Below are 57671 nucleotides of genomic sequence, written 5' to 3' on the forward strand. Positions count from 1 at the left end.
GTAGATGCCGCCGAACCAGTTGGCGTAGCCCACGGCCTTGACGCCCGGCACCGCCTGCATGCGCGTCGAGAGACTCGCGGGAAGCGACTGGATGATGGAATAGCGGGACGCCGTCAGGAGGCGGTCGACGCCGATCACGCTACCTCCCGAAGAGAACGCGGCGCGGGTGGCGTCGAGCATGCCGAACAGCAGGAAGGCGGCGAGGATCGACACGAGGGTGAAGAACGTGCGTGCCTTGCGCCGGAACAGCGCGGCCCAGATGAGGTGCAGGTATTTCATGCCGGCATCCTCCGGGTCAGGCCGCGGTCTGCTCGACGAGGGTGCCCTTGTCGAGGTGCAGCGTGTGGTTGGCGTATTCCGCGGCCTTGGGATCGTGGGTCACCATCACGATCGTCTTGCCGTGTTCGCGATTGAGTTCGCGCAACAGGCCGAGGATTTCCTCTGCCGACTGGCGGTCGAGGTCGCCGGTCGGTTCGTCGCAGACCAGCAGCGTCGGATCGGAGACGATCGCGCGGGCGATCGCCACTCGCTGCTGCTGCCCGCCCGACAGTTCCGACGGTTTGTGCGAGGCGCGGTCGGCAAGACCCACCAGTTGCAACGCGATCGACGCGTTCTGCTTGCGCTGCGCTCCGGAGAGCTTCGTCAGCAGCAACGGCAGCTCGACGTTGCGCTGGGCGCTGAGCATCGGCATGAGGTTGTAGAACTGGAACACGAAGCCGACGTGCGCGGCGCGCCATTTCGCCAGCGCACCGGCGCCGAGTTGGTCAATGCGGTCGCCACCTACCGTAATGCTGCCGCCGGAGGGTGTGTCGAGGCCGCCGATGAGGTTCAGCAAGGTGGTCTTGCCGGAGCCCGACGGGCCCATCAGCGCGAGGAAGTCGCCTTCCTCGATCTTGAGGTCGACGCCGTGCAGCACTTCGACCTTCTGCCGTCCGCGCTCGTAGACCTTCGAAAGATCCTGGATGTCGATCAAGGTGGCCATTGCTATGTCTCCGTGCGTTGTCAGGGCGTCGTGGTGGCGGTGCGGACGGCGGTGCCGTCGGCAAGGTCGTCGGGTGGCGAAACGATCACGGTGTCGCCGGCGGCAACGCCGTCGGTGACGAGGCGCAGGTCGCCGTTGGCCTGTTTCGCCGCGGTGACAGGGCGTCGCGCGGCCTTGCCGTCGGCGACGGTGTAGACGATGTCGCGATCGTCACGACGCACAACGGCCGCCGCGGGGACCATGACGCCCTTTGGCGCGCTTGTCTGGGTGGGCGCGCGCCGATCGAGGAAGGACACGCGCACACCCATGTCGGGAACAATGCGGGCATCCTTTTGCTCCAGCGCCACACGGACCTTCACCGTGGCCTTGCCACGATCGGCGGCGGGCACGATGGCGATGACGTGCGCAGGGATACGCCACTCGGGATACGCATGGAGGACGGCTTCGGCGGGCATGTCCGGCTGCACGCGACCGATATAGGCCTCGTTGACGTCGACATCGATCTCCAGCGAGTCCATGTCCACGATGGTGCCCACGCCGGTACGGGTGAAGCCGCCACCGGCCGAGAGCGGCGAGACGATCTCACCCACCTGCGCCGCCTTATCGGTGATCACGCCGTCGAAGGGCGCACGGACCACCGTGTATTCGAGGTTGACCTGCCCGACACCCACCTGGGCGTCGGCGGCATCGGCCTGGCGGCGCGCCGTGTTGAGTTGCGCACGCAGCGTGTTCGCCTGCGTGCGCGTCTGCTCGGCGAGCTGGCGGGAGACCAGGCCGCGGCCGACCAGCGCTTCCTGCCGGTCCGCGTCGCGGCGCGCCTGTTGGAGCTGCGCTTCGCTCTGCATGACGTTCGCATGCGCCGCCGCCGCGTTGGCGCGCGCCGAATCCAGGCTGGCCCGGAGCGCGTTGTCTTCGAGCCGCGCCAGCACCTGGCCTTTCTTCACCCGGTCTCCTTCCTCGATGAGGACCTCGACCAGGCTGCCGGTGATCTGCGCCGACACCGTGGCCTGGCGCCGGGCCGTGACGTAACCGGTGGCTTGCAGGACCGCACCCGCCTCGCTGGCGGCACTGGGGGCGACGGCCGTGGCGGTGCGGACTTCGACGGGACGCCGGGCCAGGAAGGCCCACGCACCACCCGCCACGATCAGGACGACCACCAGCAGGGCCGCCGCGATCAGCGCGGTGCGTCCGCCGGAACCTCCCCCACCCCCGTGTCCTTCCTTGTGCGACTTGTCGATCTTCAGCTGCCGGAGCAGCTCGGTGTTCGAATTCATCTTCCCTATTCCCCATGCGACTGCCGCAGCAAGATCATGCGGCCCGCGCGGACCGTGCACCACTTTTAGCCATCAGTCATCTGCCGTGACAGGTGTCACCTGATACGCTTGGCGGATGAATACCGTCATCCCTTCGCCGGCCCAGCCGAGCATCCCCGTCATGGGGCGCAGCGAGCGCTTTCCGGTCCGCCGTGTCTTCTGCATCGGGCGCAATTACGCCGATCACGCTCGTGAAATGGGCGCCTCGGTGGACAAAGCGAACCCGATGTTCTTCACCAAGCCGGCCGATGCCATCGTGACCGATGGCGCCGATGTCCCCTACCCGACCGCCACCACCGACCTGCACCACGAGGTGGAGATGGTTGTCGCCCTGGGTGCCGGTGGCTCGAACCTCTCCGTCGAGGACGCCGCGAAGATCGTCTGGGGCTACGGCGTGGGCCTGGACCTCACCCGCCGGGACCTGCAGGCGCAGGCGAAGGCCAAGGGCGCACCCTGGGACGTGGCCAAGGCATTCGACCATTCCGCACCCGTTTCGGCCCTGGTGCCGGCCAGCGAAGCCGTGCCGACGGCAGCAACCCGTATCGCACTCGAGGTCAACGGCGAAGTGCGCCAGCAGGCCACGCTTGCCGACATGGTGCTGGACGTGCCGGAAATCCTCAGTGCGTTGTCGCGCCTGTTCGAACTGAAGGCGGGTGATATCGTGTACACCGGCACGCCGGCGGGCGTGGCTGCGCTACAGCGGGGTGACCGCTTCCGCGCCACGCTCGAAGGCATCGCCACGCTCGAGGGGCGCGTGGCCTGACTTCGCGACGTGCCGACATAAGGATCGTTAGCTTCCATCGTTCGCTGCCATGCCATGAGGAGAAGGGCCGATGAGCTTCATCGCGGAATTCAAGAAATTCGCGCTGCGCGGTAACGTGGTCGACCTCGCCGTCGGTGTCGTGATCGGCGCCGCGTTCGGCAAGATCGTCACGTCGCTGGTCGACAACATCATCATGCCGCCGCTCGGCTGGGCCATCGGCGGCATCGACTTCTCCGACTGGAAGTGGGTACTCAAGCCCGGCGACCCCGCCACCAAGACGGCGGAAGTCGCGGTGCAGTACGGCGTCTTCATCAACGTGCTGATCCAGTTCGCCATCGTTGCCTTCGCCATCTTCCTCGTCGTGAAGGCCATCAATCGGCTCACCCACCGCGAAGAGGAGAAACCGGCGGCACCGCCGGCGGACGTGGCCTTGCTGACCGAAATCCGCGACCTGTTGAAGCAGCAGAACCGCACACCGTAAACGTGGATGGCGGCCACTCGCCGCCACCCCCATGACTTCCGGCCTACTTGCCGCTTTTGCCCCGGCGCAATAATCGGTCTTTCCGTCCCCGGGGGTCATACATGCGCCACACGTTCCGTCTGCACGCGCTCGCCGCGTGCCTTGCGCTCGCCTTTTCCGCCCATGCCGCCGACAAGGCCACCACGATTCCGGACAAGGCGGTCGCCGCGGCCACGCAGCTGCGCGACCGCGCGATGAAGGACAACACCGGGTACGAATTCGTCGAAGGCCTGACCACGGAAGTGGGCCCGCGACTGGCCGGCAGCCCCGCCGATGCGCGCGGCGTCGCCTGGACCGTGGCCAAGTTCAAGGCCATGGGCTTCGACAAGGTCTACACCGAGAAGGTGAGCTACCCGCTCTGGGAGCGCCGCAGCGAGCACGCCGAGATCGTCGCGCCGTATCCCCAGCCGCTGGCGCTGACCGCGCTCGGTTATTCGGCAGGCACGCCCAAGGGTGGACTCAGCGCGGAAGTGATCGGCTTCGATGACCTCGACGCGCTGAAGAAGGCGGACCCGGCGAAGATCAAGGGCAAGATCGTCTACGTCAGCACGCACATGCACCAGCAGAAGGACGGCCACGACTACCGCGAGGGCTCCACCACGCGTACCGCCGGTGCCGTGATCGCCGCGAAGTTGGGTGCGGCCGCCTACCTGCTGCGCTCGGCCGGCACCGACCCGCACAGCCGCACGCCGCATACGGGCGTCACCGGCTTCCAGGATCCCAAGGAGGCCATCCCCGCCGCGGCGCTGTCGCTGCCGGACGCCGACCAGCTCGAGCGCATCCTGAAGGAAGGCAAGCCCGTCACGCTGAAGCTGGACCTCGACGTCGGCGTCACCGGCATGTACGAAGGCAGCAACGTCATCGCGGAAGTAACCGGCGCGAAGCATCCCGACCAGGTCGTCGCCATCGGCGGCCACCTCGATTCGTGGGACCTCGGCACCGGCGCGATCGACGATGGCGCCGGCGTGGCGATCGCCGCCGCCGCCGCGAAGCTGATCAAGGACATGCCGCAGCGGCCGGACCGCACCATCCGCGTCATCGCCTTCGCGAACGAGGAGATGGGCCTGTGGGGTGGCCGCGCCTACGCCGAAGCGCATGCGAAGGAGGTCTCCACGTTCCAGCTCGGCACGGAGTCCGATTTCGGCGCGGGTCGCATCTGGCGCATGACCGCTAGCGTGAAGCCGGAAGCGCGCGGCGCGATCGAACAGATCGCGAAAGTGATCGCGCCGATCGGCGTCGCCTACGACGCGACGAAGCCCGGCGGCGGTGGCTCCGACCTCTCGCAGATGCACGCGAAGGGCATGGCCGCGCTGTCGCTCACCCAGGACGGCACGGACTACTTCGACTACCACCACAACGCCAACGACACGCTCGACAAGATCGACCCGAAGGCGCTGGCGCAGAACGTGGCGGTATATGCCACGTTCGCGTACATGGCCGCGCAGGCTAACGGCGATTTCGGCTCGGCGCCCGGTGCCTTCGCGAACGACGGCGCGCACGACTGATCGCGCCTCCCGAGAAACGGGGGAGGCTTGGTGGGAGCCGACCCTGTCGGCGATGGCAAGGCTTGCGCAAGCTCCCATCGCCGACAGGGTCGGCTCCCACCAGGCGAGAAGCAATGTCATCGCAGCATGACGGCCGTCGACGGAACGCTGGCGCTCAATGTGCCGGGTTGGTCTCGAGCTTCTTCGCCGGGGCCAGCCTGTCCTGCAGGCGGTTCATGTAGAGATAGATCACCGGCGTGAGGTAGAGCGTCAGGATCTGCGACACCACCAGGCCACCCACCACGGCAAGGCCCAGGGGGCGCCGGGTTTCCGCGCCCGCGCCAATGCCGAGCGCGATCGGCAACGTGCCCGCGAAGGCCGCCATCGACGTCATCATGATCGGACGAAAACGCACGCGACAGGCTTCGAAGATCGCGTCGAACGGTGCCATGCCTTCCTCGCGCTGACGCTCCAGCGCGAAGTCGATCATCATGATCGCGTTCTTCTTCACGATGCCGACGAGCATGATGATGCCGACGAACGCGAAGAGGTCGAGCGACGCGTTGAAGACGACAAGCGTAAATAGCGCTCCCACCGCCGCGGCCGGCAAGCCGGAAAGGATCGTCAACGGATGGATGAAGCTCTCGTAGAGGATGCCGAGCACGAGGTAGATCACGAAGACGGCCAGCAGCAGGAGCAGGCCCATGCCCTTGACGGAATCCTGGAAGGCCTGCGCCGTGCCTTGCACGCTGCCGCTCAGCGTCGGCGGCAGCTTCATCTCGGTCGTAGCGCGGTCGATGCTTGCCACCGCATCACTGAGTGACACGCCGGGAGCAAGGTTGAACGACACCGTGACAGCGGGTAGCTGGCCCTGGTGGTTCACCGTGAGCACCTGCGGCTTGCGTTGAAAACTGGCGACCGTGTTCAACGGTATGAGCTTGCCGCTGTCGGACGTGACATAGAGCCGCGACAGCACCGCAGGATCGTCCTGCATGCGCCGCTCGACCTGCAGGATCACCCAATACTGCGTGGCCGCCCCATAGATCGTGGAAATCTGGTTCTCACCGAACGCCGTGCCGAGCGCCGTCTGCACCTGGTCCATGGTGAGGCCCAGGGGCGCGAGCTTGTCACGGTTGACGGTGACCACCACGGAGGGACTGTTGAGATCGAGGTCGGTGGTGACGTCCTGGAAACCGGGCAGCTTCTGGAACGCGGTGACGAGCCTGCCCGACCAGTCGTACAGCGCCTGCAGGTCGGTGGACTGCACCGTGTACTGGTATTGCGCCTTGGACTGACGACCGCCGACCTGGATCGCCGGCGGGTTCTGGATATAGGTGCGGATGCCCGGCACCTCGGCGAATTCCCGCCGCAGCGACTGGATGATCTCGTCCGGCGTCGTGTGCCCGCGCTCGTCGCGCGGCTTGAGGCGCAGCAGCAGCGATCCGTTGTTCACGGTCGAACGCGCGCCACCCGCACCCACGCTCGACATGACGGCCTCGATGTTCGGGTCCTTCCTCGCGATATCGGCCAGCGCCTGCTGCCGGGCCGACATCGCGGCGAAGGAAATATCGGTCGGGCCTTCCGTGGTCACACGCAACTGGCCGCTGTCCCCGGCGGGAATGAAGTCCTTCGGCGTGATGACGAACAAGACGCCCGTGGCGACGAGGCTGAGCGCGAAGACGCCGAGGACGGTGCGCGGGTGTCGCATGCCCCAGCCGAGCGATTGCGTATAGCCGCGCGTCACGGCGCCGAATCCGCGATCGAACCAGGCCACGACAAAACTACGCTTGTCGTGGGCATGCGCCTTGACGAAGCGGCTGCACAGCATCGGCGTCAGGGTGATCGAAACGAAACCGGAGATCAGGATCGACACGCTGATGACCACGGCGAACTCGTGGAACAGGCGGCCGACGATGCCGCCCATGAACATCACCGGGATGAACACCGCGACGAGTGACAGCGTCATCGAGAAGATCGTGAAACCGATCTCCCCCGCGCCCTTCACGGCCGCGTCGAACGGCGCCTCGCCCGCCTCGATATGGCGCATGATGTTTTCCAGCATCACGATGGCGTCGTCGACGACGAAGCCGACGGCGAGCGTCAGCGCCAGCAGCGATAGGTTATCGAGACTGTAGCCGAGGGCGAACATGGCACCGAAGGTGCCGAGCACCGAGATGGGCAACGCCACGGCGGGAATGAGCGTGGCCGACGCATTGCCCAGGAACAGGTAGATCACCAGCACAACGAGGACGCCGGCGAGCAACAAGGTGAACTGGACGTCGTGCACCGATTCCCGGATCGACTCGGAACGGTCGTACATGACGTTGAGCTTCACCGACGGGGGCAGCGTCTGCGTGAACCCCGGCAGCAAGGCGAGGATGTTGTCGACCGTCTCGACCGTATTGGCGCCCGGCTGGCGCTGGATGGCCAGGGTGATGGAACGCCCGCCGTTGAACCAGCTCGCCTTCTGGTCGTCCTGCACGCTATCGCGCGGCGTGGCGATGTCGGAGAGCCGAACGGGTGCCCCATTGCGATACGCGACGACCACCTGACCGTAATCCGCAGCGCGCATCAACTGGCCGTCCGAGCGGATCGAGAGCAGCTGCCGCTGGCCGTTGAGCGACCCGGTGGCCTTGTTCACGTTGGCGGCGGCGATGGCGTCGCGCATCTTGTCCACGCCGATGCCCGTGGCGGCCAGCCGGTCGGGATCGACGGCGATGCGCACGGCGTATTTCTGCGAGCCGTAGACGTTCACCTGGGCCACGCCGTCGACCATCGACAGGCGCTGGGCCAGTTCCGTCTCCGCGAAGTCGTCCACGGTGGAGAGCGGCAGCGTCGACGACTGCATGGTGAGGTAGAGGATCGGTGCGTCGGCCGGATTCACCTTGCGATACGTCGGCGGCGTGGGCATCTCGCGGGGCAACTGGCGCGTCGCGGCGGAGATGGCCGCCTGCACGTCCTGCGCGGCACCGTCGATGCTGCGGTCGAGGGCGAAGGTGACGGTGATGGCCGTCGAGCCCAGCGAGCTGGACGAGGTCATCGAGTCGATGCCGGCGATGGTCGACAGCTGCGCTTCCAGCGGCGTGGCGACCGACGAGGCCATCGTCTCCGGCGAGGCGCCTGGGAGACTGGCACTGATGTTGATGGTCGGGAAGTCGACGTTCGGCAGCTCGTTGACCGGCAGTTTCGGGTACGCCGCGATGCCGAAGATCACCAGCGCCGCCATCAGCAGCGTGGTCATCACGGGCCGACGGATGCAGAGTTCCGGCAGGTTCATGGGCGCGCCCTCAGCCCTTGTCGATGCGCACGCGGGCGCCGTCGACGAGCAGCATCTGGCCTTCGGTGACGACGCGCTCGCCGGCCTGCAGGCCCTTATCCACGACCACGCGGTTCGCGGTGGTCGCACCGGTGCTTACCGTGCGCTGCTCGACCGTGCCGTCCGCCTTCACCACGAAGACGAAGGTTCCGGCGGTCGAGCTTTGCAGGGCGACGACGGGAATGCTGATCGCATCGGAAAGTCGTGTCGTCGGCAGCGTCACCTCCGCGAACTGGCCCGGCGTCAGGCGGCCGTCGGCGTTGGCGAAGCGGCCCTTGAGGACGATCGTGCCCGTGGTGGCGTCCACCGCGTTGTCGATGAATTCCAGCTCGCCCTTCAGCGGACCGCCATCGTCGCCGGGAATCTTCGCCTGCACGGGGACGGGCCCACGGCGCAGGCTGTTGCGCACGGCCGAGAGGCTGTCTTCGGGAATGGAGAAGGCCACCCGGATCGGATCGATCTCGTTGAGCACCACAATGTCGGTCGTGTCCGCGCTGAGCGTGGCGCCCGGATAGGCGAGCGGCGCGCCGGTCACGCCGTCGAAGGGCGCGACGATGGTGGTGAAGTCCAGTTGGGTCTTCGCCGCGCGCGCGGCGGCTCGGTCGCTTTCCAGGGCCGCGCGAGCCACGCCGAGGTTGGCCTTGTAGAGGTCGAAGTCGGCCCGGCTCACGAAGCCTTTGCCGAGCATGTTCTGGTAGCGCGCCTGGTCGGCCTCGGCCTTCGCCAGCTGCGCCTGGTCGCGCGCGACGTTGCCCATGGCTTCGTCGTACGCGGCCTGGAGTGGACGCGGATCGACCTTGGCGAGCAGGTCGCCTTTCTTCACGTGGGTACCGGGCGTGAAGGCCAGTGTTTCCAGTTGGCCGTCGACGCGGGAACGGACATTCACCGTGGAATAGGCTTCGGCCCTCCCGATCACCTTGAGCGACAGGTCGATCTCACCGCGCGTCGCCACGGCCGTGGTCACGGGCACGCCCGCGTCCTGGGCTTTGCCGGGTGCACGCGTCGCCTTGCCGCCCGCCTCATGCCGCCACAGGCCGAAAACGACAGCCACGACAGCCAGGAGGCCGACGATAAGGAGGAGTTTCTTCCCGGGGGATCGCTGCATGTGGGGCTCCGGCCGAATCCTTGGGGTTCGGTCGCCACGCTGGGGAGGCGCGGGCTGGTTTCAGGGACGGTTATCCGTAGAAGCTAACGCGCATGCCGGCGATCGGTTGACTGGGGTTCAGCTTTCCTCGACGGGCCCGTCCAGCCCCTGGAGGTTTTCCTTCATGCGGTCCAGCACGGCAAGCATGGTCTGCAGGTCGCCCGTCGAGATGCCCTGGGTGGCGTCCCGACGCAAGCCACGGGCGATCTCCTCCATGTCGTCGATGATCCCGCGCGCCTGGTCGGTATCGTGCAGGCGCCAGGCCCGGCGGTCCTTCGGGTCGGCACGGCGCTCGACGAACCCTGCCGTCTGCAAGCGATCGATCACGCGGCCCACGGCGATGGGCTCCATGTCGAGCTGCTCCGCCAGTTCGTTCTGGCGCATGCCGGGCCGGCGGTGGAGCGCTTTGAGGGCGCGCCATTGGGCACGCGTCAGTCCGAACCGCACGGCCCGTCGATCGAAGTGCTTGCGGAAGAGCAAGGTCACGTCGTTGATGAGGTATGCGAACGAGATATCTTCGACTTTGAGTTCGGCCATGGCCTTCGGTGGATCGCTGGTATGTCGGGACCATCCTAGCCAAATGCCGCGTGGCCGTCACAAGGAGTTTTCCTATGAATTTCCAAGTGCTCGAAGCGGATATCACCACGCTCCGCGTCGATGCGATCGTGAACGCCGCGAACGAATCGCTCCTGGGTGGCGGCGGCGTCGACGGCGCCATCCATCGCGCGGCCGGACCGGCCCTGCTGGCCGCTTGCCGCGGCCTGCCGGAAGTGCGCAGGAATGTCCGCTGTCCGACGGGTGAGGCACGCGTCACCCCTGGTTTCGACCTGCCTGCGCGCTGGGTGATCCACACCGTCGGCCCGGTCTGGCAGGGCGGGCACCATGGCGAGCCGGACCTCCTCGCCGCGTGCTATACGAATTGCCTCAAACTCGCTCGTGAGAAGGGTGTCGAATCGATCGCCTTTCCCGCGATCAGCGCCGGGGTCTACGGCTACCCGCCGGATGCGGCGGCGGCGGTCGCCGTCGGTACGATGAGTGCCGCCCCATGGCGACCGGAACGGGTCGTTTTCTGCACTTTCGGCAGCGCGATGACGCGCATCTACGAGGGCCTCATGTAAAGGTCATCGCGGGTAGAGGGGTGGCACGCCCTCGGTGGCCTTGGCGGACGGTGCCGACTTCCACTCGAAACCCTTGGCGAAGGCTGCGCGAAGCAATGCGCCCGGCGCCTCGCCGTCCGCGAATCGTGCCCGTTGCAACGCAACGATCGCCTCGGGTTGCCGGCCTTCACGCAGCGAGGAAGCCAGTTCCCCCAGCGAGCGGACAGCGGGACGGACCGTCCGTGCCCACTGAAGCAGGCTGCGCTCCATGAACGCGGGATCGGTCCCCGCGGTGGCCTTGAGGAACTGGTCGTGCGCCGGACGCTCACGCGTTGGCGCGTTGGGCGCGACCGCGGGCGTCTGCGCCCGGTGCTTTCGCCGCCGGGTGACGACGAACCATGCGCCCAGGGTCAGCAACCACAACAAAAGCACGCCGAAGAACAGCCAGCGCCACCGCGCATCGGCGGGCGCCAAGGACGGTACCGCCGAAGCCGGCGCCGTCGAGGTCGGCGCGGAGGTGGCATCGGCTGGCGCCTGCCCGGCGGCGGAGGCCGCGGTCGACGCAGGTGCAGCCGTATTCGCCGCGGCGACCTCGATGTCGTGCGCCGGCACCGTCGCCACTTCGGCCTTATCCGAGACCACGTTCCACCAATGCAGCGTGGTCTCGGGAATATGCAGCGTACCCGTACGCGTCGGCACGACGGCGAAGCCCTGCTGGCGACGCCCCGTGACCCAGGACCCGCTGTTGCCGCCACCGGTGACGGCCTTGTCAGGATAGACATCCGCGCCGTCGAGCTTGGGCAGCGAAAGCGCAGGCAGCGCCTCGAACGGCATCCCCGTCGCGGACAGGCGCATGGTAAGGGTGATGGGCTGGCCGACGCGGGCCTTGCCATCCGCGGGAAGGCCGTCGAGCGAGAGCTTGAGGTCCCGGGCAGGGATCCACGCACCGTCCGTCGCGGACGCCGGACGCGGGCGCACCTCGATGCGCAGCTTCCCGGCGACCGCGTTGACCGGCTCGCCCGCGCCGAAGAACGAGTTCGCGTCGGTCGGGTCCACGGCCGTGCCCTGGAACGTCGGCGGCTGGATGTCGAGCGTGCCCGCATGCTGCGGGAAGATCGCGTAATGCCGCTCCACCACGTTGAAGCGGCGGCCGCCCCGCATGGTCTGGTAGTTGGCGTCCTGCCCGATGCGCCGCACTTCGGCGCCCTCCGCCGAAGGATCGCCCAGCTGTCCGTCGGCGAGGTTCACCGCGAAGTACAGCCGCAGCGTGTAATCGATCTGTTGCCCCACATACGCCTGCATCGGCTCGGCCTTGCCTTCGAGCACGATGGGACGATCCGCCGAGGCACCGCCCGTGTCGCTGGAAGCGACCACGTCGAGCGACACCGGCTGCGTCTGTTGCCCACCGATCGTCAGGGCGGGCACGGTGAGATGGCCTTCGCGGCGTGGGCGCAGCGCGATACCGAGGATCGTCCGCGACGCGCGCTTGCCGTCGACGATGCTCAGCGTGTGGTTCGTGGACGTACCGAGGACGACGAAGTCGGGCGTCAGCGGCGAGAGGTCGGGCGAGTCCGTGGTCTGGTCGCCGATCTCGATGTTCAACGTCACCGTTTCTCCCACGCCGACCTTGCTACGGTCGAGCGAGGCGACGGGCGCGGCGTCCTGCGCCCAAGCCAGCAAGGGCAGGCATCCCAGCACGATGCAGAGCACGATCCCGCGCATTCTCATTCTTCCGGCTCCGCGCCATGGCGGCGTTGGTATTCGAGCATGAACTTCCTCCGCAACAGGCCACCCGGGTCGTCGGGGACGCGCATCAGCGCGCGTTGCACGTCGGCCGGGAGTTTCGACGAGGGATCGTCCCCGGACACGGCACCGAGATCGTGCGCCTTGTCGCCATCGTTCTTTTCACCCTTTCCGGCGAGTGCCTCGTCCATCTTTTGCTTCAACGCCTCCTGCGCCTGTTGCGCCTGCGCGCGCTCGGCGGCCGACTTCGCCGCCGCGTCGCCCTGCGGGGCCTGCGCCTTGCCGTTGTCCTTGCCGCGATCGTCGCCCTCGCCTTCACCCGCCTTGTCGCGAGCGCCCTGCTGTTCGCCGTTTTCATTGCCATCGGCACCGGACTGCCGGCCGCTGTCGCCTTGCTTTCCGTCCTTGCCGTCCTGCTGCCCTTGCTGCTGGTCCTTGTCGCCGGACTGGCCCTTCGATGCGTTGTCCTGCTGGCCCTTGTCGCCCTTCTTGTCCTGCTGCTTCTGTTTGTCTTCCTGCTGTTTCTTCAGGAAATCGGCGACCGCCTTGCGATTGGCCACGGCGTCGGCATTCCGTGGATCTACCTTCAGTGCGCGATCGTAGGCCGCAATGGCCTCGTCGTAGCGCTGCTGTTTCGCCAACGCATTGCCTAGGTTGTACTGCGAGTCGCTGTCGCCACGCTGCGCCAGGGCCTTCTCCGCCGCGGCGTAATCGCCGGCACGATAGGCGGCGGCACCGCGCAATGCGGCTCCCTTCGCCAACGCTTGCGCACGTTGCGCATCGCCCTCCGCCAGGGCACGCGCCGCCTGCTGGTCACGCGTGCGGAACAGATCGGCGAGGCCGTCGGCGCGCGCCGGCGAGAGCGGCAACAGGGCCAGTGCGAGTATCAGCAACCAGCCGCGCCGGAACGCCAGCGCCACAATCGGCAGCAAGGGCAACAGCAACCATGGCCCTCGGTCTTGCCATTGGCCGGACGCGGCGCCTTCCACCGCTTTCCCGTCACCCTCGCCATGCACCAGCCCAGTCAAGGCATCGACATCCGACGCATCGTTCGCGGCCGCGACGAAACGGCCGCCGCCAGCCGAGGCCACGGCGGCCAACGACGCGTCATCGCGGGGCGCCATCACGACATCGCCGCGAGCGTCCTTCAGGAATCCGCCGTCCTCCGAAGCGATCGGGCCGCCGCGCTCGCTACCGATACCGAGCACCGATACACGGTCGCCTGCCGCGCGTGCACGTTGCGCCGCGGCGACCGCGGGGGCGTCCGCGCGATCCGTGACCAGCACGATGGACCCGCCGCGCAGGTCGGCGCGACGGATGAGGTCGGCGGCAAGGTCGATGGCCTTCCCGGGGTCGTCACCGTCGACCGGCATGGTGTCCGGCGCCAGCGCGGTGAGGAGGTCGTCGACGCTGTGCGCATCGGTGGTGAGCGGCGCGACGGTGAAGGCTTCGCCCGTATAGGCGACCAGCGCGTTCATGCCGTCGCGGTTTGCCGCATACAGCTCGCGCACCTTGTACCGTGCACGGCTCAGCCGGTCGGGAACGACGTCGTGCGAAAGCATGTGCGGCGACATGGACACGACCACGACTTGCGCCGCGCGCTCGGCGAACAACGGCTGCGACTGCCTGTCCCACGTGGGGCCGGCGAGCGCGACTATGGCCAGCAGGGCCGCGACGACGAACGCCACGACGGGTGCCCGTGAGCCTGATGGCGTGCCATCGAGCAGGTAGGGAAGCAAGGCGGGATCGGCGAGGCGCGCGAGCATGCGCTCGCCGGCCTTGCGCCGTGCCACGAGCCACGCGAGCACCGGTACGAGCAGCAATAGCCAGAGCCAGCGGGGCTCCAGGAAGTGGAACGCGGCGAACCACGCCTTCATGCGGCGGCCCTCCCGCCAACGTAGCGCGGCAGCACGGCGACACCGAAAAGGGCGAGCGCCAGCAGCAGCGGCCAGCGGAACAGATCGAAGTGGGGGCGCAGCGCCGCTCCCTGTTGCGGCACGGGCTCGAGCTCGTCGATGGCACGATAGGCCTTGGCGAGCTCGTCGGTGTCCGTGGCGCGGAAGAAACGGCCCCCGGTCTGGTTGGCGATGTCGGTAAGCATGCCGACGTCGAGATCGGCCGAGGGATTCACCACGCGGCTGCCGAAGAAATCCGGCACACGCATGGCATTCGCGCCAACACCGATGGTGTAGACGCGGACACCCGCCGCCTTTGCCGCGCGCGCCGCTTCACGCGGCGCGATCGAGCCGGCATTGTTCACGCCATCGGTCAGCAGCACGACGACGCGCGCCGCTTCCGGCATGTCGGCCAGACGCTTTACGGCGACCGCCAGCGCGTCGCCGATCGCGGTCTCTCGCCCGGGCAGTCCGACGACCGCGCCATGCAACTGGGCGCGCACGGCGTCGAGGTCGTACGTCAGCGGCGTGACGAGATAGGCCTGCGAACCGAACAGGATCAGGCCCAGTTCGTCGCCCGCGCGACGGTCGATGAAGTCGCCGGCGATCGCTTCGACGGCGGCGAAGCGCGTCACCGGCCGCCCAGCCAATTGCATGTCGTCCAGCGACATGCTGCCGGAGAGGTCGACGGCCATCATCAAGGCGCGACCGCTGCGCTGCTGCGGTTCGGGCGGGCCGAGACGCTGCGGACGCGCGGCCGCTGCGACGAGACAGAACCAGGCCAGTGCCAGCAGCAGCGTCGCGGCGAACGGTGCTTTCGTCAGCGACGACTGGACGAGTGCGATGCCGGGTTGCGGCAAGTTCAACGCCTGCGCCGGTTTCAGCGGACGCAACACGTGGCGCAGCACCCAGGGCAACGGCAACGCGAGGAACATCCACGGCCAGGCGAAGTCAGGCAGGGACATGCGAAGGCCTCCTGCGCATCGCCGCGCGCACCCAAGCCTCGACGGTACGCGCGGTGGTGACCACGTCGATATCGGTGTCGCGGCGATACTTCGCCTCGTCGAGCGCGGCAAGTGCCGCGACATCGAAGTCGGGCGTCATCGCCGCCAGCGCATCGCGCCATGCAGCACCTGCCAGGGTGACGCTGTGCGGATCGCGTGTGCGTGCGACGCGGCGAACCAGCTGGCTCGCCACGGCCGCGAAGGCAAGCGCATCGCCCTTCTCCGCATGCCGCACCGAGGCTTCGCGCAACTCCGCGAGCGATGCGTCGACGTAACGACGCCACGCCGCCCGCCGACGCAGGATGACGGTGAGCACGGCGATGCCGGCGACCAGCAACGCGAGGAGCAGCCACCAGCCAGGCGCCAGCGGCCACCACATGGAGATCTGTGGTACGTGGATGTCACGCAGTTCCGGGCCGTTCACGGGCATCAGCGTGCCCTCGTCGTGCCGAGCAAGGCCACGATGGCGTCGAGCGGATCGGCACTGGTATCCAGCGTGCGATGACGCAGACCGAGGCCGTCGCAGAGTTCGTCGAGGTGGCGGTGGCCCGCGCCGAGACCGCGCGCAAACTCCGCGCGCTGGCGCTCGCCGTGCAGTACCACGTCGTAATGCACGCCGCGATGGGCGAAGGGATAACGACCCGCCGGGGGCTCGGACAGCTCCAGCGGGTCGGCCACCGTCAGCACGGCGACTTCCGCCTTGGCGACGAGTCCGAGCATGCGCCCCCGCGTTGCGGGATCGACCGCGAAACCATCACTGACGACCAGGACACGCGAGGCGCCATGCATGAGCCGTCCCGCCCGTTGCAGCGCGGCCGACAGGGTTTCGTCCTCGCCCGGCGGCAGTGCGTCCCAGGCAGCGAGGGCGCCCGCGACGGCAAGCGCGCCCCGGGGCCCACCCTGCGGACGAAGGAGGTGGCGCTGCCCGCCGAAGGCCAGCACGCCGACGCGGTCGGCGCCGCGCACCGCGTACCACGCGGCCATCGCGGCCGCGCGCGCGGCCTGCACGGATTTGAACCGTGTACGCGTGCCGAAACGCATGCTCGCGTTGGTGTCGAGCAGGATGAGCAGTCGCCCTTCCCTTTCTTCCTGGAACAGCTTCGTGTGCGCCACGCCGCTACGAGCCGTGAGTCGCCAGTCCATGCGACGCACGTCGTCGCCGGCCTGATACACACGCGACTCGGCGTAGTCCATGCCGCGGCCGTGCAGGCGGCTGGGCCGTTGCCCGCTCCGCTGCACGCGCGAGGCCACCGGCGGCGCGGGCGCACGGGCCACGCGCGAGCGGAGCGCGATCAACTCGGGGAGCGACACGTGGACGCGCCCATCGGCCATGGGAGCAACGGCGGTCACGGCAGCGGGACGAGGTCCAGCAAGCGGGCAATCACCGCGTCGATGCGAACGCCTTCGGCTTCGGCTTCGTAACTCGGCAGCACCCGGTGGCGGAGTACTTCGTGCGCGATGGCATGGATGTCTTCCGGCACCACGTAGTCACGCCCGGCGAGCCACGCGTGGGCCCGCGCGCAGCGATCGAGCGCGATGGTGGCGCGCGGGCTGGCCCCCCAGGCGATCCAGCGTGCCAATTCCTGCCCGTAGCGACCGGCCTCGCGCGAAGCCACCACGAGTTGGGTGATGTAGAGCTCCAGCGGCTCGGCCATGTGCACGGCCAACACCGCGTCGCGTGCGGCGAAGACGTCCGCGGGCCGCAGGCGGTGCGCCGGCGGCGGCGCCGGATGCAGCGCCTCCCGGGCCTGTTCGCGGGCGAGCCGGAGGATCGCCAACTCCGCGTCCGCGTCCGGATAACCGATGGTCACGTGCATGAGGAAGCGATCCAGCTGCGCCTCCGGCAGGGCGAACGTGCCCTCCTGCTCGATGGGGTTCTGCGTGGCCATCACCATGAAGAGGTCCGGCAGCGGCCAGGTGCGGCGCCCGATCGTGATTTGCCGCTCGGCCATGGCCTCCAGCAGCGCGGACTGCACCTTGGCCGGGGCACGGTTGATTTCGTCGGCGAGCACGATGTTGTGGAACAGCGGACCGCGCTCGAATTCGAAGCTGCCGGTCTGCGGCCGGAAGATGTCCGTGCCAGTGAGATCGGCCGGGAGCAGGTCCGGCGTGAACTGGATGCGGTGGAAATCGGCCTCGACCCGCGTGGCGAGCGCCTTGATCGCCGTGGTCTTGGCCAGCCCCGGGGCGCCTTCCACCAATAAATGGCCGTCGGCGAGCAGCGCGATGAGCAGGCATTCGACCAGGTGCGGCTGGCCGATGATGCTCCGGGACAGGTCCTCGCGCAGGCGGACGAAAGCGTCCTGGAGAGGGCTGGCGGCGATCGGCGTGGCGGACATCGAGGAAATCCAGGGCAAGACGAAGGCCCGATAAGACCACAGCGCGGCCGATAAGTTTAGGGCCGAAGGTCAGTCCCTCTCCCGAAAACGAGAACGCCCGCGTTGCCGCGGGCGTTCCGTGGGCTCCGTGGGCGGCGTCCTTACTGCAAGGTATCGCTCAGGATGCGCGGCGTGACGAAGATCAGCAGCTCCGCCTTGTTGTTGCCCCGGTTGGTACGGCGGAACAACACGCCGATGCCCGGGATGTCGCCCAGGCCCGGCACCTTGTCGGTCGTGTTGCTCTTCGTGATCTCGTAGATGCCGCCGAGGACGACCGTCTGGCCATTGTCGACGAGCACGGACGTGTTGATCTCACGGGTGTCGATCGACGGGACGAAACCGCCGCCCGGCGAAGGCGTGTTGCCGGCGAGGGCGTCCTTCTTGACGTTGATCTTCAGGTAAACGCGGCTGTCGGCCGTGATCGTCGGGGTCACGCGCAGCTCCAGCACGGCGTCCTTGAACTGCACGGTGGCGTTCTGCGCACCGCCGCCGGAACCGGAGGCCTGGTAGGTCACGTAGCCGATCTGGGTACCCTGCTTGATGACGGCTTCCTGCTGGTTGGCCGTGATGACGCGGGGGCTGGAGATCACTTCGCTGCGGCCCTCGGTCTGTGCCGCGGACAGCTCCAGGTCGACGAGGTAGTTCGCGCCCAGGATCGCCAGGCCGATGCTGCCGGCCGGGTTCGACACCGGCAGGTTGACGTTGTAGCCACCGGGCAAGGTATACGGGGTCCGCGTGGGAATCGTGCCGGTCCCACCGTTGGCGAGGTACTGGTTGACCGCGTTGTTGTAGGTGACGTCGCTGTTGCGGACGCTGGTGACCAAGCCGCCCGTGCCGCCGCCGGTCGTGCCGCTGCCGCCGCTGCTGAGGTCGGGCGTCGTGCCCACGATCTGGTTGGCATTGTTGTGGTTGAACGCCTGCGCGCCCCAACGGACGCCGAGCTGGCGCGTGAACTGGTCGGTGGCCACCACGATGCGAGATTCGATCAGCACCTGCTGCACCGGGCGATCGAGGGTGCCGATCAGCTCGCGCAGGTCGCGGATCTTGTCCGGCGTGTCGTTGATGAGCAGCGTGTTGGTGCGGTCGTCGAACGACACGCTGCCGCGCGGGGAGAGGAAGCCGCGGGTGGTATTGCCACCCGAACCGCCGCCGCCCTGCAGGCTGCCCTGGGTGAGCAGCTTCGCGATGTCTTCCGCCTTGCCGTAGCTGATGGGAATGTAATCGGAGACGAGTTCAGCGGAGTCCTCGGCCTTCTGGCGCGCGTCGGCGAGGCTCTGTTCGTAGGTGGCGAGTTCGGCCTGCGGCGCGATCCAGACGACGTTGCCGCTACGGCGCTTGTCCAAGCCCTTGGCGCGCAGGATGACGTCCAGCGCCTGGTCCCACGGCGTGTTGACGAGACGCAGCGTCACGCTGCCGCCGACGCTGTCGGAGGCCACCAAGTTCAGCTTCGCCTCGTCTGCGATCAGTTGCAGCGCGGAGCGGACTGGGATGTCCTGGAAATTGAAGGTCAGGCGGGAACCCGAATACGTCGGTTCCTGACCCTTGGCGACCTTGCCCGTTGGCGTGGCGGACTTCTTCGGCGCGACCTCGACGACGTATTCGATACCGTTCTGGTAGGCCGACACCTCGACGTTGCCCTTGGTGCGGATGTCCAGCCGGGCGCCGCCGGGGCGCGAGCTGGGCTCGATCGACTGCACCGGCGTGGCGAAGTCGAGCACGTCCAGTCGCTGGTTCAATTTCGTCGGGAGCGTGGCGCCCGGCAGGCTGACCACCACGTGGTCGCCTTCGCGCTGCATCTCCGGCGTGGAGGCGGCGCTGCCGAGGGTCACCAGCACGCGGCCTTCGCCGTTCGGACCGCGACGGAAGTCGATGTTGTTCAGCGGTGCGCCCGCACTCGACGGCAGGGCCTTGGTCGGGTCGGACACGATGGCCGTCGTGGTCGTGGCGCCGGTCGGACCGTTGTTCACGGTCACCACCAGGTTCTTGCCATCGACGCGCGTCTTGTAGGCGGAGTCGCGGAACAATTCCACGGTAACCCGGGTGCGCGCGCCGGCGGAGACGATCGACACGCCCGAGGTGGCGCCCTTACCGATGTCCAGATGACGGGTGCTGAACGCGTTGGTGGTATCGGGAAGATCGATGGCGATGCGCGGCGGATTGCTGGTCGTGAAGACCTTCGGATCCGGTGCCCGCTCCGAGAACGCCAGGGTCAGTTCGATGCGGCCGCCCGGGTGGGCGTCGTAGCTGACGTTCTGCAGCGTGTTGGCCGCCATGGCGCTACCCGTGAAGGCACCCGCGAAGGCCATCGTGACGCCGAGGATCCAGCGGCGCGACCGATGGCGCGCGCTACCCGGCAGATGATTGAGTTTGGTCGTCATGTGCGTCATCCCCGAGTTCTTATTTTTCACCGACCGCAATGCTTGCCGGACGCTCCATCCATCCGCCGGCGCCGTTCGGCACCAGCTCGACCAGATCGATCCGATCCTCTCCCACGGCGGTAATCCGGCCGTAGGCCTGCCCCATGTATTCATTGCGATGGACGCGATGGATCACACCGCCGGGATCCTTCACGAGCGCCTCCAGGCTACCGCCAGCACCAACCGTGCCAACCATCTTCAGGCTGTCCAGCGAAAACATTTCCAACGGTTCCTTCGGACGGTTTTCGTCCGGACGTGGACCACTCGACACCGCGGTGTCCATCTCAGCCGTGCTCGGGCTGAACGGGTCGCGCGCACCCTGGTCCTGGTAAGCGAAGGTCTCGAACGTGCGGATCACCGGCAGCGGCGGAATCGGTTCGCCCTTCTTGTGCTTCTGGGCATCGACCCATTCGCGCAGGTCGGACGTGCCGCGCGTGCAGCCGGCAAGCGCCAGCGCAGCGAAAAGGGCGAGCGCGACGGGTCGAAGGATGGCGTGGTCGCGGGTCATCACTTCTTCTTCCCCTTGGCCGTCTTCGCGTTCTTCGCCGGCTTCGGCGTCTCGTCGTCGTCGAGGTAGCGATAGGTCTTGACCGTGCCCTGCAGCACGAGCTGGCCGGACGAGCCCTTACCGTCCTTGCCGGCGTCCTTCGGGCTCAGCGACACGTCGTGCAGCGTCAAGATGACGACGCGGGGCAGCGATGCCACGCCGCTGATGAAGGTGCCGAACTGGTGGTAGGTGCCGACCATGCGCAGCGTGATGGGCTTTTCGGCGTAGAAGTCCTTGGGCGTTTCCGGGCCCGGCTGGAACAGCTCGTTCTCGATGCCGGCCGCCAACGCGGTCTGGGAGATGTCGATGAGCAGCTCCGGCATCTCGGTCTTGCTGGGCAATTGGCGCAGCAACGTGCGCAGCATGTCCTGCATGTCCGAAAGCTGCTGCTCCAGCGCCTCCAGGTTCGCCGACTTGGCCTGCTTCTGGGAGAACTCGTTCTTCAGCTGTTCTTCCTTGCTCTCGGCGCTGGCGAGGTCGTCCTGCTGGCTGCTGATCTGGAAATACCAGCCGGCGAGCAGCACCACGACGAACACCAGTCCGGTGAAGAAGAGCTTGATCGCATTCGGCCAACCGCCGACGTTATGGCGATCGAGATTGCGCAGATCGTCCAGGAACTTCATGGCTTGGCTCCTGCCGGGGCGGGAGCAGCCGGCGGCGTGGCCGGGGCGACGGCGGACGGTGCCGGAACTGTCGCGCCCTGCGGCGCGGCAACGGCTGCGGGCGCGCCCGTGGCGGCCTGGGCTGCCTGGGCCAGCGGTGCCGGCACCGCTGCGTTAGTCGCCGGCGCGGCCGCAGGGGCAGCCCCCGGCGCCGTGGCGGGGGTGTCGTCGCCCGGGCTGCTCAGTCGAACGTCGAGGCCGAAGCGGTAGGGCATTCGCGAGCCGTCGTGGGTGTTTTCGGTCTTGCGCAGGTCGACATGGCCCATCCAGGGCGACGCCTCGATGTTCCGCATGTATTCGGCCACGCTCGAGTTGGACTGCGACACGCCGTCCAGCGACATGGACTCGGCCGATTGCTTCATGCCGGACAGGCGGGCGCTGGCGGGGATCGTCTTCACGAGTTCGTCGAACAGGTGGACCATCTGCGAGCGGTTCGCCTGCAGCTGCTCGATGATCTGCTTGCGCTGGAGCAGGTCGGCGCGGACCTTCTCGAGGTCCTTGATCTTGGCGATGCGGTCGTCCAGCTGCTTGATCTCGCCTTGCAGGTAGGTGTTCCGGTCGCCCTGGTTGTTGATGCGGGCATCCATCCAGAACGACCAGGCGATCAGCACGACGAGCGCCGCGCCGAAGGCGAGGCCAAGCTGGACGTAGAACTCCCTTTCGCGCTGCTTGCGGCGCTCGGCGCGCCATGGGAGCAGGTTTATGCGTGCCATCAGTCGAAGCTCCTCATGGCCAGGCCGACGGCAATCATCAGGGCGGGCGCATCCTGGGCGAGCGTCTGGGCCTGGACGCGACTGGAGAGCGACATCCTCGCCAGTGGGTTGGCGACCACGCAGGGCACGCCCAACTGCTGTTCGAGCAGTTCGGTGATGCCGTCGATGGCGGCGCAGCCGCCGGCGACGACCACCTGGTCGACGCGGCTGTACTCGCTGCCCGCGAAGAAGAACTGGAGCAGGCGGCTGACCTGCTGGACCAGTGACTCCTTGAACGGCTCCAGGGCCTCGACTTCGTAGGACTCCGGGAGGCCGCCCTTGCGCTTGGCCCGGCCCGCCTCCTCGTAGGAGAGGCCGTAGCGCCGCATGATTTCGTCGGTCAGCTGCTTTCCACCGAAAACCTGTTCGCGGGAGTAGATCGTGCGCTGGTTCTTCAGCACCGCCAGGGTGGTCATGGTCGCGCCGATGTCCACCACGGCCACCAGCGCGTCACGGGACACCGCCAACTGGTCGGCGACCATGCCGAAGGCGTTCTCCATGGCGAAGGCCTCCACGTCAACCACCCGGGCAGTCAGGCCGCCGAGGTCCAGCGCGGCGATGCGCATGTCGACGTTCTCCGTCCGCGACGCGGCGAGGAGGACGTTGTTCATCTCGGGGTTGTCGCGAACCGGGCCCAGCACCTCGAAATCGAGGCTTACTTCCTCGATGGGGTACGGGATGTACTGGTTTGCCTCGACCTGGATCTGACCTTCGAGGTCATCCTCGGACAGGTCCGCCGACATGGGAATGATGCGGGTGATCACGGCCGAGCCGGCCACGGCGGCCGCCGCGTGCCGTGTCTTGGCGCCGGAGCGGGCCAGGGCGCGCCGGATGGCCTCCCCTACCGCCTCGACCTCGACGATGTTCTTTTCGACGACCGCATTGGGTGGCAGCGGCTCCACCGCGTAGTGTTCCACGCGATAACGCCCGCCGGCCTGGCTGAGTTGAAGCAGCTTTACCGCGGTCGAGCTGATATCGACGCCGATCAACGGCGCCGCTTTGGGTGTAAAGAGCCCCACGATGTCCCCCTTCCCCGCGCCTTTGTCGGAATTGGTCTTCGGCGCGAGGGCATTAAAGCTTAAAACTTAACGGATTGGCAACGGCCATCATGGGGCCCTTACCGGCACTAATTCACAAATCCAGTCACTGGGTTAGCGGAAGCCCTTCATGCCGGGTCGAACCCTGGGCCCCCGCCTCGCGGACTGGGTAGGCTCTATACTCGGCCCCGACACACAAGGCGGTGACCCCTTCCCCTCCATGCGAATCCTCAAGCGTCTGCTGCGCTATGCGCTGTACCTGGCCCTGGCCGGCATCCTTTTCGTGGTGGGCGCCGTGGGCGTCGCCTACTGGCTGCTCTCGCCCCGCCTGCCCTCCGTGGCAGTGCTGCGCGACTACCATATGCAGGTTCCCCTACGGGTCCTGAGTGCGGACGGCCGCCTCATCGCGTCGTTCGGTGAGACGCGGCGCATCCCCGTGCACATCGCCGACGTGCCGGCCCGGCTCAAGAACGCCGTGCTGTCGGCCGAGGATGCCGACTTCTACAGCCATCCCGGCGTCGACTGGCACGGCATCGCCCGCGCCGGTATCCACGTGATCCTTTCCGGCGGCGACAAGGGGCCCGGCGGGTCCACGATCACCCAGCAGGTGGCGCGCAACTTCTTCCTCAGCCCCGAGAAGCTCTACTCGCGCAAGCTGACGGAGATGTTCATCGCCCTGCGCATGGAGAACGAGCTCACCAAGGACCAGATCCTCGAGCTCTACATCAACAAGATGTTCCTTGGGCACCGCTCCTACGGCCTGGCCGCGGCCGCGGCGTACTACTACGGCAAGACCCTCGACCAGCTGACGGTGGCCGAATGCGCTGCGCTGGCCTCGACGTTCCAGCTGCCGTCCCTGGTCAATCCGCTGAACAGCCCGAAGCGCCTGCTCGCCCGGCGTAACTGGGTGCTGGGCCAGATGCTCGGCAACCGGTTCATCACCCAGGCCGAGTACGACCAAGCCGTCCAGGAGCCGAACGACGCCTTCCCTCACGAGCAGCAGATCGAGGTGGACGCGCCCTACCTGGCGGAAATGGTTCGCCAGCAGGTCCTCGAAAAGCTCGGCAACGACGCGCTGACCGAAGGCTACGTCGTCCACACCACGGTACCCAGCGACAGCCAGGCCGCCGCCAACGACGCCCTGCGCAACCGGCTCTCCGCCTACGATCGCCGACACGGCTACCGCGGCCCCGAGGGGCACGAGGAGCTGCCGGCGCAGGCCGGTCCGGACGACTACGACCGCGTTCTCGCCGGCTACACGAGCGTGGCTGGCATGATGCCGGGCATCGTCACGGAGACCGGCGCGAAGGAGGCCCAGGTGTACCTCTCGCCCAAGGAGACGGTCACGCTCAGCCTGGAATCCATGGCCTGGGCACGTCCCTACGTCAACGAAGGCCGCGCGGGCGCCGCGCCGACCCGCGTCGATGCCGTGCTGAAGCGCGGTGACGTGGTCCGTCTCTTCCGCGCCGCGAAGGACGAGGTGAACGAGGACGTGGCGACCGACGGCAAGCCGGCCGAGCCGAAGCCCGAGCCGAAGCTCGAATGGCGCCTCACGCAGATCCCTGCCGTGCAGGCGGCCCTGGTCTCGCTCGATCCCGAGGACGGGGCGGTGCGCGCCCTGGTCGGCGGCTTCAGCTTCGTACGTTCGAAGTTCAACCGTGCCGTGATGGCCGCGCGGCAGCCAGGCTCGAGCTTCAAGCCCTACCTGTATTCGGCCGCGTTCGACCGTGGCTTCACGCCAGCATCCATCGTCAACGACGCGCCGGTGGCCTTCCCCGATCCATCCCGACCGGATGGCATGTGGACACCCTCCAACGACGACGGCAAGTTCGATGGGCCGATGCGCCTGCGCGAAGCGCTGGTGAAGTCGAAGAACCTCGTCTCCGTGCGCCTGCTCGACGCCCTTGGCTTGCGCTACGCCCGCGAGTACATGACCCGTTTCGGCTTCACGCCGGACGCGCTGCCGCAGAACCTCTCTCTGGCGCTGGGTACCGCATCGGTCTCGCCCATGAGCATGGCGCGTGGCTATGCCGTCTTCGCCAATGGCGGCTACCTCGTCACGCCGTATTTCATCTCGCGCATCGACGATCGCGACGGCAACCCCGTCTACGTCGCCAATCCCGAACGCGCCTGTGCCGACTGCCAGGAGCGCCTGCTCAACCCGACGCCACCGGGCCCGCCGACACAGGCTTCCACCGCGCTGATCCCCGCCCGCCCCGCCACGGCAGGCAGCACCGCGGGCAGTGGCACGGGTGACGCGGTTCTGCCGGCGGACGCGCACGCCGATGCGTCGGAGGCACCGAAGCTGGCGCCGCATGTCATCGATGTCCGCAACGACTACCTCGTGACCTCGCTCATGCAGGACGTGGTGAAGCGCGGCACGGGCTCCGCGGCCAAGGCGCTCGGTCGCGATGACATCGCCGGCAAGACAGGCTCCACCAACGACCATCGCGACGCGTGGTTCGTCGGCTTCAACGGCGACGTGTCCACGGCCGTCTGGGTCGGCTTCGACGACTTCAGTTCCCTGGGGCGCGGCGAGTTCGGCGCCAAGGCGGCGCTGCCGATCTGGATGGACTACATGGGCGCCGTCCTCAAGGACAAGCCCTCGCACACCCTGGCCATGCCGCCCGGCATCGCCACCGTGCAGATCGACCCCGGTTCCGGCCTGCCCTCACCCGGCGGCATCAACGAAATCATGAAGGTCGAGGACGTCGATCGTCTTCGCGAACAGGCGACCCAGAAACAACAGGAGGAACAACAGGAACACGCCTACGACATCTTCTGACGCGTACGCCGCCAACCGTGCGCGCCTGGCACTCGAATGACACCACACGGGGGTGAGTCATGGCACGAGGCGAACACCACAGGATCCATGCCCAGGACCGGACGCAACGCAACCGCGTCCGCGTCGCCCAGGAGGCGGCGCGCCTGATGAGCGAGCATGGTATCCGTGACTTCCACCACGCGAAGCTGAAGGCCGCCGAGCGGCTCGGCATCGTGGACACGCAGGCCCTGCCCCGCAACAACGAGATCGAGGACGCGCTGCGCGAACACCAGCGCCTCTTCCACGCCGACACGCAACCGCAGGCGCTACGCGCCCGACGCGAAGCCGCCGTGGAAGCGATGCGATTCCTGCGCGGATTCGACGCCCGGCTGGTCGGCGCGGTGCTCGAAGGCACCGCCGACGAGCACTCGGCCGTCTGCCTGCACGTCTTCAGCGACGACCCGGACGCCCCCGGCATGTTCTTGCGCGAGCAAGGCATTCCGCTGGAAGTCCAGACCCGTCGCCTGCGCTGGTCAGCCAGCGAGCAGAGCGAACACCCCGTGCTGCTGTTCGGCGCGGACGGTATCCCCTTCGACCTGACCGTGCTGCCGCTGGACGCCTTGCGGCAGGCACCGCTCGACCGCGTGGACGAACGCCCGATGCGCCGGGCCAGCGCGGCCATGGTCCAGCAACTCATGGCCGAGGAAGACATCGAGGCGTTCAACGCGTCGACGTGATGCGCTGCGACGTGTGGCGAAGGCTGGCTCGGCTTTCAGAAGAACCAAAAAAAAACCCCGCGGTTCTCGCGGGGTTCTTCCATTCTTAGCGCTTGTCGTTCGGAACGTAATCGCGGACGTCGGCGCCGGTGTAGATCTGGCGCGGGCGGCCGATGCGCGATCCCGGGGTTTCGTGCTGCTCGATCCAGTGCGAGATCCAGCCGGACGTGCGCGCGATGGCGAACATCACGGTGAACATCTCGGTCGGGATGCCCAGCGCCTTGTAGATGATGCCCGAGTAGAAGTCGACGTTCGGGTACAGCTTGCGCTCGACGAAGTAGTCGTCCTTCAGCGCCGCTTCTTCCAGCTTCATGGCGACGTCGAGCAACGGGTCGTTGACACCGAGTTCGTTCAGCACCTTGTGGCACATCTCGCGGATGATCTTCGCGCGCGGATCGAAGTTCTTGTAGACGCGGTGGCCGAAGCCCATCAGGCGGAAGGAGTCGTTCTTGTCCTTCGCGCGCTTGACCGCGGTCTCGACCTTGTCGGCCGAGCCGATTTCCTCGAGCTGCTTCAGCACGGCCTCGTTCGCGCCGCCGTGGGCGGGGCCCCAGAGCGCGGTGATGCCGGCGGCGATAGACGCATACGGGTTGGCGCCGGTCGAGCCGACCAGGCGGACCGTGGAGGTCGAGGCATTCTGCTCGTGGTCCGCATGCAGGATGAAGAGCAGGTCGAGCGCCTTCGCGACGACCGGGTTCAGCTCCAGCGGCTCGCTCGGCACCTCGAACATCATGTGCAGGAAGCGCGTGACGTACTCGAGGTTGTTGCGCGGATAGCGCGTCGGCCAACCGATCGAATGGCGGTAGATGGCGGCGGAGATCGTCGGCATCTTCGCGATGAGGCGAATGGCGGCGAGCTTGCGATCTTCCGGATTATCGACGTCGAGCTTGTCGTGGTAGAACGCCGACAGCGAGGCGATGGAACCGGCGAGCATCGCCATCGGGTGCGCGTCGTGGTTGAAGCCGCGCAGGAAGAACTTGAGGTTCTCGTGCATCATCGAGTGATGCGTGATCTCGTCCTCGAACGTCGCGAACTGGTCCTTGTTCGGCAGTTCGCCGTTGAGGAGCAGGTACGAGGTTTCGAGGAAGGTCGACTTCTCGGCGAGCTGCTCGATCGGGTAGCCGCGGTACAGGAGGACGCCCTTGTCGCCGTCGATGTAGGTGATGGCGCTCTTGGTGCTGGCGGTGCTGCCGTAGCCCGGATCGTAGGTGAAGTAGCCGGTGTCCTTGTAGAGCGTGCCGATGTCGACGCACTCGGCACCGAGCGTGCCGCCGATGACCGGCAGTTCGCTCACGGGCTTGTTGGATTCATCGACCAATTTGACGGTTTTGGCGTCGGACACGGCGAGCTCCTCTTCTCTCTGTTCCCGCCGTCCCGCCAGGCGGAGCGACGTAGCGATGTTGGGAAAAACGGCGCCCTGGGGAAGGCGGCGTATCGGTCACTGCGTGCGACCGAAGTTCCCCATTATCGCACAGAGCCCGTTCAAACGTCCGTTAGAGGAACGTATGCGCCGGACGCAAAAAGACACGGGGCAAGCCGTGGGCTCGCCCCGTGTCCTCGATCCTCGCGCAACGCCACCCCGCAGGCGGCGCGCGGATGAAAGCGGTCTTACTTCTTGCCGTAGCGCTGGCGGAACTTGTCGACGCGGCCGCCGACGTCCAGCGTCTTCTGCTTGCCCGTGTAGAACGGGTGCGAATGGCTGCTGATATCGAGCTTGACGACCGGGTACTCGTTACCGTCTTCCCACTTGACGGTTTCCTTGCTGGACATCGTCGAACGCGTCAGGAACGCGAAATCGGACGACAGGTCCTGGAAGACCACCGGCTGGTACTTCGGATGGATGTTCTCTTTCATGGCTTGAACCTGAGAAATAGCGGGGTGAAAAGAGCGGCATTGTAGCCCGGGGTCCCGGACGCTGCAACCGCCGTCAGCCGACGCCCAGTGCCCCGGCGATCAGTTCGCCGAAGCGATCCTGGTCCACCTCGAGGACGATCCGGGCGTTGGGCCGGGCGCCGAGGCGCCGCTGCCAGTCGACCACGGTCGCGCCGCGCGTCAGGCGGCCGTCGAGCTCGATGGCGACATGGCGGGTTTCCGCGCGGACGACGATGGCCGGATCCAGCGCCACAGCCATGGCCAGCGCGTCGGCGGCGATGAACCCCGTGCGCTCGTGGTCCGCGTTGAAGCGGCGGGCGGTGGCGAAGATCTTCTCGAAAAAGGCGGCGCGGCGATCGCCCGAGGCGACCCAGCGCTCGTAAACCTCGTCCGGGAACGCATGGCGCACGGTCGCCTCCCAGTCCACGAGGTCGAACATCGGGAAGGCCTCGAAGACCACGTGCGCGGCTTCGGGGTCGAAGCCGATGTTGAATTCGGCCGGGACCTTCCCGGTATTGCCGTGGCCGGTAACCGCCCCGCCCATGACCACCAGGCGCTTCACGCGTTCCGGCAGGCCCGGATCGAGGCGCACCGCGAGGGCGAGGTTGGTCAGCGGCCCGAGGGCCACGAGGGTGAGTTCGCCGGGCCGTTCCCGCGTGAGCCGCACCAGGGCCGCCGCGGCATGCTCGGCTTCGGCGGCATGCGCCGGCTCAGCAAAACCGACGTCGCCGAAACCATCGGCCCCGTGGACGAACGCCGCGTCCTCGTCGGGCGCGCGGACGAGCGGCGAGGGGCAGCCCGGGTAGACAGGCGTGCGTGCACCGATCAATTCGACCAGTGTGCGCGCGTTGCGCACGGTGTGGACGAGGCCGACGTTACCCGCCGCGACGGTCAACGCCGCGACGTCCGCATGCTGGTGCGCCATGAGGATGGCCAGCGCATCGTCCACGCCGGGGTCGGTGTCGATCAGCAACGGGGTTTGCATCATCGGGATCGCTTTCCGTAACGGCCGCACAGCATAACGCTCGCCGCGCGATCAGGCACCCTGCGCCACCACCTCGGCACGAGGGCCGAAGTCGAAGCCGAGCTCGCGCGCCACCTCCTCCACACCCACGCACAGCGCCTCCAGCGCGGCCGTCCGCGTCGCGATACGTGGGCGCAGGTCGAGCGTGCAGGCAAGCCCGGCCTGGAGGAGGTCGGCATGCGCAACGTGCAAGGTGTCGGCCTGGGCCTGGGTGAGCAGGTCGACGTCGCGCAGGGCGTCGATCAACGCGCTGCTGGCCGGCGTATCGAGGACCGACGGATGCGTCGACGCATGCGCGAGCACCATGCCCTGCAGGATGAATTCGATGTCGATCAACGCGCCCTTGCCTTGCTTGAGGTCGATGCGCGAGGCGTCCGAGCGATCGCGCTCACCACGCCAGCGCGCACGCATCGCGCCGACCTCGTTGCGCACGCGCGCGGCATCGCGCGGCGTCGCCAGGATGTCGCGGCGAATGGCGGCGAGGGCTTCGCCGAGGGCAGGGTCCCCGGCTACCGGCCGCGCGCGCAGCAGCGCCTGGTGCTCCCAGGTCCAGGCGCGGTCACGCTGATAGGCCTCGAAGGCGTCGACGCTTGCGACCAGCAAGCCCTTCGATCCGTCCGGGCGCAGGCGCGTGTCGACCTCGTACAGGCTGCCGGCATGCGTCTGCGCGCTCAGCCAGTGCATGACGCGCTGCGCCAGCCGCTGGTACCAGCGCGTGCCGTCGACAGGCCGCGGCCCGTCGCTCATCGCGTTGGCGCGCTTGCCGTCGTAGACGAAGACGAGGTCGAGGTCGGAGGCGAAGCCCAATTCTTCGCCACCGAGACTGCCATAGCCCAGTACCGCGAAGCCGCTGCCCTCACCGGGCAGGCGCCCATGCTGTGCCGTGAGTTCGCGCGTCGCCAGGGTGAGGATCGCGCCGACGACCGCCTCGGCCAGGCCGGCCAGTCGGCGTGCCGTCGCCGGCGCATCGGCCCGGCCGTCGTTGAAGGCGAGGCCGAGACGGAAGGCGATGCTCGAGCGGAATTCATTGATGCGTTCGAGCTCGCGCTCGGCGTCGCGCTCGTCCAGCGCGCCCAGCGTGCGCGCGATTTCCGCGGAGATGTCCGCGCGCTTCAGCGGCAACTGATCGATGCGCGGATCCAGCACGTCGTCGAGAAGCAGGGGCTGGGCGATGACCCTTTCGGCAAGGAACGCGCTGTCCGCGAAGACGCTCGCGACACGACGGCGCGCATTCGGCTGTTCGTCGAGCAGGGCGAGGTAGGACGATCGCCGCGCGACCGCCTGCACGAGGCGCAGGAGGCGCAGGAGGCTCGCCGCGGGCGCGACGCTGTCGCGCGCCGCATCGATCAATTGCGGCATCAGGCGCTGCAACCGCTCGGCCGACCGCGCCGACATCGATCGCACGGCCGCCGCCCGCGGCAGCTTCACGAGTTCGTCGGCGACGTCGTGGCCCGGCGTGAAACCCGCCGCTTCCATCATCCCGGCCGTGATCGTCTCCTGGCAGGCGGCCTGCCACAGGGCGACGTCGGCGACCGTCGCCACGGCCGTGCCGCCGGCCTCGGGCATGAGAACGGCGGCGAACTCCGCCGATACCGCATCGCGATGCCCCGCCAGTTCCAACGCGAGCTCGTCCCATGAGGCATGCCCCATGCCGAGCGCAAGTCGCTCGCGCGACAAAGCGTCGTCCGGGATGTCGTGGGTCTGGGCATCGCGGAGCATTTGCACGCGATTCTCGAGCCGGCGCAGGAAGACATAGGACGACCGCAACGCCTTCGCCCGCGCGGCGGGGATGTAGCCGCGCGCTTCGCAGGCCCGCAGCGCGGGCAGCAGCCCCCGCACGCGCAACGCGGGATCGCGGCCGCCGCGGATCATCTGGGTGAGCTGCACGACGAACTCGATCTCACGGATGCCGCCCGGGCCCAGCTTGAGGTTGCCCGCGAGGTCCTTCCGCGCGACCTCCGCGTCGATCAGCGCCTTCATCTCGCGCAGCCCGGCGAACGCGGTGTAATCCAGGTAACGCCGGTAGACGAACGGGCGCAGCATGTCCTGCAGTTCGCGGCCCGCGACACGGTCGCCGGCAACGGGGCGGGCCTTGATCCACGCGTAGCGCTCCCAGTCGCGCCCTTCCCGCTGGTAGTACTGCTCCATCGCCGAGAACGGCAGCGCGAGGCGGCCCGACTGGCCGAAGGGCCGCAGGCGAAGGTCGACGCGCGCGCAGATGCCATCCACCGTAGGCTCCGCCAGCAGACGGACGAGCTGACGCGCTTCGCGGACGAAATATTCGCCGTTGTCGAGCGGACGGGAGCCGTCGGTCTCTCCACCCGACGCATACGCCAATACGAGGTCGATGTCCGAGGAGAAGTTCAGTTCGTTCCCGCCGAGCTTGCCGAACCCCAGCACGACCATGCGCAGGGGCGCACCGGCACCGTCGCGCGGCTGGCCATAACGTAGGTGCAGCGAAGACTCCGACCAACGCAGGGCCAGGTCGAGCAGGGTCTCGTAAAGCGCGCTCGTCGCGGACAACGTGTCGTCCAGCTCATCCAGGCCGTTCACGTCACGGAACACGAGGCGTACCGCTTCCGCGTGCCGAAAACGGCGTAGCGCGGTCATGCAACGCTCCTCGTCCGGAGGCAGGTCCAACGAGGCGCCGCGCGTGGCCGCGTCGGTATTCGCGCGCAGCCGCTCGAGTCCGGCCGGCGCCAGCAGATCAGGCTGGCGACGAAAGATGTCGAAAGCGAAATCAGACGCCAGCAACGTGCGCCGGATGCGCTCGGCGACACCGGCGTCGTCGTACAACGGAATGCGCGCGGTACGACAGGCCGCCATCACGTCGGCATAACGGGCGTCGATCAGTGCGCGGAGTTCTGGGCTTTCGCGCGGAGCCTGCGAGGGAGCATTCATGAGGCGGTCATTGTGCCTCAGCCGCGCCGTGGCGCGCTCCTGCGCGGATGCGGTGTTGGTCTCCGGGCTCGCGTGCGGAACGGGCGATAAACCCACCCCCGTAGCCGGACAACGCTTTCATGTCCGTTGCGTTACAGTCCATGCCCCTGGGACGACCGGGGTGTGACAAGAGGATGTTATGACTGTCGATTCAAAGCGTTGGCGGGACGTGACGGCGCGAGTGGCCTTGCCGCTCTGCCTCGCCGTGGCCTTCATCCTCTACACCGGCTTCCTCGACGGCAATCCGGGCGTGGCAAGCCTGGAATGGGCGTCGCGGCCGTGGCACCTGGTGGCGAACGCCTTCCCCGGCCTGCTGCTCGCCGGTTTCCTGCTGGTCCTGACCCGTCGTGCCTGGCTGTCCTTCGGAGTGGCCTTCATGGCCCAGGGTGCGGTGCTGGTCGTCAGCGCCATCAAGATGCAGAACCTCGGCGCGCCGCTGTTGCCCGCCGATTTCCGGATGGTCGGCCAGCTCAAGAACGGCGGCCTGCACCTCCTCGGCGGCTACCTGCCCACGAGCCCCCTCCCCTACCTCGCGATCCTCGCCGTGGTGGCCGTCATCGCGCTCGCCGCCCGGTTCGAGCCGCCGCTGTTCGCCCGGCGCACGCGCGGACGTCGACTGGTGGCCGGCATCGGCTTCGTAGCACTGATCGGAACCTTGCTCGCGGGCATGCCGGCGTGGTCGGCGCTCTACAACAAGGACCGTCTCGGCATGCAGCCCTGGTCGGCGGCGGGCAACGCGCATTACAACGGCGTGGTCACGACGCTCATGCAGTTTCGGCTGCAGAACGCGGGCAAGAAGCCCAAGGCCGACGCCGCCGAGGCCGGTCGCTTCATCGCGGACAGCGACCGTGACCTGCGCCAGCACATGATCGACGCGGCGGCCAACCACCGGCAGACGCCCGACATCGTGGTCGTGCAGAGCGAGTCGTTCTTCGACCCCAAGGTGATTCGCGGGCTGGAAGGTGAGAACTTCGCGCCGAACCTGCACCGCCTTGCGAAGCAGTCCATCAGCGGCCGCCTGCACGTCCCCACCTACGGCGGCGGCACCATCCGCACCGAGTTCGAGGTCCTCACGGGCCTGTCGCTCCGTTACTTCCCGGACATGCAGTTCCCGTACCTGCAGATGCACACGAACGTGGTCCCGAGCATGGTCCGCACGCTGCGGTCGCACGGGTACGAGACGATCGCCGTGCACGGCAACGATGCCGCGTTCTGGAACCGCATCACCGCCTTCAAGTCGCTCGGCTTCGACCGCTTCGTGTCGCAGCCGGATTTCCCGAAGGACTATCGCAAGGACGGCGACTACATGGCGGACAGCGCCATGACCGACGAGATCATGAGCCAGTTGAAGGACTCGGGGCCGCCGCGCTTCGTGTTCGCCATCAGCATGGAAGCGCATGGTCCCTACGACAAGTCCACTAATGTGGACACGAAGGAACGCGACGCGATCCCGGTACCGGAGGGCATCAGCGACGATGCCAAACTGCAGCTGCGCAATTATGTCTACCACATGCGCCACGCGGACGCGGAACTTGGGCGCCTTGCCGAGTTGCTGAAGCAGCGCGAGCGTCCGACGCTCCTGCTGTTCTATGGCGATCACCTGCCGGCACTGACCGAGACATTCGACAAGGCGGGCTTCGTCGACGGTGGCAGCATGTTCACGCAGACCGTGCCGTACATCCTGTTCGATGCGCATCGCGACGGTTCCGCGGCCGCGCCCGAGGACCTGGCCGCCTGGATGCTGCCAGGCAAGCTGCTCGAGCAGGCCGGCGTGCACGACGACGCCTACTTCGCACTCACGCAGGTCGTCGGTCCGAGGCTGGCCGCGCTCACGCACGCGCCGGACGCGCCTTCGCCACCGGAAGACGCGCTGCAGAAGTACACCGACATCTCGATGGGCAACGTCGCGATGCTCCGCCTGAAGAAGAAGCTCGACCCGCTGATGGCGCAGTACGCCGCACCCGACTCGAATGCCGTGGCACGGCAGCCAGGTACGAGTGAAGAGAACGCGGCTGCGGGCGCTGGTCAATAGCCGCCCACGGTCGCTTCGCATGCAAGACAAAAAAAGAGCCCGGCTTGCGCCGGGCTCTTTGCGTTACGGGTCGCGAACGAGGACTTAGAAGTCCATGCCGCCCATGCCACCCATGCCGCCCGGACCACCGTGCGAGTGGCCTTCGTCCTTCTTCGGCAGCTCGGTCACGGCCGCTTCGGTCGTGATGATCGAGCCGGCCACCGAGGCGGCGAACTGCAGGGCAGAACGCGTGACCTTGGTCGGGTCGAGGATGCCGAAGGCGATCATGTCGCCGAACTCGCCGTTGGCCGCGTTGTAGCCGAAGTTGCCCTGGCCTTCCTTCACCTTGTTCAGGACGACCGACGGCTCTTCACCGGCGTTGGCAACGATGGCGCGCAGCGGGGCTTCGAGGGCGCGACGGGTAATCGCGATGCCGAGGTCCTGGTCCGGGTTCTTGCCCTTCAGGCCTTCCAGCGCCTTGAGCGAACGGATCAGGGCGACGCCGCCGCCCGGGACCACGCCTTCCTCGACGGCCGCACGCGTGGCGTGCAGGGCGTCTTCGACGCGGGCCTTCTTTTCCTTCATCTCGACTTCCGTCGCGGCGCCGACCTTGATGACGGCAACGCCGCCGGCCAGCTTCGCCACACGCTCCTGCAGCTTCTCGCGGTCGTAGTCGGAGGAGGTCTCCTCGATCTGCGCCTTGATCTGGCCGATGCGCGACTGGATGCGCTCGGCTTCGCCGGCACCGTCGATGATCGTGGTGTTTTCCTTGGTGATCACGACGCGCTTGGCACGGCCGAGGTCGGTGATCGTGGCCTTGTCGAGCTGCAGGCCGACTTCCTCGGAGATGACCACGCCGTTGGTGAGGATGGCGATGTCTTCCAGGATGGCCTTGCGACGGTCACCGAAGCCCGGCGCCTTCACGGCGGCGACCTTCACGATGCCGCGGATGGTGTTGACGACGAGGGTCGCCAGGGCTTCGCCCTCGACTTCCTCCGCGACGATCAGCAGCGGCTTCGCGGCCTTCGCGACGGCCTCGAGGACCGGCAGGAGTTCGCGAACGTTGGAGATCTTCTTGTCGTGGATCAGGATGAACGGATCGTCCAGTTCGACCTGCTGCGACTGCTGGTTGTTGATGAAGTACGGCGAGAGGTAGCCGCGGTCGAACTGCATGCCCTCGACGACGTCGAGCTCGTTCTCGAGACCCGAGCCTTCCTCGACGGTGATGACGCCTTCCTTGCCGACCTTCTTCATCGCGTTGGCGATGATGTCGCCAATGTCGGCGTCGGAGTTGGCCGAGATGGTGCCGACCTGGGCGATCGCCTTGTCGTCGGCGGTCGGGTTCGACAGGTTCTTCAGCTCACCGACGGCGGCGATGACGGCCTGGTCGATGCCGCGCTTCAGGTCCATCGGGTTGATGCCGGCGGCGACGGCCTTGAGGCCTTCCTGGATGAACGCCTGCGCGAGCACGGTAGCGGTCGTGGTGCCGTCACCGGCGACGTCGGAGGTCTTGGAAGCGGCTTCCTTGACGATCTGCGCGCCGATGTTCTCGTACTTGTCGGAAAGCTCGATTTCCTTCGCGACCGAGACGCCGTCCTTGGTGACGGTCGGAGCGCCGAAGCTCTTCTCGAGCACGACGTTGCGGCCCTTCGGGCCCAGGGTGACCTTGACGGCGTTGGCGAGGGTGTTGACACCCTTCAGCATGCGCGAGCGCACGTCTTCGCTGAAGCGGACTTCTTTAGCTGCCATGACTGTGAATCCTTATTTGAATGCTTGGGAATGGTCGGGAGGAACGGGGCGAGCGGGAGCTCAGCCTTCCAGGACCGCCACGATGTCGTCTTCCTTCAGGAAGACCAGTTCTTCGCCGTCGACCTTGATTTCCTGGCCGGCGTACTTGCCGAACAGGACGACGTCGCCTTCCTTCACGCCCATCGGGCGGAGCTGGCCGCTGGCCAGGAGGAGGCCGGTACCGGCAGCGATGACCTTGCCGCGGGTCGGCTTCTCGGTGGCGCTGTCGGGGATGACGATGCCACCGGCGGAAATACGCTCTTCCTCGAGGCGCTTGACGATGACGCGATCGTGCAGCGGGCGCAATTTGCTCATGACTTCTCCAACCATGTGATTGACAGACAAAGGAATTATTCCACCCTGTTAGCACTTGACCAGGGTGAGTGCCAGAATTTTAGCCAAAGCCGTTCCGAAATCGGAAGTCCTTGGGGTGATCGACACATGGCGCCTGGATGAAACCGTTCAAGGGCCCGGGTCCAAAAAAGGACGACAAGGACACACGAAGGGCGCGCTGTCCGAAGCCGTCGCCAGCGGCCTCGCCCGGGCCGACGCAGGTGTCGTGCAAGCCAATCCGGTGACGCCCGGTCATAATGATCGACGTCCATCGCGGTTCGTCGCCGCACCGATCCACGGAGTCGACATGATGTCTGTAATGCGCCGCGCGCTGATCCTCGTCGCCGGCCTCGGCCTGTTCGCCGTCCTTCCTGCCGTCGCCCAGGACGACCAGGAACTGCTGCCCGTCACCCAGGCGTTCCTCCTCACGACGGACGCCAGCCAGCCTGGGACGGTGAAGCTGCATTGGCGGATCGCGCCGGACTACTACCTCTACCGGGGACGGATCAAGATCACGGCGGCCGATCCGGCGGCGGTGAAGCTCGGCGAGCCCAGCCTTCCGAATGGTCTCAAGGAGCACGACGAATACCTGGGCGACGTGGAGATCTACCACGGCGACATCCAGGCGAGCGTGCCCTATACCCTCGCCGACGCGTCGACCAAGACCCTGGCGCTGAACGTCCAGTACCAGGGCTGTCACGAGGTCGAGCCGAAGATCTGCTACCCGCCCAACACCGAGCACCTCACGCTGGCGATCGGCGGCCCGTCCACGATCCCTGCCGCGGCGCCCGCCACGCCGGCGAGCAACGCCGCGGCGTTGCTCGGCGCGCCCGCCGGCGCGACCTCCGGCACCGACGCCCAGCCGTTACCCGCCGAGCAGGCCTTCCGCTTCGAGGCCTTGGTCAAGGATCGCGGGAACCTGCTGCTGCGTTGGACGATGCCCAAGGATTACTACCTGTATCGCGACAAGACACAGGTTACGGTGGCGTCGCCCGCCGGCGTGAGCGTCGGCGAGCCGGAATGGCCGAGCGGCACGGCCCACCACGACGAACACTTCGGCGACACCATCGTCTATTTCGACCAGGTGGAGTTGCCCGTCCCGCTCGAAGGCACGGCGAAGGCTTCGACCGTCGCTATCGACGTGGCCTACCAGGGCTGCCTCGAGAACGGCATCTGCTACCCCGTCATGAAGCGCCTCGTGAGCGTCGACCTCGCAGCCGGCACCGCCTCGGTCGGCGCCGCCAGCGAGGAACAGCAGGCCGCCGCGCCGGCAGAGGTGGCGCCAACGCCGCCACCTCCGGGCATGAAGCCGGGCGGGGACGCGCCTGTCGGTTTCATCGCGGCCATCGGGCTCGCCCTGCTTGGCGGTCTCGTGCTGAACCTGATGCCGTGCGTGCTCCCCGTGCTGTCGTTGAAGGCGGTCACCGTGCTGGAGAGCGGTGAAAGCCATGCCGCGGCGCGCCGCCACGCGCTCTGGTACACGGCGGGCGTGCTGGTCGCCTTCGCCGTTCTCGGCCTCATCATCGTCGGCATCCGGGCGGCCGGGCACGGCGTGCAATGGGGCGCACAGTTCCAGCAGCCGCTGGCGATCGGCCTGCTCGTCTACGTCATGCTGGCGGTAGGCCTGTCCATGTCCGGCGTCTTCGAGATCGGCGGCTCCCTCGGCAACGTCGGCAGTGGCCTGGCGGCGCGTTCCGGCCCCTCCGGCGATTTCTTCACCGGCGTGCTTGCCGTCGTCGTCGCGAGCCCCTGCACCGCACCGTTCATGGGTTCAGCCATCGCCTTCGCATTCGCCGCGCCGCTGGCCGTTGCCTTCCTGATCTTCCTCGCGCTCGGTCTGGGCCTCGCGCTCCCCTTCCTCCTCATCGGCTTCGTGCCAGCGATCGCGCGACTGCTGCCGCGCCCCGGTCGATGGATGGAAACGCTGAAGCAGGCGCTGGCGTTCCCGATGTACCTCACGGCTGTGTGGCTGCTCTGGGTGCTGACGAAACAGCGTGGCGCCGATGCCACCGCGCTCGTGCTGGCGGGCGGCGTGCTCCTGGCGATGGCGCTGTGGTGGTACGGGCGCAATCGCGGCGGTCGCGCACTGTCGTGGGCGTTCACCGCCGTGCTCGCGATCGGTGCCGCCGCGGCCCTGTGGACGGTACATGGCTTGCCCGCGCCGTCGACCGTGAACGTGGCCTCCGACGGGTCGGTGCCGTACTCGCCGGAGAAGCTCGCGGAACTGCGTGGCGCCGGCACGCCCGTGCTGGTCGACATGACGGCCGACTGGTGCATCACCTGCAAGGCCAACGAACACGCCGTGCTCGACACCGACGCCTTCCGCACCCTGCTGAAGCGCACTGGCACCGTCTACATGAAAGGCGACTGGACCGACGTGAACGCAACCATCGCCGCCTTCCTGGAGCAGTACCACTCCGTGGGCGTGCCGCTTTACGTGGTCTACCCCAAGGGCGGCGGCGAGGGCACGAAGCTGTCCACCGTGCTCACCTACGACGGCGTCGAGAAGGCGCTCGAGGCCGCCGCCCGGCCATGATCCGCGGGCCGACGTTCTGGATCGTGACGCTCGCCATCGCGGCGGCGGCGACGGGGCTCTACCTGGAGCACCGTCGCCTCCACCCCCCGCCGCCGCAGGGCCTCACCGTGGCCGACGTCGGCGACCTTCCGCCCGCGGCCACGTTCCTTACCGTCGACGGCAAGCCGCGCCAGCTCTCGGACTGGCGCGGAAAGCGGGTGCTCATCAATTTCTGGGCGACGTGGTGCGCACCCTGCCGGCGCGAGATGCCGCTGCTGAGCGAGAACGCAGCGCGCTATCGCGAGCGCAACGTCGCGATCGTCGGCGTGGCCGAAGACACGGCGGGCTCGGTGCGCACGTACCTTGCCGAGCAGCCCGTGACGTATCCGGTATTGCTCGCCGACACCGACGCGCCCGGCGGTTCGCTGTCCTTCGGCAACACGCGGCGCGTGCTGCCCTTCAGCGTCCTGGTCGGCGAGGACGGGCGTATCCTGCGGCAGAAGCCGGGCACCTTCAGCCAGGCCGAACTCGACGAATGGTTGGCTCCCGCACGATGAACGACCTTCCCATGGATGCCATGCCATCGCCCGACGACGCCATCGAGGCCACGCAGCAGTGGCTCGAACGCGCCGTGATCGGCCTCAACCTGTGCCCGTTCGCCAAGGCGGTACAGCGGAAGGGGCAAGTACGGTACGTGGTCAGCGAAGCCACCCAGCCCCTCCAGCTGCATGCCGACCTGGTTCGCGAACTCGAGCTCCTGCGCGACACGGACCCGGAAAACGTCGACACCACGCTGCTGATCCACCCCGGTGTGCTCAACGACTTCCTCGACTTCAACGAATTCCTGGAAGTGGCCGACGCGGCCGTCGGCGACCTGCACCTGGAAGGCGAGATACAGGTAGCCAGCTTCCACCCCGACTTCCGGTTCGAAGGCACGGCCGACGACGACATCACGAACTACACCAACCGTTCGCCCCACCCGACGCTGCATCTGCTCCGCGAGGCCAGCATCGACCGGGCCGTCGCGGCCTTCCCCGACGCCGCGGCCATCTTCGAGACGAACATGGAGACGTTGGAGAAGCTGGGGCACGACGGGTGGCGAAAGCTATTCGACCCGTAGGAGCCGCTATAGCGGCGAGAAGCCCACGGAGCGATGAGGCAGCAAGGCGGGTTCCCCCGCCGCTATAGCGGCTCCTACGGCGATCGATCCATACGCTTCCGTCTGGAAAGTCACGATCTCCAGCGAACTGCGCCGAACTCCACCGAACTGGACAACTCCGGGCGACAGGCGCACACTTCGCCGCGAACCGGGGGAGCCGGACCCACAGCAACCAGGTGAACAGTGGCCAGGATCCTTGTCCTGCACGGACCCAACCTCAATCTGCTCGGCGTGCGCGAACCTTCCGTCTACGGCCACGAAACACTGGCCGACATCAATGCGTCGCTCCAGGCCCGTGCCCAGGCGGCCGGCCATGACCTCGGCTGGTTCCAGTCGAACGCCGAGCACGAATTGATCGGCCGGATCCACCAGGCGCGCGACGAAGGCACGGCGTGGATCCTGATCAATCCCGCGGCGTTCACCCATACGTCGCTCGCGCTGCGCGACGCCCTCGCCGGGGTCGCCATCCCCTTCATCGAGATCCACCTGTCGAACCCGCACGCGCGCGAATCGTTCCGGCACCACTCCTATGTGTCCGGCATCGCGGCCGGCACGATCTGCGGATTCGGCGGCGACAGTTACCGCCTCGCGCTGGAAGCCGCCCTGCTACGCCTCGCCGTGCCCGCGGCCTGATTCTCTTTCGTGGCGCGCCCGGCGCGCCCGCTCAACCCAAAGAAGGTTTGTCCCATGGACCTGCGCAAGATCAAGAAGCTCATCGACCTGCTCGAGGAATCGAACCTCGCCGAGCTGGAAATCAAGGAAGGCGAAGAAGTGGTTCGCCTCTCGCGCGTACCGAAGGGTAACGCCGTCGCCGCGCCGCAGATGATGGCTGCCCCGGTGGCCGCCGCACCCGCCCCGGCCGCGCCGGCCGCCGCGCCGGCTGCACCCGCTTCCGAACCGGGCCTGCCGCCGGGCCACGTCGTCAAGGCGCCCATGGTCGGCACGTTCTACGCCGCATCGACGCCCGGCGCACCCGCATTCGCGAGCATCGGCCAGCAGGTGAAGGCCGGCGAGACGCTGGGCATCATCGAGGCCATGAAGATGTTCAACCAGATCGAGGCCGACGTCTCCGGTACGGTCGTCGCCATCCTGGTCGAAAACGGCCAGCCGGTGGAATTCGACGAACCGATGTTCGTCATCGCCTGAGGCCACGACCCATGCTCGAGAAGGTCGTCATAGCCAATCGCGGTGAGATCGCGCTGCGGGTGCTGCGCGCGTGCCATGCGCTCGGCATCAAGACGGTCGCGGTGCACTCCACCGTCGATCGCAACCTCAAGCACGTCGGCCTTGCCGACGAATCGGTATGCATCGGTCCGGGGCCGTCCGCCGAAAGCTACCTCAACATTCCCGCGATCATCGCGGCGGCGGAAATCACCGACGCCGGCGCCATCCACCCGGGATACGGTTTCCTGTCGGAGAACGCCAACTTCGCCGAACAGGTGGAGAAGTCGGGCTTCGTCTTCATCGGCCCCACGGCTGACGTCATCCGCCTGATGGGCGACAAGGTCGAGGCCATCCGCGCGATGAAGGCGGCTGGCGTGCCGTGCGTGCCGGGTTCCGGCGGACCGCTCGGCGACGACGTCGACGAGAACATCCGCATCGCGCGCGAGATCGGCTACCCCGTCATCATCAAGGCGGCCGGTGGCGGCGGCGGTCGCGGCATGCGCGTCGTGCGCACCGAGGCGCACCTCGCCAACTCCATCGTGATGACCAAGCAGGAGGCCAAGGCGGCCTTCAGCAACGATCAGGTCTACATGGAGAAGTTCCTGGAAAATCCGCGCCACGTGGAGATCCAGGTGCTGGCCGACGGCCAGGGCAACGCCATCCACCTTGGCGAGCGCGACTGCTCGATGCAGCGTCGCCACCAGAAAGTCGTGGAAGAAGCCCCGGCCCCCGGCATCACGCCCGAGCTGCGCGAACAGATCGGCAAGGTCTGCGTCGATGCCTGCGTCCGCATCGGCTATCGGGGCGCGGGCACATTCGAGTTCCTGTTCGAGAACGGCCGCTTCTACTTCATCGAGATGAACACCCGCATCCAGGTGGAGCATCCGGTGACGGAGCTGGTGACCGGCATCGACCTCGTCCGCGAGCAGCTGCTGATCGCCAGCGGGCACAAGCTGTCGATCCGTCAGGAAGACATCGTGCTGACTGGCCACGCGATCGAGTGCCGCGTCAACGCCGAGGATCCGGACACCTTCATGCCGAGCCCCGGCACGGTGAAGCGTTTCGAAGCCCCGGGTGGCCCCGGCGTGCGCGTGGATACCCATCTGTACGACGGCTACCGTATTCCGCCGAACTACGACTCGATGATCGGCAAGATCATCGTGCACGGTCCGGATCGCGCCACCGCCATCGCCCGCATGCGCATGGCCCTGGCCGAGACGGTGATCGAAGGCGTGAAGTGCAACATCCCGCTGCAGCAGCGGATCATGGCCGACGTCGGCTTCCAGCAGGGTGGTCAGAACATCCACTACCTGGAAAAGCGGATGGCCGAGCAGAAAGAAACGCCGCCGTCTGTGTGAATCTTTGTGGGAAGCGCGCTGGGTGGGAAGCGCGCTGGCGCGCGAAGGGGTGCTCGCGGCGAGCACCCCTTCGCGGCCAAGACCGCTTCCCACAACAGAGGCTCAGGCCTTACGGAAACCGCTGATACGCACCCAATCCTCCAGCGTGCGCACTTCGAGCCCTTCGAACCACCCGGCGTAACGCACGAGCAACTCCTCGTGCTGGCCGTGAAGGATGCCCGAGAGCGCAAAGGGCGCACCGGGTTTCACCGCGGCGGCGAAGGTGGGCGCGAGTTCGCCGAGGGGACCGGCGAGGATGTTCGCGACGAGCACATCGGCAAGCGCTGCCGGTGCTTCGCCCGGAAGGTAGACGTCCAGATCGTCATGTACGCCGTTACGTTCCGCGTTGTCGCGTGAAGCGAGCAGCGCCTGCGGGTCGTTGTCGATGCCGACCGCGCGCGAAGCGCCCAGTTTGAGTGCCGCGATGGCGAGGATGCCCGAGCCACAGCCGTAATCGAGCACGTGTTTCCCCGCCAACTGCTGACCGTCGAGCCACTCGAGGCACATCGCGGTGGTCGGATGCGTGCCGGTGCCGAAGGCAAGGCCCGGATCGAGGCGCACCACGACGATATCGCCGTCGACCGGCGGCTCGATGTTCCACGGATAGACCCACAGCCGCCGCCCGAACGGCATCGGCTTGAACTGGTCCATCCAGGCGCGTTCCCAGTCCTGGTCGTCCACCACGCGCCAGTCGATCTGCGCGGGCTCGATGAACGGAAGATCGTCGGCGATGGCCTCGGTAAGACCGCGCTTGTCCGCGTCGGCATCGAACAAGGCGTTCAGTACGATCTGGTTCCATAGAGGAATCTCGCCGACACCCGGCTCGAAAATCGCCTCCTCGTCCGGCGTCTCGGCGTCCGCGTCCTGCAAGGTGATCGACAGCGCACCGAGGTCTTCCAGCGCGGCTTCGACACGCGGCTGTTCGGCGGCGCGGATCGTGAGGGAAAGTTCGAGCCAGGGCATCGTGGGGCCAGTCCGGAGAGGGGCCTCCGATTCTACCGGCGCGCGCACGAACGCGGCGTGGCCGTTATGATTCAACGATGTATACGCAGTGCCCCGAGTGCCTCACGGTCTACAAGCTGGAAGCGGAACTCCTGGTTCCCGGCTGCGGCTGCCTGCGCTGCAGCCATTGCGACGCGGTGTTCAATGCCCTGGGCACCCTGGCGGCACACCTGCCGCCGGAACCGTTCACACGGCTCCCGGACCATGCGCTCGACCAGGACCCGCCCCTCGCCGACGTCGCCGTGTTCCGCCCGCGCCCGGTGGTCGATGAAGCGATGGAGCCCGTGGAAGGGACCGAACCGGCCGACGAGCCAGCGGTCGTGGAGGAGATCGGCGAGGATTTCTCGCAACTCACCTTCACACCGCGCTTCGCCAAGCCACGGCGTCGGCGCTCGTGGCATACGGCGGCGTGGGTCGCCGTATGCACGGTACTCGTGCTCGGTCTCGGCGCGCAGCTGGCGTGGGCGAAGCGCGATGTGCTCGTCGCCGATCCGACGATAGGTCCCTTGATCGAAACCGGTTGCGCGGTGGTCGGCTGCCGGCTGCCGCTGGTATCCGCGCCGACACGCTTGCGCCTGCTCGCGCGCGACGTCGAACAGCATCCGTCGGTAAGCGACGGCCTGCTCATCACCGCGAGCGTGCGTAACGACGCGACATTCGCGCAGCCTTATCCCGTCGTCACGATCGTGCTCTCCGACGCGAACGGCCAGCGGCTCGCCATGCGTCGCTTCCAACCCGAGGACTATGTGGGAGATGCGGCGACGCGCGCGCGCGGCCTTGCCGGAGGAGCGACGACGGCGATGGTGTTCGAGGTGCAAGACCCGGGCCAGCGGGCCGTCGCCTTCGCCTTCAGCTTCGACTGAACCGTTCGAAAAATTTCTTTTTGCAAGCCTGCACTTCACGGGCGGAGGCGAGTACACTCGGTTCCCTTCGCGACTTCCGACCACCCCGGCGAGGTGTGTCCAGGCCGCAACCCAAGCGACGATACGACAAGAACCGACCGGAGCCTTGCGCGCCGGCCTGCGAGAGGGGAATGCCTTGAACGCTGTGAGACTGACTGCCAACGAGGCCGCCAACGAGACCTCGATGCAGAGCGCCCTCGGCGAATGCGTCAGTCGCACGGTCCGTCGCTACCTTGCCGACATCGGTGACACGGAGTGCGGCGAAGGCCTGCATGCCCTCGTCATCCGCGAGGTGGAAGGTCCCCTGCTCCGTGAAGTACTCGCCTTCCACGAAGGCAACCAGAGCCGCGCCGCCGCCGCCCTCGGCATCAACCGCGCCACCCTGCGCAAGAAGCTCGCCGCCCACGGCATTTCCTGAGGCGCCGGCCACGGGCCGGGCGGCTATAATGGCGCGCTTTCCTCCCCCGGATTGCCCATGCCCACGCCCGACCTCGTCCCCGTCCGCCGCGCGCTCGTCAGCGTCTCCGACAAGCAGGGCCTGACCGAACTCGCCCGGCGCCTCGCCGCCGCGAACGTCGAAATCCTCTCCACGGGCGGCTCGGCCCGGGCATTGCGCGATGCCGGCATACCGGTGCGCGACGTGGGCGACCTCACCGGCTTCCCCGAGATCATGGATGGCCGCGTGAAGACGTTGCACCCGCGCGTGCACGGCGGCCTGCTCGGGCGCCGCGGCACGGACGACGCGGTGATGGCCGAGCATGGCATCGTGCCGATCGACCTCCTCGTGCTGAACCTCTACCCATTCGAGCGGACGGTGGCCGATCCGGCATGCACGCTCGAAGATGCCATCGAGAACATCGACATCGGTGGCCCCGCGATGCTCCGTGCGGCGGCGAAAAACTGGAATGACGTCGGCGTCCTCACCGATCCGGCACAGTACGAGGACGCACTCGCCGAGATCGAAGCCAAGGGCGGACTGTCGCGTGCCACGCGCTTCCGCCTCGCTGTCGCGGCGTTCAATCGCGTCTCCGATTACGACGGTGCCATCAGCGACTACCTCTCTGGCCTCGCGCTCGACGAGACGCATACCGCCATCGCGGGACGTGCCGAATTCCCCGCGCAGTCGAATGGGCGTTTCACGAAGGTCATGGACCTGCGCTATGGCGAGAATCCACACCAGGCCGGCGCGTTCTACCGCGACCTGTATCCCGCGGCCGGCACGCTCGCGACCTTCCGCCAGCTGCAGGGCAAGGAGCTGTCGTTCAACAACATCGCCGACGCCGACGCCGCGTGGGAGTGCGTGCGCCAGTTCGACGCGCCCGCCTGCGTGATCGTGAAGCACGCCAACCCCTGCGGCGTCGCGGTGGCTGCCGATCCGCTGGCCGCCTATGAACTCGCCTACGCCACCGACCCCACCTCGGCCTTCGGCGGAATCATCGCGTTCAATCGTCCGCTCGACGCGGAAACGGCGAAGACGATCCTGAAGCGGCAGTTCGTGGAAGTGCTGATCGCGCCCCAGGTCCACGAAGGCGCGGTCGCCGAGGCGGCGAAGAAGGCCAACGTGCGGGTGCTCGAGATCCCCATGGGCGAGGGCCGCAACACGCACGATGTGAAGCGCGTGGGTTCGGGCCTGCTCGTGCAGAACGCCGATCACCGGCAGGTGCGGCGCGACGAACTCAAGGTGGTCAGCAAGCGCCAGCCGACGCCGGCGGAGCTCGACGACCTGCTGTTCGCGTGGCGCGTGGCGAAGATGGTCAAGTCCAACGCCATCGTCTATGCGAAGGACAACCGCACGATCGGCATCGGCGCGGGACAGATGAGCCGCGTCGTCAGCGCGAAGATCGCGGGCTTGAAGGCCGAGGAAGCGGGCCTCGTCGTGCCGGGCAGCGCCATGGCCTCGGATGCTTTCTTCCCCTTCCGCGACGGCATCGACGCGGCAGCCGCCGCCGGCATCCGCGCGGTGATCCAGCCGGGCGGCTCGATGCGCGACGGCGAAGTGATCGCGGCAGCCGACGAACACGACATGGCGATGGTGTTCACGGGCATCCGCCACTTCCGCCACTGAGCAGGGGAGCGCGCGCAGGCGCGCGCTACTCCTTCCGTGCCGCGTAGCGCCGGGCCAACACCGCGCACACCATGAGCTGGATCTGGTGGAACAGCATGATCGGCAGCACGATCATTCCCAGCGGATGCCCGGCGAACAGCACTTTCGCGAGCGGCACGCCTGAGGCCAGGCTCTTCTTCGAACCGCAGAAGACGATGGTGATCTCGTCTTCCCGCGTGAAGCCCAGTGCACGCGAGCCATAGCGGGTGGCCAGCAGCGCGCAGGCGAGCAGGATTACGTTTACGGCGACCAGACCCGCGAGCACCGGTGGGGGCAGCCGGTGCCAAAGGCCTTGCAACACCGCCGCGCTGAAGGCCGTGTAGACCACCAAAAGGATCGATCCGCGGTCGACGAAGCCGAGCAGCATCGCGTGCCGGTGTACCCAGCCGCCGATCCAGCGTTGCGCGATCTGTCCCGCCGCGAACGGAATGAACAGCTGCACGACGATCGCTCCCACGGCGTGCCAGGAAAGCTCGCCGTGACCCGTGCCGGCGATCAGCAGACCCACGAGCAATGGCGTGATGAAGATGCCCAGGAGGCTGGACGCCGATGCCGCGACGACGGCCGCGGGGACGTTGCCGCGCGCGATGGACGTGAAGGCGATCGACGACTGCACCGTGGAGGGCAAGGTGCAAAGGAACAGGATGCCCAGGTAGAGGTCTGGCGTGACCAGCGGTGCGAGCAGCGGTCGCAGGAGCAACCCGAGCACGGGGAACACGACGAAGGTGCTGGCGAGCACGGTCGCGTGGAGCCGCCAGTTCCGCGTACCCGCCACCACGGCCTCCCTAGGCAGCTTGGCACCGTGCAGGAAGAACAGCAGCGCGATCGCGATGTCGGTGACGATCTCGAAGACGCCGGCGACCGCGCCGCGGCAGGGCAACAGGCTGGCCAGCACGACGGTGGCGACGAGCGAGAGGGTGAAGCTGTCGGGAAGGAAACGGCGCATCTGGCCATTGCAACGCGTGCGCCTCCGGAACGCAACTTCCCACAAGGTCCTCACTTGCGCTTGAGCGCCTTGGTGGCACGCTTGGGTTTTGCGGCAGGAGGGAAGCAATGGGCTACCGGCTGTATTACTGGACGGGCCTGCAGGGACGTGGGGAATTCGTGCGGCTAGGCCTGGAGGACGCGGGTGCCGCGTACACCGACGTGGCACGCGTCGAAGGCGACGACGCCATGGAGGCCTTCCTCTCGGGCGAGCACGAAGGCGCCCTGCCCTTCGCGCCGCCGTTCCTCGTCTCGGGCCGGCTCGTGATCGCGCAGGTGGCGAATATCCTGCAGTACCTCGGCCCGCGGCACGCCCTGGTGCCCGAGAGCGAATCCGCGCGTCTTTACGCCCACCAGCTGCAACTGACGATCGCCGACCTCGTCGCGGAAGTGCACGACACGCACCACCCGGTGTCCACGGCAAAGTATTACGAGGACCAGACCGACGAGGCCGCGAAGCGCGCGAAGGACTTCCGCGAGACGCGGATTCCGAAATTTCTCTCGTACTTCGAAAAGGCCGTGGAGCGCGGCGGAGGCAAGCATCCGCTACGGTCCCATTCTTACGTCGACCTGTCGTTGTTCCAGGTCATGGAGGGGTTGTCGTACGCGTTCCCAAAGGCGATGAAGCGGCAGAACCTGCCTCTGCTTCGCGACCTGGCGCGGCGCGTCGCCGACCGGCCGAACGTGGCGGCCTACCTCGCCTCGGATCGACGCGTCGCGTTCAACACGAACGGGATCTTCCGGCATTACCCGGAGCTGGACGGCTGAATGAATCGCATAGGCCTGTAGAAGCCGCTATAGCGGCGAGGGATTCCCTCGCCGCTATAGCGGCTCCTACAGATGACGTCCTGGCTCAGTCGGAGCCGGCCGGCTTCGGCGCCTTGCCCCATTCGTAGACCTTGTAGAACACCGGGCTCACCGGGCCGTTCTTCGGATCGTGGATGGGATTGCCGGACTGGTCGAGCATGTAGGTCTGGGGCACGCCGTTCTTCGGCGTCACCACGACCATGTACGGCTTGCCGGCCATGGTGAATTCGTCGACATGGTTTTCCCCCTTGTCGTACGACCTGCTCAGCTTGGGCGGCGGGTTGCCCTGGGCATCGACACCGCCGTCGTCCTGCATGGACGGGAGGGCGACAGGCGACTGGGACGCCTGGTTGGCGTCCGATGTGGCGGGCGTGGTCTTCCCATCCTGCGCCTGGTCGTACGGTACGGGGCGCTCGATCGGCGTCTGCCCCGAGCGATCCGGCTCGCCTGCCTTGACGCCCGGGTCGTGCAGGCCGGGCGGCGGCGGGGCCGGCTTGAACGACGAGGCGTCCTGCGCGGCGACGGGTAAGGCCAGGGCCAGGGCGAGCGCGGCGGCGACGGCGTGCGAGCGGTTCATGGGGAGTCCTCCTTGCGGGACGCCGAGGATAACAACTCCGATATGTAGGGACACTGATGGCCTGCTGAAGACCGTGGGAAGCGGGTGGCGCGCGGCCGTGAGAGAATCGGGGGATGCCTACGCTCACCCTCATCGACGGGTCCTCGTACCTGTACCGCGCCTTCCACGCGCTGCCTCCCCTGACCAACACCTTCGGTGAACCCACCGGCGCGCTGTTCGGCATCGTCAACATGCTGCGCACGACGATGAAGGCCGGTTCGGATTACGTTGCCTTCGTCTGCGACGCGCCCGGACGGACCTTCCGCGACGACCTCTACCCCCAGTACAAGGCGAATCGGCCGTCGATGCCCGACGACCTGCGGGCGCAGGTCGAGCCGATGATGAAGATCGTCGGTGCGCTGGGCTTTCCCATCCTCTGCGTGCCGGGGGTGGAAGCCGACGACGTCATCGGCACCCTCGCGCGCCAGGCGGCCGACCAGGGTATCGACACCATCATCTCCACTGGCGACAAGGATTTCGCCCAGCTGGTCGGGGCCCACATCGTGCTGATCAACACGATGAGCAACACCACGATGGACATCGACGGCGTCGTCGACAAATTCGGCGTGCGTCCCGAGCAGATCGTCGACTACCTCACCCTCATGGGCGACAGCATCGACAACGTGCCGGGCGTGGAGAAATGCGGTCCGAAGACGGCCGCGAAATGGCTCGCCGAATACGGCAACCTCGAGGCGCTGCTCGCCAGCGCCGACAAGATCGGCGGCAAGATCGGCGAGAACCTGCGCGCCGCGATCCCGCGCCTGCCGCTGTCGCGCGAGCTCGTCACCATCCGCACCGACGTGCCGCTGGACCAGGGGCCGGCCGATCTGCGCATGCGCGAACGCGATGTCGAAGCCCTACGCGAGCTGTACACGCGCTATGACTTCAAGGCGGCGCTGAAAGACCTCGATGCGGGCGGCACGAGCGCTTCTACGCCCTCACCCACGGCCGCCGCGCCGGCAGCGGCGGCATCCACCGTGACGCCCGGCCTCGACGGTGAAGGCGAGTACGAGCTCGTCGTGACTGAAGACCGTCTCGCGGCCTGGCTGGAGAAGCTCGAAACGGCGCCCTTGATCGCGTTCGATACGGAAACCACGAACATCGACGCGATGCAGGCGGACATCGTCGGCCTCTCGCTCGCCGTCGAGCCCGGCAAGGCGGCGTATGTTCCACTCGCGCACGACTTTCCCGGCGCGCCGACGCAGCTCTCTCCCGAACACGTACTCGGCGCGCTGAAACCGATCTTCGAGGATCCGTCACGCCCGAAGGTTGGCCAGCACGGCAAGTACGACGTCAACATCCTGTCGCACTATGGCATCGCCCTGCGCGGCCTCGTGCACGACACGATGCTCGAGTCCTACGTGCTCAATGCCACCGCGACGCGTCACGACATGGATTCCCTGGCCTCGCGATACCTCGGCTACACGACGGTGAAGTACGAGGAGGTCGCCGGCAAGGGCGCGAAGCAGATCCCGTTCTCGCAGGTCGATTGCGACACCGCGTGCCGCTACGCCGCCGAGGACGCCGACATCACGCTGCGGCTGCACCATGCCCTGTGGCCGCAACTCGAAGCGGAGCCTTCGCTGCGCGCGGTCTACGCGGACATCGAGATACCGCTGGTGCCGGTCCTGGCGAAGATGGAACGCACCGGCGTGCTCATCGACGCCAACGAACTCCGCCTGCAGAGCCAGCACCTCGGCAAGCGCATGATCGAGCTGCAGACGTTGGCGTACGCGTCGGCCGGGCACGAATTCAACATGGACTCGCCGAAGCAGCTGCAGGCCGTGCTGTTCGACGAGCTTGGCCTTGCCGCGAAGATCAAGACGCCCAAGGGCCAGCCCTCGACCAACGAGGAAGCCCTGGAAGCCATCGCGGACATGCACGAACTGCCGCGCCTGATCCTCGAGTACCGGGGACTGGCGAAGTTGCGCTCGACCTACACCGATAAGCTGGCGGGCATCGTCAATCCGCGCACCGGCCGCGTGCATACGAGTTACCACCAGGGCGCCGTCGCCACGGGCCGCATCAGTTCGTCCGACCCGAACTTGCAGAACATCCCGGTCCGCACGGAAGAAGGCCGGCGCATACGCCAGGCGTTCATCGCGCCGGAAGGCTGGCGCATCCTCGCCGCGGACTATTCGCAGATCGAACTTCGCATCATGGCCCACCTGTCGAAAGACGAGGGCCTGGTGCGTGCCTTCCAGGAAGGCGGCGACGTGCACCGGGCCACGGCCGCGGAGGTGTTCGGTGTCCCGCCGGCCGAGGTGACCGCCAACCAACGGCGTGCCGCGAAGGCGATCAACTTCGGCCTGATGTATGGCATGAGTGCCTTCGGCCTCGCCCGTCAGCTCGGCGTGGACCGCGGGGAGGCCTCGGACTACATGGGCCGCTACTTCTCGCGCTACCCCGGCGTACGCGCCTTCATGGACGCCACGCGCGAGCAGGCCCACCGCGACGGTTTCGTCCAGACCCTGTTCGGGCGGCGCCTGTACCTGGAAAACCTGAAGTCGCGTAACCAGTCGTTCCGGGCCGGCGCCGAGCGCGCGGCCATCAACGCGCCCATGCAGGGGACGGCAGCCGACATCATCAAGCGCGCCATGATCGCCGTGGCCGCCTGGATCGAGCCGCGCGACGATGTCCGCCTGCTGATGCAGGTGCACGACGAGCTGGTGTTCGAGGTGCGCGCGGATGCCGTGGACGCGGTCCGGGCGGGCATTGAGGAGAGGATGGCCGGCGCGGCGACCCTCAGCGTGCCGCTCCAGGTCGACATCGGCGTGGGAGCGAACTGGGACGAGGCGCACTGAATGGACGTCCAAACGTAATATTTCCGTTTAGTCGTTCAGCTCGCCGCCACGCAACCCGTTGATATTTCGCGCCATGAACGGAGGCTGACTTTTTTCCGGCGCGCATTGCAACTTTCCAGCCCCTCGAACGTCAATACATACGGACGCACGCAACGGCGTCCCATCGGTGGGCTCCACCTCCCTGGAGTCACCCTGCGGACGGCCTGATCTTCCCCTGGATCCGGTCGTCCACCGGGCCCCGAGAGCTCCCCTGGCTCTCGGGGCTTTTTTTTATTCGACGTGCGCGCATACACGTCCTGCACATTCGTGACGCCATCCTCTCCGCCACATCGAACCGGGAGGAATACATATGCGTGCAGGTCTCATCGTCGTCGGCGTCATCCTGATCGGGCTTGGCCTGTGGGTGACCCTGGGCAACGGCAGCTACAGCAAGACCGATACGGTCGCCTCCATCGGCTCCGCCAAGCTCGAGGCCACCCACGACAAGGCCATCCCCCAGTGGGTGGGCATCGCGGGCATCGTGATCGGCGGCATCGTGGCCGTGGCCGGAATCGCCCGCAAGAACTGACCCGGCGGCCAGCCGTTACAATGGGCGGATGGATGTTTCCCACCTGCTCGACTCCCTCAACGACGCCCAGCGCGAGGCGGTAAGCGCTCCGCCGGGCCACTACCTGATCCTCGCCGGCGCCGGCTCCGGCAAGACCCGCGTGCTGACCAACCGCATCGGCTGGCTCACGCAGGTCGAGCGCGTGCCGCCGTGGGCGATCCTGGCCGTCACCTTCACCAACAAGGCGGCGGGCGAGATGCGGTCCCGCCTGGATGGCATCATCCCAGGCGGGACGCAGGGCCTCACCGTCGGCACCTTCCACGGCATCGCCCACCGCCTCCTGCGCCGCCACTGGCGCGAGGCCGGGCTGGTCGAGGGTTTCCAGATCCTGGATTCCGACGACCAGCAGCGCCTCATCAAGCGTGTCATCGCTGGCATGGGCCTCGACGAGGCCCGCTTCCCGCCCCGCCAGGCCGCGTGGCAGATCAACAACTGGAAGGACGAGGGCAAGCGGCCCGATGCGATCGAGCATCGCGACCATCCCGTTACCCGGACCTTCGTCGAGGTCTACAAGGCGTACGAGCAGCAGTGCCAGCGCGCGGGCCTCGTGGATTTCGCGGAACTGCTGTTGCGCGCGCACGAGCTCTGGCTGAAGGACCCGCAGGTCCTGAAGCATTACCAGGAGCGCTGGCGTTACCTGCTGATCGACGAGTTCCAGGACACCAACACGCTGCAGTACGCGTGGATTCGCGTGCTGGCAGGCAGTACGGGCCAGGCTTTCGTCGTCGGCGACGACGACCAGGCCATCTACGGCTGGCGCGGCGCCAAGGTGGAGAACGTCCAGCAGTTCCTGCGCGATTTCCCCGGCGCGAAGACGATCCGCCTCGAACAGAACTACCGTTCCACGTCCACCATCCTCAACGCGGCGAATGCGGTGATCGCCCGCAATGGCGGTCGCCTCGGCAAGCAGCTTTGGACCGACGGCGGCGAAGGGGAACGGATCGCACTGTACGCGGCGTACAACGAGCAGGACGAGGCCCGCTTCGTCATCGAGCGCATTCGCGAGTACATCGCGGAACACGGCAACGCGCGCGATTGCGCCATCCTCTACCGGTCGAACGCGCAGTCGCGGAATTTCGAGGAACAATTGATCCAGCGCGACCTGCCGTACCGCGTCTACGGTGGCCTGCGCTTCTTCGAGCGCGCGGAGATCAAGGACGCCCTGGCCTACCTTCGCCTCGCTTCCAATCGCCACGACGACGCCGCCTTCGAGCGCGCCGTCAACACGCCCCCACGCGGTATCGGCGATCGCACGCTGGACGAGTTGCGTCGTCGCGCGCGCGCCGACGCCAGTTCCATGTGGGAGGCGTCGCTCACCGAGGTCTCGATCGGCTCGATGGCCGGTCGCGCGAAGAATGCGGTGAAGGCCTTCATCGGCCTCATCGACAACCTCGCGCGCACGTTCGCCGGCCATGGCGAGGGCGAGGGCGGCGACGCACCCTCCGCGCTCGACCTTGCCGAGCAGATCGAGCACGCCATCATCCATACGGGCTTGCGCGACTTCTACGAGAACGACAAGCGCGGCAACGGCGAAGCCCGGGTGGAGAACCTGGACGAATTGGTCAACGTCGCCAGCCGCTTCGAGATGACACCCGAGGACATCGACGCCGGGCTCAACGAGCTCTCCGCCTTCCTCTCGCACGCCGCGCTGGAAGCCGGCGAAGGCCAGGGCGAGGCCTGGGACGATTGCGTCCAGCTGATGACCCTGCACTCGGCCAAGGGGCTCGAATTCCCGGTCGTCTTCCTCGTCGGCATGGAGGAAGGCCTGTTTCCCAGCCAGCGCTCCACCGAGGAAGAAAACCGGCTCGAGGAAGAACGGCGGCTCGCCTACGTGGGCATTACCCGTGCCCGTGAGCGGCTGTACCTTTCCCACGCCGAGTCGCGCCGCATGCACGGTACGGAGATGCTGGCCCGGCCCTCGCGGTTCCTCGGCGAGATTCCGCCAGACCTGATCGACGAGTTGCGGCCCCGCGTGCAGGTGTCGCGTCCCGCCTATGCCGACCGCTTCGCCGCGGCACCGGCCTTCGAGGACGCCTCGCCGATCCGCCTGGGCCAGCGGGTGACCCACCCGAAGTTCGGCGAGGGCACGATCGTGAGCGCCGAGGGCGCCGGTTCCCACATGCGGGTGCAGGTGAACTTCGAGGATGCCGGGAGCAAGTGGTTGGTTTACGCTTACGCGAATCTGACCGCGTTGTAGCCTTTTTTGTGGGGGAAAGGGGAACGCATGATCGTAGGCATCGACCTCGGCACGACCAACAGCCTCGTGGCCGCGTGGCTGGACGGGGGACCCAGGCTCATCCCCAATGCGTTGGGCCAAACGCTCACACCCTCCTGCGTCGGTATCGACGGCGATGGCAGTGTGCTCGTGGGTCATGCCGCCCGCGAGCGCTTGCAGACGCATCCGGATCGCACGGCCGCGCTGTTCAAACGGTACATGGGCAGCGCGCGCACCGTGCGCCTCGGCGACCGGGAGTACCGGCCGGAAGAACTCTCGGCCCTGGTGCTTCGCTCGCTGAAGGCCGATGCCGAGGCATGGCTCGGACGGCCGATCACGGAGGCGATCGTGACGGTGCCGGCGTACTTCTCCGATGCGCAGCGCAAGGCCACCCGGGTCGCCGGCGAGCTGGCCGGACTGAAGGTCGAACGCCTGCTCAATGAACCCACGGCAGCCGCGCTCGCTTATGGCTTGCACGAGGCCAAGGCAGAGACGCAGTTCCTCGTCCTCGATCTGGGCGGCGGCACGTTCGATGTCTCGATCCTCGAAATGTTCGAAGGCGTGATGGAAGTACGCGCCAGCGCGGGCGACAACATGCTCGGCGGCGAAGACTTCACCGATCTGATCGCCGGTTTGGCGTTCGAACAGGGCATCCCCGCCGAGGCCCGCAACGATGCGTCTTTCATGCAGCGCCTCGCGTCGCGCGCCGAGCATGCCAAGCGCGAGCTCTGCGCCAACGGCTCGGCGAGCTTCGACCTGCGCTACCGGGATGCCGCAGTCAACGTGACGATCGACGCCGAGGGATTGGAAAAGCTGGCACAACCCCTGCTCAATCGCCTGTGGCGGCCGATCGAGCGTGCCATGCGCGATGCGCGCATCCGCGCCGCCGACCTCGACAACATCGTGCTCGCCGGTGGCGCCACGCGCATGCCGACGATCCGCGCCCTTGCCACGCGCATGTTCGGCCGCTTCCCAGCCGTGGGGCATAACCCCGACGAGGTGGTCGCACTTGGAGCCGCCGTACAGGCCGGGTTGAAAATGAAGGACAAGGCCCTCGACGAGATCGTGATGACGGACGTCTGTCCGTACACGCTCGGCACCGAGGTCGTCCGCATGATCGACGAGCGCACGCAGGTGGCTGGCGTGTACGCGCCCGTCATCGAGCGCAACACGGTCGTACCGGTCAGCCGCGTGCAGCGTTTCTCGCCCGTGTCGATGCAACAGAAGCAGATCCGCATCGGCATTTACCAGGGTGAATCGCGGCTTGTGCGCGACAACGTCTCGCTCGGCGAGATCGTCGTACCCATCATGCCGGGTCCCGGCCACGCCCACGGCGTGGATGTTCGTTTCACTTACGACGTCAACGGCCTGCTGGAAGTCGAGGTGACCGTGGTCGCCACCGGCGCGAAGGAGCGACTGGTGATCGAGGGCGGCGGCACGCACATGACGGCCGACGACGTGGCGCAACGGCTCGTCGCGCTCGCGGCACTGAAGGTCCACCCGCGCGACACGCTGCCGAACCGGACACTGCTCGCACGCGCAGAACGGCTGTACGAGCAGGTGCTCGGGGAGCTGCGCGAGCAGGTCGGCCAAGCCATCCTGCAGTTCGAACAGGCGCTCGCCTCACAGGATTCACGCACGATCGCGCGGGAGGCGGCCACATTCCGCGAGACGCTCGACGCGATCGAACGCGACGACCTTTTCTCCTCTCGAACGGTGGACTGAGTTGGCCTGGCACCACGAAGCCCTCGGACTTCCGCCGCACGCCGATCTCGTGGCCGTGCGCCGGGCCTATGCCGCAGCCTTGCGCCGGATCGATCCCGCCACCGACCCGGCGGTCTTCGCGAGGCTGCGGGAGGCATACGAAGCCGCGCGCGCGTGGTGTGAGCAGGCCGGTGCGGAGGAGGCGGAAGATGCGGCTGCCACCGAGCCCGCGGAATCGGCGGTCGAAGCGAAGGCTGGCGATCGCGCGGATGCGGGTTCGAGCGCGGATGAGGGCGTCGTCGGTGCCGAAGCCGCCGTGCCTTACGTCGATCCCACGGTGACGCTTGCCTGGCGCTTCGCTGCCGACGTCGGTGCGCGCCGGCCGGAAACGATCCCGCAGCTGCTTGGCGAGACGCTCGTCGAGCTGCGCACGCAGTACATCGACGCGCCGGGGCGTTTCGAGGAACACCTGATCGATCTGCTCGGACTGCAACGCATCGGCCATCGCCCCGAGGTATTCGCGGCCGCGGAAGAACAATTCCACTGGCGCGAGGTCGGTCACCTCGCTTCGCTCGGGCAGCGTGGCCAGTGGATCGAGCTGGTGCTCGCGCAGCGCGAGGATTGGCTCGCGTTGCCGGAGGACCGTCGCCGCATGTGGGTCGAGATGTTTGCGCAGGCAGAGTCGGGCCTGGACAGATCGCTGCTGCGGCGCTGGCCGGAAATGCGGAGGCTCAACGAACGCTTTCCGGCGTGGGTGAGCCTGCACGTGTCCGGCGACACGCTGCAGGCGTGGCAGGCGGCTTTCGACGCGCAGCCCGCGTCCACGCAGGAGACCTACAGACGGATGGCACCGCCTGCGTCGGTCTACTGGCCGAAGCGCGTTGACCTCACGCGACAGCGCTCACGCGACCGCACCACAGCGTGGACCGTGGGCGGATTCTTTCTGTTCATGCTCGGCGGCAGCGCGCATTACCTTCTGAATGCGGAGAAGCTCGCTCCCACACTCGTTTCGTCGCCCACGGCCCTCTCCGTACCCCACGAAAGCGCGGAGCAGTGCGCCGCGCTCTACGTTCGGATGGATCGGGCCGATGCGTTCACCGGCCTCGACGACGAAGAAATCCTCACGCTG

48 protein-coding genes (2 of these 48 only partly in view) are annotated in these 57671 nt (G+C 67.3%); 22 read left to right on the forward strand and 26 right to left on the reverse strand.

Annotated elements, in window-relative coordinates:
• The 3 genes in view from ACQKIE_RS14165 to ACQKIE_RS14175 are tightly spaced (at most 20 nt apart) and all read right to left on the reverse strand, a layout consistent with a single transcriptional unit that may run on beyond the window.
• A protein-coding gene (locus tag ACQKIE_RS14165; RefSeq protein WP_427460161.1) for an ABC transporter permease crosses the window boundary here: on the reverse strand, positions 1–279 show its beginning. The gene continues 888 nt to the left of window position 1, outside the view; 279 of the gene's 1167 nt are visible here — the first part of the coding sequence; it begins with the start codon at positions 277–279; its stop codon lies beyond the left edge, outside the window.
• A 16-nt stretch (positions 280–295) separates the two neighbouring features.
• Positions 296–982 (reverse strand): ABC transporter ATP-binding protein, encoded by a 687-nt coding sequence (locus tag ACQKIE_RS14170; protein ID WP_427460163.1) that lies wholly within the window; start codon positions 980–982, stop codon positions 296–298.
• 20 nt (positions 983–1002) lie between these two features.
• Complete coding sequence (locus tag ACQKIE_RS14175; RefSeq protein WP_427460165.1) at positions 1003–2256, reverse strand: efflux RND transporter periplasmic adaptor subunit; 1254 nt, start codon at positions 2254–2256, stop codon at positions 1003–1005.
• A gap of 115 nt (positions 2257–2371) precedes the next feature.
• On the opposite strand from ACQKIE_RS14175, the gene ACQKIE_RS14180 reads away from it, so the two are divergent.
• The 3 genes from ACQKIE_RS14180 to ACQKIE_RS14190 all read left to right on the forward strand — a co-directional run bounded on the left by ACQKIE_RS14180 (position 2372) and on the right by ACQKIE_RS14190 (position 5083).
• On the forward strand, positions 2372–3058 hold the full coding sequence (locus ACQKIE_RS14180; RefSeq protein ID WP_427460167.1) for a fumarylacetoacetate hydrolase family protein: 687 nt from the start codon (positions 2372–2374) through the stop codon (positions 3056–3058).
• Between the two features lie 70 nt (positions 3059–3128).
• Complete coding sequence (gene mscL / locus ACQKIE_RS14185) at positions 3129–3539, forward strand: large-conductance mechanosensitive channel protein MscL (RefSeq protein WP_427460169.1); 411 nt, start codon at positions 3129–3131, stop codon at positions 3537–3539.
• A gap of 101 nt (positions 3540–3640) precedes the next feature.
• Complete coding sequence (locus tag ACQKIE_RS14190; RefSeq protein WP_427460171.1) at positions 3641–5083, forward strand: M20/M25/M40 family metallo-hydrolase; 1443 nt, start codon at positions 3641–3643, stop codon at positions 5081–5083.
• A 154-nt stretch (positions 5084–5237) separates the two neighbouring features.
• Here the strand turns inward: ACQKIE_RS14190 and ACQKIE_RS14195 are convergent, their stop codons facing one another.
• From ACQKIE_RS14195 to ACQKIE_RS14205, 3 genes are all read right to left on the reverse strand, one after another.
• Complete coding sequence (locus ACQKIE_RS14195) at positions 5238–8339, reverse strand: efflux RND transporter permease subunit (RefSeq protein WP_427460173.1); 3102 nt, start codon at positions 8337–8339, stop codon at positions 5238–5240.
• A gap of 10 nt (positions 8340–8349) precedes the next feature.
• A complete protein-coding gene (locus ACQKIE_RS14200; protein WP_427460175.1) occupies positions 8350–9483 on the reverse strand; it encodes an efflux RND transporter periplasmic adaptor subunit in 1134 nt (377 codons plus the stop codon).
• 117 nt (positions 9484–9600) lie between these two features.
• A complete protein-coding gene (locus tag ACQKIE_RS14205; protein WP_427460177.1) occupies positions 9601–10059 on the reverse strand; it encodes a MarR family winged helix-turn-helix transcriptional regulator in 459 nt (152 codons plus the stop codon).
• A gap of 74 nt (positions 10060–10133) precedes the next feature.
• Here ACQKIE_RS14205 and ACQKIE_RS14210 point away from each other — a divergent pair, with 74 nt between their 5' ends.
• Positions 10134–10640 (forward strand): O-acetyl-ADP-ribose deacetylase, encoded by a 507-nt coding sequence (locus tag ACQKIE_RS14210; protein ID WP_427460179.1) that lies wholly within the window; start codon positions 10134–10136, stop codon positions 10638–10640.
• 3 nt (positions 10641–10643) lie between these two features.
• Here the strand turns inward: ACQKIE_RS14210 and ACQKIE_RS14215 are convergent, their stop codons facing one another.
• From ACQKIE_RS14215 to ACQKIE_RS14265, 11 genes are all read right to left on the reverse strand, one after another.
• On the reverse strand, positions 10644–12347 hold the full coding sequence (locus ACQKIE_RS14215) for a BatD family protein (RefSeq protein WP_427460181.1): 1704 nt from the start codon (positions 12345–12347) through the stop codon (positions 10644–10646).
• A complete protein-coding gene (locus ACQKIE_RS14220) occupies positions 12344–14239 on the reverse strand; it encodes a tetratricopeptide repeat protein (RefSeq protein ID WP_427460183.1) in 1896 nt (631 codons plus the stop codon). The genes ACQKIE_RS14215 and ACQKIE_RS14220 overlap by 4 nt, the downstream gene beginning before the upstream one ends.
• A complete protein-coding gene (locus ACQKIE_RS14225) occupies positions 14236–15216 on the reverse strand; it encodes a VWA domain-containing protein (protein ID WP_427460501.1) in 981 nt (326 codons plus the stop codon). The genes ACQKIE_RS14220 and ACQKIE_RS14225 overlap by 4 nt, the downstream gene beginning before the upstream one ends.
• On the reverse strand, positions 15209–15691 hold the full coding sequence (locus ACQKIE_RS14230; RefSeq protein ID WP_427460185.1) for a DUF4381 domain-containing protein: 483 nt from the start codon (positions 15689–15691) through the stop codon (positions 15209–15211). The genes ACQKIE_RS14225 and ACQKIE_RS14230 overlap by 8 nt, the downstream gene beginning before the upstream one ends.
• Positions 15691–16593 carry a DUF58 domain-containing protein gene (locus ACQKIE_RS14235; RefSeq protein ID WP_427460187.1) on the reverse strand — a complete coding sequence of 301 codons (903 nt, stop codon included), beginning with the start codon at positions 16591–16593 and terminating at the stop codon, positions 15691–15693. The genes ACQKIE_RS14230 and ACQKIE_RS14235 overlap by 1 nt, the downstream gene beginning before the upstream one ends.
• A gap of 14 nt (positions 16594–16607) precedes the next feature.
• Positions 16608–17600 (reverse strand): AAA family ATPase, encoded by a 993-nt coding sequence (locus tag ACQKIE_RS14240; RefSeq protein WP_427460189.1) that lies wholly within the window; start codon positions 17598–17600, stop codon positions 16608–16610.
• Positions 17601–17740: 140 nt separating this feature from the next.
• Positions 17741–20017 (reverse strand): type IV pilus secretin PilQ, encoded by a 2277-nt coding sequence (gene pilQ, locus ACQKIE_RS14245; RefSeq protein WP_427460191.1) that lies wholly within the window; start codon positions 20015–20017, stop codon positions 17741–17743.
• Between the two features lie 19 nt (positions 20018–20036).
• Entirely contained in the window at positions 20037–20564 is a 528-nt protein-coding gene (locus ACQKIE_RS14250) for a pilus assembly protein PilP (RefSeq protein ID WP_427460193.1), read from the reverse strand.
• The gene (locus ACQKIE_RS14255) at positions 20564–21226 is read right to left on the reverse strand and encodes a type 4a pilus biogenesis protein PilO (protein WP_427460195.1); all 663 of its coding nucleotides are present in this window, start codon (positions 21224–21226) and stop codon (positions 20564–20566) included. The genes ACQKIE_RS14250 and ACQKIE_RS14255 overlap by 1 nt, the downstream gene beginning before the upstream one ends.
• On the reverse strand, positions 21223–21978 hold the full coding sequence (locus ACQKIE_RS14260; RefSeq protein WP_427460197.1) for a PilN domain-containing protein: 756 nt from the start codon (positions 21976–21978) through the stop codon (positions 21223–21225). Before ACQKIE_RS14260 ends, ACQKIE_RS14255 begins: the two co-directional genes overlap by 4 nt.
• Complete coding sequence (locus ACQKIE_RS14265) at positions 21978–23036, reverse strand: pilus assembly protein PilM (RefSeq protein WP_427460199.1); 1059 nt, start codon at positions 23034–23036, stop codon at positions 21978–21980. Before ACQKIE_RS14265 ends, ACQKIE_RS14260 begins: the two co-directional genes overlap by 1 nt.
• Before the next feature lie 238 nt (positions 23037–23274).
• Between ACQKIE_RS14265 and ACQKIE_RS14270 the strand changes: the two genes are divergently transcribed.
• Both ACQKIE_RS14270 and ACQKIE_RS14275 read left to right on the forward strand, forming a co-directional pair.
• On the forward strand, positions 23275–25839 hold the full coding sequence (locus ACQKIE_RS14270) for a penicillin-binding protein 1A (protein ID WP_427460201.1): 2565 nt from the start codon (positions 23275–23277) through the stop codon (positions 25837–25839).
• 59 nt (positions 25840–25898) lie between these two features.
• On the forward strand, positions 25899–26555 hold the full coding sequence (locus ACQKIE_RS14275; RefSeq protein WP_427460203.1) for a hypothetical protein: 657 nt from the start codon (positions 25899–25901) through the stop codon (positions 26553–26555).
• Positions 26556–26640: 85 nt separating this feature from the next.
• Here ACQKIE_RS14275 and ACQKIE_RS14280 read toward each other — a convergent pair whose 3' ends face one another.
• The 4 genes from ACQKIE_RS14280 to glnE all read right to left on the reverse strand — a co-directional run bounded on the left by ACQKIE_RS14280 (position 26641) and on the right by glnE (position 32391).
• Positions 26641–27936 carry a citrate synthase gene (locus ACQKIE_RS14280; protein WP_427460205.1) on the reverse strand — a complete coding sequence of 432 codons (1296 nt, stop codon included), beginning with the start codon at positions 27934–27936 and terminating at the stop codon, positions 26641–26643.
• A gap of 266 nt (positions 27937–28202) precedes the next feature.
• On the reverse strand, positions 28203–28448 hold the full coding sequence (locus tag ACQKIE_RS14285) for a type B 50S ribosomal protein L31 (protein WP_427460208.1): 246 nt from the start codon (positions 28446–28448) through the stop codon (positions 28203–28205).
• 73 nt (positions 28449–28521) lie between these two features.
• The gene (locus ACQKIE_RS14290) at positions 28522–29454 is read right to left on the reverse strand and encodes a nucleoside hydrolase (RefSeq protein ID WP_427460210.1); all 933 of its coding nucleotides are present in this window, start codon (positions 29452–29454) and stop codon (positions 28522–28524) included.
• Positions 29455–29502: 48 nt separating this feature from the next.
• A complete protein-coding gene (glnE, locus tag ACQKIE_RS14295) occupies positions 29503–32391 on the reverse strand; it encodes a bifunctional [glutamate--ammonia ligase]-adenylyl-L-tyrosine phosphorylase/[glutamate--ammonia-ligase] adenylyltransferase (RefSeq protein WP_427460212.1) in 2889 nt (962 codons plus the stop codon).
• A gap of 178 nt (positions 32392–32569) precedes the next feature.
• On the opposite strand from glnE, the gene ACQKIE_RS14300 reads away from it, so the two are divergent.
• Complete coding sequence (locus ACQKIE_RS14300) at positions 32570–34462, forward strand: LTA synthase family protein (protein ID WP_427460214.1); 1893 nt, start codon at positions 32570–32572, stop codon at positions 34460–34462.
• Positions 34463–34546: 84 nt separating this feature from the next.
• Here ACQKIE_RS14300 and groL read toward each other — a convergent pair whose 3' ends face one another.
• The gene (gene groL / locus ACQKIE_RS14305) at positions 34547–36190 is read right to left on the reverse strand and encodes a chaperonin GroEL (protein WP_427460216.1); all 1644 of its coding nucleotides are present in this window, start codon (positions 36188–36190) and stop codon (positions 34547–34549) included.
• A gap of 60 nt (positions 36191–36250) precedes the next feature.
• Positions 36251–36544: a co-chaperone GroES gene (locus ACQKIE_RS14310; protein ID WP_427460218.1), complete on the reverse strand. Its 294-nt coding sequence runs from the start codon at positions 36542–36544 to the stop codon at positions 36251–36253.
• A 328-nt stretch (positions 36545–36872) separates the two neighbouring features.
• Between ACQKIE_RS14310 and ACQKIE_RS14315 the strand changes: the two genes are divergently transcribed.
• From ACQKIE_RS14315 to accC, 6 genes are all read left to right on the forward strand, one after another.
• Positions 36873–39098, forward strand: a complete 2226-nt coding sequence (locus tag ACQKIE_RS14315) for a protein-disulfide reductase DsbD family protein (protein WP_427460503.1) — start codon at positions 36873–36875, stop codon at positions 39096–39098.
• Complete coding sequence (locus ACQKIE_RS14320; RefSeq protein ID WP_427460220.1) at positions 39095–39634, forward strand: TlpA family protein disulfide reductase; 540 nt, start codon at positions 39095–39097, stop codon at positions 39632–39634. Before ACQKIE_RS14315 ends, ACQKIE_RS14320 begins: the two co-directional genes overlap by 4 nt.
• Positions 39631–40197: a DUF1415 domain-containing protein gene (locus tag ACQKIE_RS14325; RefSeq protein WP_427460222.1), complete on the forward strand. Its 567-nt coding sequence runs from the start codon at positions 39631–39633 to the stop codon at positions 40195–40197. Before ACQKIE_RS14320 ends, ACQKIE_RS14325 begins: the two co-directional genes overlap by 4 nt.
• Positions 40198–40419: 222 nt before the next feature.
• A complete protein-coding gene (aroQ, locus tag ACQKIE_RS14330; RefSeq protein WP_427460224.1) occupies positions 40420–40869 on the forward strand; it encodes a type II 3-dehydroquinate dehydratase in 450 nt (149 codons plus the stop codon).
• A 54-nt stretch (positions 40870–40923) separates the two neighbouring features.
• Positions 40924–41382, forward strand: coding sequence for an acetyl-CoA carboxylase biotin carboxyl carrier protein (gene accB / locus ACQKIE_RS14335; RefSeq protein ID WP_427460226.1), 459 nt, complete (start codon positions 40924–40926; stop codon positions 41380–41382).
• Between the two features lie 11 nt (positions 41383–41393).
• Complete coding sequence (accC, locus tag ACQKIE_RS14340; protein WP_427460228.1) at positions 41394–42758, forward strand: acetyl-CoA carboxylase biotin carboxylase subunit; 1365 nt, start codon at positions 41394–41396, stop codon at positions 42756–42758.
• Between the two features lie 102 nt (positions 42759–42860).
• Here the strand turns inward: accC and prmA are convergent, their stop codons facing one another.
• On the reverse strand, positions 42861–43760 hold the full coding sequence (gene prmA, locus ACQKIE_RS14345) for a 50S ribosomal protein L11 methyltransferase (protein ID WP_427460231.1): 900 nt from the start codon (positions 43758–43760) through the stop codon (positions 42861–42863).
• Positions 43761–43837: 77 nt separating this feature from the next.
• Between prmA and ACQKIE_RS14350 the strand changes: the two genes are divergently transcribed.
• The 3 genes from ACQKIE_RS14350 to purH all read left to right on the forward strand — a co-directional run bounded on the left by ACQKIE_RS14350 (position 43838) and on the right by purH (position 46766).
• The gene (locus ACQKIE_RS14350; RefSeq protein WP_427460233.1) at positions 43838–44662 is read left to right on the forward strand and encodes a zinc-ribbon and DUF3426 domain-containing protein; all 825 of its coding nucleotides are present in this window, start codon (positions 43838–43840) and stop codon (positions 44660–44662) included.
• 223 nt (positions 44663–44885) lie between these two features.
• On the forward strand, positions 44886–45119 hold the full coding sequence (locus tag ACQKIE_RS14355; RefSeq protein WP_427460505.1) for a helix-turn-helix domain-containing protein: 234 nt from the start codon (positions 44886–44888) through the stop codon (positions 45117–45119).
• Between the two features lie 57 nt (positions 45120–45176).
• A complete protein-coding gene (gene purH, locus ACQKIE_RS14360) occupies positions 45177–46766 on the forward strand; it encodes a bifunctional phosphoribosylaminoimidazolecarboxamide formyltransferase/IMP cyclohydrolase (RefSeq protein WP_427460235.1) in 1590 nt (529 codons plus the stop codon).
• Positions 46767–46791: 25 nt separating this feature from the next.
• Here purH and ACQKIE_RS14365 read toward each other — a convergent pair whose 3' ends face one another.
• Positions 46792–47751, reverse strand: coding sequence for a bile acid:sodium symporter family protein (locus ACQKIE_RS14365; protein WP_427460237.1), 960 nt, complete (start codon positions 47749–47751; stop codon positions 46792–46794).
• Between the two features lie 107 nt (positions 47752–47858).
• On the opposite strand from ACQKIE_RS14365, the gene ACQKIE_RS14370 reads away from it, so the two are divergent.
• Positions 47859–48557, forward strand: coding sequence for a glutathione S-transferase (locus ACQKIE_RS14370; protein ID WP_427460240.1), 699 nt, complete (start codon positions 47859–47861; stop codon positions 48555–48557).
• Between the two features lie 85 nt (positions 48558–48642).
• Here ACQKIE_RS14370 and ACQKIE_RS14375 read toward each other — a convergent pair whose 3' ends face one another.
• Positions 48643–49173, reverse strand: a complete 531-nt coding sequence (locus ACQKIE_RS14375; protein WP_427460242.1) for a DUF2782 domain-containing protein — start codon at positions 49171–49173, stop codon at positions 48643–48645.
• A gap of 113 nt (positions 49174–49286) precedes the next feature.
• Here ACQKIE_RS14375 and polA point away from each other — a divergent pair, with 113 nt between their 5' ends.
• The 5 genes from polA to ACQKIE_RS14400 form a co-directional block, all read left to right on the forward strand.
• Positions 49287–52016: a DNA polymerase I gene (gene polA, locus ACQKIE_RS14380; protein WP_427460244.1), complete on the forward strand. Its 2730-nt coding sequence runs from the start codon at positions 49287–49289 to the stop codon at positions 52014–52016.
• 349 nt (positions 52017–52365) lie between these two features.
• Positions 52366–52584 (forward strand): hypothetical protein, encoded by a 219-nt coding sequence (locus ACQKIE_RS14385; RefSeq protein WP_427460246.1) that lies wholly within the window; start codon positions 52366–52368, stop codon positions 52582–52584.
• 28 nt (positions 52585–52612) lie between these two features.
• Positions 52613–54820 carry a DNA helicase II gene (gene uvrD, locus ACQKIE_RS14390; protein WP_427460248.1) on the forward strand — a complete coding sequence of 736 codons (2208 nt, stop codon included), beginning with the start codon at positions 52613–52615 and terminating at the stop codon, positions 54818–54820.
• Positions 54821–54847: 27 nt separating this feature from the next.
• Complete coding sequence (locus ACQKIE_RS14395; protein WP_427460250.1) at positions 54848–56563, forward strand: Hsp70 family protein; 1716 nt, start codon at positions 54848–54850, stop codon at positions 56561–56563.
• A 1-nt stretch (position 56564) separates the two neighbouring features.
• Positions 56565–57671, forward strand: partial view of a hypothetical protein gene (locus ACQKIE_RS14400; protein WP_427460252.1) — the 5' portion only. It continues 66 nt past the right edge of the window; only the first 1107 of its 1173 coding nucleotides appear in the window; it begins with the start codon at positions 56565–56567; its stop codon lies off the right edge, out of view.

Source organism: Luteibacter sp. NPDC031894 (assembly GCF_050273135.1).
Lineage (GTDB): Bacteria > Pseudomonadota > Gammaproteobacteria > Xanthomonadales > Rhodanobacteraceae > Luteibacter.

Excerpts from the sequence above, each read along its gene's own strand:
- ACQKIE_RS14170 (WP_427460163.1), bottom strand. The coding sequence starts at position 982 with ATGGCCACCTTGATCGACATCCAGGATCTTTCGAAGGTCTACGAGCGC.
- ACQKIE_RS14175 (WP_427460165.1), bottom strand. The coding sequence starts at position 2,256 with ATGAATTCGAACACCGAGCTGCTCCGGCAGCTGAAGATCGACAAGTCG.
- ACQKIE_RS14180 (WP_427460167.1), top strand. The coding sequence starts at position 2,372 with ATGAATACCGTCATCCCTTCGCCGGCCCAGCCGAGCATCCCCGTCATG.
- mscL (WP_427460169.1), top strand. The coding sequence starts at position 3,129 with ATGAGCTTCATCGCGGAATTCAAGAAATTCGCGCTGCGCGGTAACGTG.
- ACQKIE_RS14190 (WP_427460171.1), top strand. The coding sequence starts at position 3,641 with ATGCGCCACACGTTCCGTCTGCACGCGCTCGCCGCGTGCCTTGCGCTC.
- ACQKIE_RS14195 (WP_427460173.1), bottom strand. The coding sequence starts at position 8,339 with ATGAACCTGCCGGAACTCTGCATCCGTCGGCCCGTGATGACCACGCTG.
- ACQKIE_RS14200 (WP_427460175.1), bottom strand. The coding sequence starts at position 9,483 with ATGCAGCGATCCCCCGGGAAGAAACTCCTCCTTATCGTCGGCCTCCTG.
- ACQKIE_RS14205 (WP_427460177.1), bottom strand. The coding sequence starts at position 10,059 with ATGGCCGAACTCAAAGTCGAAGATATCTCGTTCGCATACCTCATCAAC.
- ACQKIE_RS14210 (WP_427460179.1), top strand. The coding sequence starts at position 10,134 with ATGAATTTCCAAGTGCTCGAAGCGGATATCACCACGCTCCGCGTCGAT.
- ACQKIE_RS14215 (WP_427460181.1), bottom strand. The coding sequence starts at position 12,347 with ATGAGAATGCGCGGGATCGTGCTCTGCATCGTGCTGGGATGCCTGCCC.
- ACQKIE_RS14220 (WP_427460183.1), bottom strand. The coding sequence starts at position 14,239 with ATGAAGGCGTGGTTCGCCGCGTTCCACTTCCTGGAGCCCCGCTGGCTC.
- ACQKIE_RS14230 (WP_427460185.1), bottom strand. The coding sequence starts at position 15,691 with ATGCCCGTGAACGGCCCGGAACTGCGTGACATCCACGTACCACAGATC.
- ACQKIE_RS14235 (WP_427460187.1), bottom strand. The coding sequence starts at position 16,593 with ATGGCCGATGGGCGCGTCCACGTGTCGCTCCCCGAGTTGATCGCGCTC.
- ACQKIE_RS14240 (WP_427460189.1), bottom strand. The coding sequence starts at position 17,600 with ATGTCCGCCACGCCGATCGCCGCCAGCCCTCTCCAGGACGCTTTCGTC.
- pilQ (WP_427460191.1), bottom strand. The coding sequence starts at position 20,017 with ATGACGACCAAACTCAATCATCTGCCGGGTAGCGCGCGCCATCGGTCG.
- ACQKIE_RS14250 (WP_427460193.1), bottom strand. The coding sequence starts at position 20,564 with ATGACCCGCGACCACGCCATCCTTCGACCCGTCGCGCTCGCCCTTTTC.
- ACQKIE_RS14255 (WP_427460195.1), bottom strand. The coding sequence starts at position 21,226 with ATGAAGTTCCTGGACGATCTGCGCAATCTCGATCGCCATAACGTCGGC.
- ACQKIE_RS14260 (WP_427460197.1), bottom strand. The coding sequence starts at position 21,978 with ATGGCACGCATAAACCTGCTCCCATGGCGCGCCGAGCGCCGCAAGCAG.
- ACQKIE_RS14270 (WP_427460201.1), top strand. The coding sequence starts at position 23,275 with ATGCGAATCCTCAAGCGTCTGCTGCGCTATGCGCTGTACCTGGCCCTG.
- ACQKIE_RS14275 (WP_427460203.1), top strand. The coding sequence starts at position 25,899 with ATGGCACGAGGCGAACACCACAGGATCCATGCCCAGGACCGGACGCAA.
- ACQKIE_RS14285 (WP_427460208.1), bottom strand. The coding sequence starts at position 28,448 with ATGAAAGAGAACATCCATCCGAAGTACCAGCCGGTGGTCTTCCAGGAC.
- ACQKIE_RS14290 (WP_427460210.1), bottom strand. The coding sequence starts at position 29,454 with ATGATGCAAACCCCGTTGCTGATCGACACCGACCCCGGCGTGGACGAT.
- glnE (WP_427460212.1), bottom strand. The coding sequence starts at position 32,391 with ATGAATGCTCCCTCGCAGGCTCCGCGCGAAAGCCCAGAACTCCGCGCA.
- ACQKIE_RS14300 (WP_427460214.1), top strand. The coding sequence starts at position 32,570 with ATGACTGTCGATTCAAAGCGTTGGCGGGACGTGACGGCGCGAGTGGCC.
- groL (WP_427460216.1), bottom strand. The coding sequence starts at position 36,190 with ATGGCAGCTAAAGAAGTCCGCTTCAGCGAAGACGTGCGCTCGCGCATG.
- ACQKIE_RS14310 (WP_427460218.1), bottom strand. The coding sequence starts at position 36,544 with ATGAGCAAATTGCGCCCGCTGCACGATCGCGTCATCGTCAAGCGCCTC.
- ACQKIE_RS14315 (WP_427460503.1), top strand. The coding sequence starts at position 36,873 with ATGTCTGTAATGCGCCGCGCGCTGATCCTCGTCGCCGGCCTCGGCCTG.
- ACQKIE_RS14320 (WP_427460220.1), top strand. The coding sequence starts at position 39,095 with ATGATCCGCGGGCCGACGTTCTGGATCGTGACGCTCGCCATCGCGGCG.
- ACQKIE_RS14325 (WP_427460222.1), top strand. The coding sequence starts at position 39,631 with ATGAACGACCTTCCCATGGATGCCATGCCATCGCCCGACGACGCCATC.
- accB (WP_427460226.1), top strand. The coding sequence starts at position 40,924 with ATGGACCTGCGCAAGATCAAGAAGCTCATCGACCTGCTCGAGGAATCG.
- accC (WP_427460228.1), top strand. The coding sequence starts at position 41,394 with ATGCTCGAGAAGGTCGTCATAGCCAATCGCGGTGAGATCGCGCTGCGG.
- prmA (WP_427460231.1), bottom strand. The coding sequence starts at position 43,760 with ATGCCCTGGCTCGAACTTTCCCTCACGATCCGCGCCGCCGAACAGCCG.
- ACQKIE_RS14350 (WP_427460233.1), top strand. The coding sequence starts at position 43,838 with ATGTATACGCAGTGCCCCGAGTGCCTCACGGTCTACAAGCTGGAAGCG.
- ACQKIE_RS14355 (WP_427460505.1), top strand. The coding sequence starts at position 44,886 with ATGCAGAGCGCCCTCGGCGAATGCGTCAGTCGCACGGTCCGTCGCTAC.
- purH (WP_427460235.1), top strand. The coding sequence starts at position 45,177 with ATGCCCACGCCCGACCTCGTCCCCGTCCGCCGCGCGCTCGTCAGCGTC.
- ACQKIE_RS14365 (WP_427460237.1), bottom strand. The coding sequence starts at position 47,751 with ATGCGCCGTTTCCTTCCCGACAGCTTCACCCTCTCGCTCGTCGCCACC.
- ACQKIE_RS14370 (WP_427460240.1), top strand. The coding sequence starts at position 47,859 with ATGGGCTACCGGCTGTATTACTGGACGGGCCTGCAGGGACGTGGGGAA.
- ACQKIE_RS14375 (WP_427460242.1), bottom strand. The coding sequence starts at position 49,173 with ATGAACCGCTCGCACGCCGTCGCCGCCGCGCTCGCCCTGGCCCTGGCC.
- polA (WP_427460244.1), top strand. The coding sequence starts at position 49,287 with ATGCCTACGCTCACCCTCATCGACGGGTCCTCGTACCTGTACCGCGCC.
- ACQKIE_RS14385 (WP_427460246.1), top strand. The coding sequence starts at position 52,366 with ATGCGTGCAGGTCTCATCGTCGTCGGCGTCATCCTGATCGGGCTTGGC.
- uvrD (WP_427460248.1), top strand. The coding sequence starts at position 52,613 with ATGGATGTTTCCCACCTGCTCGACTCCCTCAACGACGCCCAGCGCGAG.
- ACQKIE_RS14395 (WP_427460250.1), top strand. The coding sequence starts at position 54,848 with ATGATCGTAGGCATCGACCTCGGCACGACCAACAGCCTCGTGGCCGCG.